This window comes from Dasania marina DSM 21967 (genome assembly GCF_000373485.1).
Taxonomy (GTDB): domain Bacteria; phylum Pseudomonadota; class Gammaproteobacteria; order Pseudomonadales; family Dasaniaceae; genus Dasania; species Dasania marina.
Map to the genome: position 1 here is coordinate 1 of NZ_KB891591.1, position 57,671 is coordinate 57,671.

The 57,671-nt window shown below is 48.7% G+C and carries 53 protein-coding genes (1 of these 53 running past the window's edge); 21 read left to right on the forward strand and 32 right to left on the reverse strand.

The genetic code is table 11. The features are described 5' to 3' along the window. The 6 genes from B067_RS0118130 to trxA all read right to left on the reverse strand — a co-directional run. On the reverse strand, positions 1–182 hold a 182-nt coding region (locus B067_RS0118130), incomplete at its 3' end, for a transposase (RefSeq protein WP_019531516.1). Positions 183–260: 78 nt separating this feature from the next. Beyond that, positions 261–2,096 carry a dihydroxy-acid dehydratase gene (ilvD, locus tag B067_RS0118135; protein ID WP_026244769.1) on the reverse strand — a complete coding sequence of 612 codons (1,836 nt, stop codon included), beginning with the start codon at positions 2,094–2,096 and terminating at the stop codon, positions 261–263. Between the two features lie 79 nt (positions 2,097–2,175). After that, on the reverse strand, positions 2,176–3,312 hold the full coding sequence (gene hemW, locus B067_RS0118140) for a radical SAM family heme chaperone HemW (RefSeq protein ID WP_019531518.1): 1,137 nt from the start codon (positions 3,310–3,312) through the stop codon (positions 2,176–2,178). A gap of 73 nt (positions 3,313–3,385) precedes the next feature. After that, complete coding sequence (gene ubiD / locus B067_RS0118145; RefSeq protein WP_019531519.1) at positions 3,386–4,849, reverse strand: 4-hydroxy-3-polyprenylbenzoate decarboxylase; 1,464 nt, start codon at positions 4,847–4,849, stop codon at positions 3,386–3,388. Between the two features lie 88 nt (positions 4,850–4,937). Then, positions 4,938–6,200, reverse strand: coding sequence for a transcription termination factor Rho (rho, locus tag B067_RS0118150; RefSeq protein WP_019531520.1), 1,263 nt, complete (start codon positions 6,198–6,200; stop codon positions 4,938–4,940). Between the two features lie 223 nt (positions 6,201–6,423). After that, positions 6,424–6,750 (reverse strand): thioredoxin TrxA, encoded by a 327-nt coding sequence (trxA, locus tag B067_RS0118155; protein ID WP_019531521.1) that lies wholly within the window; start codon positions 6,748–6,750, stop codon positions 6,424–6,426. A 172-nt stretch (positions 6,751–6,922) separates the two neighbouring features. Here trxA and B067_RS20945 point away from each other — a divergent pair, with 172 nt between their 5' ends. Next, positions 6,923–8,431 carry a Ppx/GppA phosphatase family protein gene (locus B067_RS20945; RefSeq protein WP_083921469.1) on the forward strand — a complete coding sequence of 503 codons (1,509 nt, stop codon included), beginning with the start codon at positions 6,923–6,925 and terminating at the stop codon, positions 8,429–8,431. Here B067_RS20945 and B067_RS0118165 read toward each other — a convergent pair. After that, a complete protein-coding gene (locus B067_RS0118165) occupies positions 8,428–10,821 on the reverse strand; it encodes a hybrid sensor histidine kinase/response regulator (protein ID WP_019531523.1) in 2,394 nt (797 codons plus the stop codon). The two genes, B067_RS20945 and B067_RS0118165, sit on opposite strands and share 4 nt — an antisense overlap. 256 nt (positions 10,822–11,077) lie before the next feature. Between B067_RS0118165 and B067_RS20950 the strand changes: the two genes are divergently transcribed. The 4 genes from B067_RS20950 (at position 11,078) to B067_RS0118185 (ending at position 15,515) form a co-directional block, all read left to right on the forward strand. Beyond that, a complete protein-coding gene (locus B067_RS20950; protein ID WP_019531524.1) occupies positions 11,078–12,193 on the forward strand; it encodes a methyltransferase domain-containing protein in 1,116 nt (371 codons plus the stop codon). Between the two features lie 64 nt (positions 12,194–12,257). Next, on the forward strand, positions 12,258–12,911 hold the full coding sequence (elbB, locus tag B067_RS0118175; RefSeq protein WP_019531525.1) for an isoprenoid biosynthesis glyoxalase ElbB: 654 nt from the start codon (positions 12,258–12,260) through the stop codon (positions 12,909–12,911). Between the two features lie 95 nt (positions 12,912–13,006). After that, positions 13,007–14,320 (forward strand): ATP-dependent RNA helicase DbpA, encoded by a 1,314-nt coding sequence (gene dbpA / locus B067_RS0118180; protein ID WP_019531526.1) that lies wholly within the window; start codon positions 13,007–13,009, stop codon positions 14,318–14,320. A gap of 49 nt (positions 14,321–14,369) precedes the next feature. After that, positions 14,370–15,515: a MalY/PatB family protein gene (locus B067_RS0118185; protein ID WP_019531527.1), complete on the forward strand. Its 1,146-nt coding sequence runs from the start codon at positions 14,370–14,372 to the stop codon at positions 15,513–15,515. Here the strand turns inward: B067_RS0118185 and htpX are convergent. From htpX to B067_RS0118230, 9 genes are all read right to left on the reverse strand, one after another. Then, the gene (gene htpX / locus B067_RS0118190; protein WP_026244773.1) at positions 15,512–16,402 is read right to left on the reverse strand and encodes a protease HtpX; all 891 of its coding nucleotides are present in this window, start codon (positions 16,400–16,402) and stop codon (positions 15,512–15,514) included. The two genes, B067_RS0118185 and htpX, sit on opposite strands and share 4 nt — an antisense overlap. A 117-nt stretch (positions 16,403–16,519) precedes the next feature. Then, the gene (locus B067_RS0118195; RefSeq protein ID WP_019531529.1) at positions 16,520–17,107 is read right to left on the reverse strand and encodes a DUF2238 domain-containing protein; all 588 of its coding nucleotides are present in this window, start codon (positions 17,105–17,107) and stop codon (positions 16,520–16,522) included. A gap of 87 nt (positions 17,108–17,194) precedes the next feature. Then, positions 17,195–19,627, reverse strand: a complete 2,433-nt coding sequence (locus B067_RS0118200) for an acyl-CoA dehydrogenase (protein ID WP_019531530.1) — start codon at positions 19,625–19,627, stop codon at positions 17,195–17,197. Between the two features lie 78 nt (positions 19,628–19,705). After that, complete coding sequence (locus B067_RS20955) at positions 19,706–20,332, reverse strand: exopolysaccharide biosynthesis protein (RefSeq protein WP_019531531.1); 627 nt, start codon at positions 20,330–20,332, stop codon at positions 19,706–19,708. Next, positions 20,325–20,975, reverse strand: a complete 651-nt coding sequence (locus tag B067_RS0118210; protein WP_019531532.1) for a DUF998 domain-containing protein — start codon at positions 20,973–20,975, stop codon at positions 20,325–20,327. Before B067_RS0118210 ends, B067_RS20955 begins: the two co-directional genes overlap by 8 nt. 116 nt (positions 20,976–21,091) lie before the next feature. Beyond that, positions 21,092–21,403, reverse strand: a complete 312-nt coding sequence (locus B067_RS20960) for a TonB-dependent receptor (protein ID WP_240472888.1) — start codon at positions 21,401–21,403, stop codon at positions 21,092–21,094. 131 nt (positions 21,404–21,534) lie between these two features. Beyond that, entirely contained in the window at positions 21,535–21,978 is a 444-nt protein-coding gene (locus tag B067_RS0118220; RefSeq protein ID WP_156820905.1) for a M48 family metalloprotease, read from the reverse strand. Between the two features lie 208 nt (positions 21,979–22,186). Continuing rightward, positions 22,187–23,395 carry an IS256 family transposase gene (locus tag B067_RS0118225; protein WP_019531535.1) on the reverse strand — a complete coding sequence of 403 codons (1,209 nt, stop codon included), beginning with the start codon at positions 23,393–23,395 and terminating at the stop codon, positions 22,187–22,189. A gap of 67 nt (positions 23,396–23,462) precedes the next feature. Next, positions 23,463–25,367 (reverse strand): ATP-binding cassette domain-containing protein, encoded by a 1,905-nt coding sequence (locus tag B067_RS0118230; protein WP_019531536.1) that lies wholly within the window; start codon positions 25,365–25,367, stop codon positions 23,463–23,465. A gap of 58 nt (positions 25,368–25,425) precedes the next feature. On the opposite strand from B067_RS0118230, the gene B067_RS20965 reads away from it, so the two are divergent. After that, entirely contained in the window at positions 25,426–25,923 is a 498-nt protein-coding gene (locus B067_RS20965; protein WP_019531537.1) for a TIGR02444 family protein, read from the forward strand. 45 nt (positions 25,924–25,968) lie between these two features. On the opposite strand, the gene B067_RS20970 is transcribed toward B067_RS20965, so the two are convergent. Continuing rightward, positions 25,969–26,844: a hypothetical protein gene (locus tag B067_RS20970; RefSeq protein ID WP_019531538.1), complete on the reverse strand. Its 876-nt coding sequence runs from the start codon at positions 26,842–26,844 to the stop codon at positions 25,969–25,971. A 345-nt stretch (positions 26,845–27,189) separates the two neighbouring features. Between B067_RS20970 and B067_RS0118245 the strand changes: the two genes are divergently transcribed. Then, complete coding sequence (locus tag B067_RS0118245) at positions 27,190–27,906, forward strand: BamJ family beta-barrel-assembly machinery protein (RefSeq protein WP_019531539.1); 717 nt, start codon at positions 27,190–27,192, stop codon at positions 27,904–27,906. A gap of 153 nt (positions 27,907–28,059) precedes the next feature. Here B067_RS0118245 and B067_RS0118250 read toward each other — a convergent pair whose 3' ends face one another. The 5 genes from B067_RS0118250 to B067_RS0118270 all read right to left on the reverse strand — a co-directional run bounded on the left by B067_RS0118250 (position 28,060) and on the right by B067_RS0118270 (position 31,402). Continuing rightward, entirely contained in the window at positions 28,060–29,094 is a 1,035-nt protein-coding gene (locus B067_RS0118250; RefSeq protein WP_240472889.1) for a WD40 repeat domain-containing protein, read from the reverse strand. Positions 29,095–29,210: 116 nt separating this feature from the next. Then, the gene (locus tag B067_RS0118255; RefSeq protein WP_019531541.1) at positions 29,211–29,693 is read right to left on the reverse strand and encodes an Rsd/AlgQ family anti-sigma factor; all 483 of its coding nucleotides are present in this window, start codon (positions 29,691–29,693) and stop codon (positions 29,211–29,213) included. Between the two features lie 155 nt (positions 29,694–29,848). Beyond that, positions 29,849–30,577, reverse strand: a complete 729-nt coding sequence (locus tag B067_RS0118260; protein ID WP_019531542.1) for an LrgB family protein — start codon at positions 30,575–30,577, stop codon at positions 29,849–29,851. Next, on the reverse strand, positions 30,570–30,911 hold the full coding sequence (locus tag B067_RS0118265; protein WP_019531543.1) for a CidA/LrgA family protein: 342 nt from the start codon (positions 30,909–30,911) through the stop codon (positions 30,570–30,572). Before B067_RS0118265 ends, B067_RS0118260 begins: the two co-directional genes overlap by 8 nt. After that, positions 30,908–31,402 carry a disulfide bond formation protein B gene (locus B067_RS0118270; protein WP_019531544.1) on the reverse strand — a complete coding sequence of 165 codons (495 nt, stop codon included), beginning with the start codon at positions 31,400–31,402 and terminating at the stop codon, positions 30,908–30,910. Before B067_RS0118270 ends, B067_RS0118265 begins: the two co-directional genes overlap by 4 nt. A 121-nt stretch (positions 31,403–31,523) precedes the next feature. On the opposite strand from B067_RS0118270, the gene B067_RS0118275 reads away from it, so the two are divergent. Then, complete coding sequence (locus tag B067_RS0118275) at positions 31,524–31,970, forward strand: flagellar basal body-associated FliL family protein (RefSeq protein ID WP_019531545.1); 447 nt, start codon at positions 31,524–31,526, stop codon at positions 31,968–31,970. Between the two features lie 29 nt (positions 31,971–31,999). Here B067_RS0118275 and B067_RS0118280 read toward each other — a convergent pair whose 3' ends face one another. The 6 genes from B067_RS0118280 to moaA form a co-directional block, all read right to left on the reverse strand. Then, entirely contained in the window at positions 32,000–32,569 is a 570-nt protein-coding gene (locus B067_RS0118280) for an acyl carrier protein phosphodiesterase (RefSeq protein ID WP_019531546.1), read from the reverse strand. A gap of 26 nt (positions 32,570–32,595) precedes the next feature. Further along, on the reverse strand, positions 32,596–34,182 hold the full coding sequence (gene gshA, locus B067_RS0118285; RefSeq protein ID WP_019531547.1) for a glutamate--cysteine ligase: 1,587 nt from the start codon (positions 34,180–34,182) through the stop codon (positions 32,596–32,598). 145 nt (positions 34,183–34,327) lie between these two features. Further along, positions 34,328–34,690 carry a PilZ domain-containing protein gene (locus B067_RS0118290; RefSeq protein WP_019531548.1) on the reverse strand — a complete coding sequence of 121 codons (363 nt, stop codon included), beginning with the start codon at positions 34,688–34,690 and terminating at the stop codon, positions 34,328–34,330. Between the two features lie 10 nt (positions 34,691–34,700). Next, positions 34,701–36,602, reverse strand: a complete 1,902-nt coding sequence (locus B067_RS0118295) for a DUF1631 family protein (RefSeq protein ID WP_019531549.1) — start codon at positions 36,600–36,602, stop codon at positions 34,701–34,703. 16 nt (positions 36,603–36,618) lie between these two features. Beyond that, positions 36,619–37,086 (reverse strand): hypothetical protein, encoded by a 468-nt coding sequence (locus B067_RS0118300; protein WP_019531550.1) that lies wholly within the window; start codon positions 37,084–37,086, stop codon positions 36,619–36,621. 152 nt (positions 37,087–37,238) lie between these two features. Continuing rightward, on the reverse strand, positions 37,239–38,252 hold the full coding sequence (gene moaA, locus B067_RS0118310) for a GTP 3',8-cyclase MoaA (RefSeq protein ID WP_019531551.1): 1,014 nt from the start codon (positions 38,250–38,252) through the stop codon (positions 37,239–37,241). Positions 38,253–38,311: 59 nt separating this feature from the next. On the opposite strand from moaA, the gene B067_RS0118315 reads away from it, so the two are divergent. Then, on the forward strand, positions 38,312–39,703 hold the full coding sequence (locus tag B067_RS0118315; protein WP_019531552.1) for an SLC13 family permease: 1,392 nt from the start codon (positions 38,312–38,314) through the stop codon (positions 39,701–39,703). Between the two features lie 86 nt (positions 39,704–39,789). After that, positions 39,790–41,001 carry an EAL domain-containing response regulator gene (locus B067_RS0118320; RefSeq protein ID WP_019531553.1) on the forward strand — a complete coding sequence of 404 codons (1,212 nt, stop codon included), beginning with the start codon at positions 39,790–39,792 and terminating at the stop codon, positions 40,999–41,001. Between the two features lie 56 nt (positions 41,002–41,057). Here the strand turns inward: B067_RS0118320 and B067_RS0118325 are convergent, their stop codons facing one another. After that, a complete protein-coding gene (locus tag B067_RS0118325) occupies positions 41,058–41,534 on the reverse strand; it encodes a peroxiredoxin (protein WP_019531554.1) in 477 nt (158 codons plus the stop codon). Between the two features lie 99 nt (positions 41,535–41,633). On the opposite strand from B067_RS0118325, the gene B067_RS0118330 reads away from it, so the two are divergent. Genes B067_RS0118330 through B067_RS20975 form a run of 3 tightly spaced genes read left to right on the forward strand, consistent with a single transcriptional unit; the run spans position 41,634 to position 43,447 of the window. Further along, positions 41,634–42,284 carry a class I SAM-dependent methyltransferase gene (locus tag B067_RS0118330; protein WP_019531555.1) on the forward strand — a complete coding sequence of 217 codons (651 nt, stop codon included), beginning with the start codon at positions 41,634–41,636 and terminating at the stop codon, positions 42,282–42,284. Beyond that, positions 42,271–42,816 (forward strand): cytochrome b, encoded by a 546-nt coding sequence (locus B067_RS0118335; RefSeq protein ID WP_019531556.1) that lies wholly within the window; start codon positions 42,271–42,273, stop codon positions 42,814–42,816. Before B067_RS0118330 ends, B067_RS0118335 begins: the two co-directional genes overlap by 14 nt. Before the next feature lies 1 nt (position 42,817). Then, positions 42,818–43,447, forward strand: a complete 630-nt coding sequence (locus tag B067_RS20975; protein ID WP_051083882.1) for a YceI family protein — start codon at positions 42,818–42,820, stop codon at positions 43,445–43,447. 154 nt (positions 43,448–43,601) lie between these two features. Here the strand turns inward: B067_RS20975 and B067_RS0118345 are convergent, their stop codons facing one another. Next, positions 43,602–44,213, reverse strand: a complete 612-nt coding sequence (locus B067_RS0118345; RefSeq protein WP_019531558.1) for a Yip1 family protein — start codon at positions 44,211–44,213, stop codon at positions 43,602–43,604. 302 nt (positions 44,214–44,515) lie between these two features. On the opposite strand from B067_RS0118345, the gene hemH reads away from it, so the two are divergent. The 7 genes from hemH to B067_RS0118380 all read left to right on the forward strand — a co-directional run bounded on the left by hemH (position 44,516) and on the right by B067_RS0118380 (position 54,514). Further along, complete coding sequence (hemH, locus tag B067_RS20980) at positions 44,516–45,574, forward strand: ferrochelatase (protein WP_205620003.1); 1,059 nt, start codon at positions 44,516–44,518, stop codon at positions 45,572–45,574. 70 nt (positions 45,575–45,644) lie between these two features. After that, entirely contained in the window at positions 45,645–46,415 is a 771-nt protein-coding gene (locus tag B067_RS0118355) for an enoyl-CoA hydratase (RefSeq protein ID WP_019531560.1), read from the forward strand. Between the two features lie 137 nt (positions 46,416–46,552). Continuing rightward, on the forward strand, positions 46,553–48,385 hold the full coding sequence (pdxR, locus tag B067_RS20985; protein ID WP_019531561.1) for a MocR-like pyridoxine biosynthesis transcription factor PdxR: 1,833 nt from the start codon (positions 46,553–46,555) through the stop codon (positions 48,383–48,385). A 134-nt stretch (positions 48,386–48,519) separates the two neighbouring features. Continuing rightward, positions 48,520–49,377: a carbon-nitrogen hydrolase family protein gene (locus B067_RS0118365; protein WP_019531562.1), complete on the forward strand. Its 858-nt coding sequence runs from the start codon at positions 48,520–48,522 to the stop codon at positions 49,375–49,377. A 180-nt stretch (positions 49,378–49,557) separates the two neighbouring features. Then, positions 49,558–52,047 (forward strand): TonB-dependent receptor, encoded by a 2,490-nt coding sequence (locus B067_RS0118370; protein WP_019531563.1) that lies wholly within the window; start codon positions 49,558–49,560, stop codon positions 52,045–52,047. 116 nt (positions 52,048–52,163) lie between these two features. Then, the gene (locus tag B067_RS0118375) at positions 52,164–53,186 is read left to right on the forward strand and encodes a C45 family autoproteolytic acyltransferase/hydrolase (RefSeq protein ID WP_019531564.1); all 1,023 of its coding nucleotides are present in this window, start codon (positions 52,164–52,166) and stop codon (positions 53,184–53,186) included. Between the two features lie 128 nt (positions 53,187–53,314). Beyond that, on the forward strand, positions 53,315–54,514 hold the full coding sequence (locus B067_RS0118380; protein WP_019531565.1) for an MFS transporter: 1,200 nt from the start codon (positions 53,315–53,317) through the stop codon (positions 54,512–54,514). 2 nt (positions 54,515–54,516) lie between these two features. On the opposite strand, the gene B067_RS0118385 is transcribed toward B067_RS0118380, so the two are convergent. After that, positions 54,517–55,527, reverse strand: coding sequence for a FecR family protein (locus tag B067_RS0118385; RefSeq protein WP_019531566.1), 1,011 nt, complete (start codon positions 55,525–55,527; stop codon positions 54,517–54,519). Further along, complete coding sequence (locus B067_RS0118390) at positions 55,524–56,120, reverse strand: RNA polymerase sigma factor (protein WP_019531567.1); 597 nt, start codon at positions 56,118–56,120, stop codon at positions 55,524–55,526. Before B067_RS0118390 ends, B067_RS0118385 begins: the two co-directional genes overlap by 4 nt. 230 nt (positions 56,121–56,350) lie before the next feature. On the opposite strand from B067_RS0118390, the gene B067_RS0118395 reads away from it, so the two are divergent. Further along, positions 56,351–57,671, forward strand: partial view of a TonB-dependent receptor gene (locus B067_RS0118395; protein WP_019531568.1) — the 5' portion only. 1,265 nt of this gene lie beyond the right edge of the window; only the first 1,321 of its 2,586 coding nucleotides appear in the window; it begins with the start codon at positions 56,351–56,353; the stop codon falls past the right edge of the window.

Below are 57,671 nucleotides of genomic sequence, written 5' to 3' on the forward strand. Positions count from 1 at the left end.
TTCAAGGAGGCTACCAGCATGTTATTGTCAGATAGATAAATTCTACGCCAACGATGCAGTAGACCGATGTTAATGTCTAGATCAACCGCAAGCTGAGCCAGCGTACCAGGGGTTTCAATAGAACGCCGGACGGCTTCGAGCCGAAAAGCCTCCGTGTATCGTTTATTGGGTTTGTATTGCATAAACACCTCTCAATTACTTCATTTGAAAGGTGTCCGTTTTTTTGGGGTCACATCATACAGCTGCCTGCCATGGCAGGCTCACTTAAGCATCGATACATCCCTAACCGCCCCTTTATCCGCACTGGTGGCCAGTAATGCATAGGCTTTCAGTGCAGTGCTTACTTTGCGTGGGCGCTCTTTGACGGGCTTCCAGCCTAAGGCATCTTGCTCGACCCTGCGTGCGGCTAATTCTTCGTCGCTGAGCAGTACATTGATGCTGCGGTTGGGTATGTCGATGAGGATCTTATCGCCGTTGCGCACTAATCCTATGGCTCCGCCTGAGGCAGCTTCTGGGGAAACGTGACCTATAGAAAGACCAGAGGTACCGCCAGAAAAACGGCCATCGGTTAATAAGGCACAGGCCTTGCCCAGGCCTTTTGATTTGATATAAGAAGTGGGGTAGAGCATCTCTTGCATGCCCGGGCCGCCCTTGGGGCCTTCATAGCGCACAATAACAATATCGCCGGCTTTAACTTTATCGTCGAGTATGTTTTGCACCGCTTCATCTTGTGATTCGGTGACGTGAGCACTGCCTTCAAATACTAAGATAGAGTCATCAACACCAGCAGTTTTCACTACGCAGCCGTCTAAGGCAATATTGCCTTTTAGCACCGCTAGGCCACCTTCTAGGCTAAAGGCGTGTTCTATGGAGCGTATACATCCCGAGATACGGTCGGTATCTAAGCTGGGCCAGCGGGTGGATTGGCTGAAAGCGGTTTGGGTAGGTATGCCTGCAGGGCCGGCTTTAAAAAACGTGCGCACGGCTTCGCTAGGGTTGCGCATAATATCCCAGGTATCCAAAGCCTCAGCCATGGTGGCGCTGTGCACGGTGGGTAACTCGGTATGCAGTACCCCTGCGCGGTCCAGCTCACCTAAAATAGCCATAATGCCGCCGGCACGATGGACGTCTTCAACGTGGTATTCAGGGGTGTTAGGGGCAACCTTACATAGTTGAGGAACGGTTTTAGAGAGTCGGTCTATATCCTCCAGAGTGAAATCAATTTCAGCTTCTTGGGCGATAGCGAGTAAATGTAAGATGGTGTTGGTTGAGCCACCCATGCAAATATCAAGGGTTATGCAGTTTTCAAACGCTTTAAAATTGCCAATATTACGGGGCAACACACTTTCATCGTCTTGTTCATAATAGCGCTTAGAAATCTCGACAATTAAGTGGCCGGCGCGCTTAAATAATTGCTCGCGGTCGGAGTGGGTTGCTACCACGGTACCGTTACCCGGTAGTGCCAAGCCTAAAGCCTCAGCCAAACAGTTCATGGAGTTGGCGGTAAACATGCCTGAGCAAGAACCGCAGGTAGGGCAGGCGCTGCGCTCGTATTCGTCAACTTTCTCATCGCTGGCGCTGTCATCAACGGCAATGACCATGGCGTCAACTAGGTCCAGTTTCTGGTCGGCTAATTTGGTTTTACCCGCTTCCATAGGCCCGCCGGTAACAAATACCACGGGGATGTTAAGGCGCATGGCAGCCATCATCATTCCCGGGGTGATTTTGTCGCAGTTAGAAATACACACTAGGGCGTCGGCGCAGTGGGCGTTAACCATGTATTCAACGCTATCGGCAATCAGATCGCGCGACGGCAGGCTGTATAGCATGCCATCGTGGCCCATGGCGATACCATCATCCACCGCTATGGTATTAAATTCTTTGGCGACACCACCGGCCTTTTCGACTTCACGGGCGACTAACTGCCCCATATCTTTTAGATGTACATGGCCGGGTACAAATTGGGTAAACGAATTGGCAATAGCAATAATAGGCTTCTGAAAATCGTCATCTTTCATGCCGGTAGCGCGCCATAACGCGCGGGCGCCAGCCATATTACGGCCACTGGTGGAGGTTTTAGAACGATATTTCGGCATAGTTGGCCTCAAGATGGTGAGCAAAAAAAAAAGAGCTATTTTAGCATAGCTCAGAGATTGGGCTATACCCATTGCACCATTAAAAAGCGGCGAGCACATCGTTTAAAAAACGGCGGCCTAGTTCGGTGGTGCTAATACGGTCATTATCGCGCTGTAGAAGTTGTCTGTGCTGTAGTGCGGTTATAGTGTTTTCTAGGCAGGTATAGTCCAAGCCTGTGTGTTGTTGAAACAGTTCTATAGTAAAGCCCTGATGTAGGCGCAAGGCGTTCATAATAAATTCTAATGGCAGCTCTTCGTGACTGAGTAGGCGTGAGCCGGCTGAATAATCCTGCTGCTTGTTTAAATAATCGGCGGGGCTGCGGGTTTGCCACTGGCGTTTAATTTGTTGTTGTTTGAGGTCGGTGATTTTACCGTGCGCGCCTGCGCCTATGCCTAGGTAGTCGCCAAACTGCCAATAATTGCTGTTGTGCTTAGAGCTTTTATTATTTCGGCTAAAGGCAGAGACTTCATAATGTTGAAAGCCGTGTTGTGCTAATAGCGCTTCACCGGCTTGCTGTATATCGGCTAGCTGATCATCATTGGGGATGATAGGTGGCGACTTATAAAAGGCGGTGTTGGGTTCTATGGTGAGCTGATACCAAGAAATATGGACAGCACCTAAGTCTATGGCCTGTTGCAAATCGGCCAGTGCCTGCTCGGGGCTTTGCTGGCTAAGGCCGTGCATTAAATCAATATTAAAATTATCAAAGCCGGCAGCCTGTGCTTTACCGGCAGCCAATAAAGCTTCATCGCCACCGTGTATGCGCCCCAGGTTTTTTAAATGCTGATCATTAAAACTTTGCACACCTATAGATAAGCGGTTAACCCCTGCGGCTCTATAACCTTGAAACTTTTCTTGTTCAAAGGTGCCTGGGTTGGCCTCTAAGGTGATTTCTATATCTTTGGCAAAGGGGATACGTTGTGCGACACCCTCGAGTATGCGATTAATGGCTTGGGCTGAAAATAAACTAGGTGTGCCGCCGCCTATAAAAATAGAATACAGCTCGCGGCCTTGCACGGCAGCTAATTGAAAATCCAAATCTGCCAGCAGGGCGTCGACGTATTCCGCTTCGGGTAAAGCTTGCTCAGAGGTGTGCGAGTTAAAATCACAGTAAGGGCATTTACGCACGCACCAGGGGATGTGTATGTATAGGGATAATGGCGGTAGCAGTAGCATAGTAATGAGTCGCTAGTGGGTAGTCTCTAGTCGCTAGAAAAAATTCAGTGCGCTAGAGACTAATGACTATAAATTAGAGACCTAGAGTCTCCCAAAGTTCGTCTACGCGTTGTTTTACTTCGTCGCTCATGGCTATGGGTGTGCCCCATTCACGAGTGGTTTCCCCCGGCCATTTGTTGGTTGCATCCATACCAATTTTTGAGCCTAGGCCTGAAACCGGTGAGGCAAAATCTAAATAGTCTATGGGCGAGTCTTCTATAAACATGCAGTCGCGTTTGGGATCCATACGTGTGGTCATAGCCCAAATAACATCATTCCAGTCGCGGGCGTTAATGTCGTCGTCGGTGACGATAACAAACTTGGTGTACATAAACTGCCGTAGAAAAGACCACACCCCCATCATCACTCGCTTAGCGTGACCGGCGTATTGCTTTTTCATAGTGACTACCGCCAGGCGATAGGAGCAGCCCTCGGGGGGCAGATAGAAATCGACAATTTCTGGAAATTGTTTTTGTAATATCGGTATAAAGACTTCGTTCAGCGCTAAGCCTAAAATGGCGGGCTCGTCGGGTGGCCGGCCGGTGTAGGTGCTGTGGTAAATGGGATCTTCGCGATGAGTGATATGGGTAACCGTCATTACCGGAAAGCTATCCACTTCATTGTAGTAACCCGTGTGGTCACCAAAGGGGCCTTCCTCGGCCATTTCACCGGGAGCGATATAACCCTCTAAAATAAATTCAGCGCTGGCGGGCACCTGTAGGTCATTGCTAATGGATTTAACCACTTCGGTTTTGCTGCCGCGTAATAAACCGGCAAAGGCATACTCGCTCAAACTGTCGGGCACGGGGGTGACCGCGCCTAAAATCGTGGCGGGGTCGGCTCCTAAGGCGACAGAAACCGGATAGTTTTTACCGGGATTTTTCGCTTTAAATTCTTGGAAGTCTAAAGCGCCGCCACGATGGGATAACCAGCGCATAATGAGTTTATTTTTGGCGATGACCTGCATGCGATAAATGCCTAGGTTCTGCCGTTCTTTCTCGGGGCCACGGGTGATGACTAAGGGCCAGGTAATTAACGGGCCGGCATCGCCGGGCCAGCAGGTTTGTATAGGCAGTTGGCCTAAGTCTACGGCCTCGCCTTCTTTAACGTGAAACTGGCAGGGGGCATTGCTTAATTCTTTAGGTGCCATGTTTAGCACCTGCTTTAACACAGGCATTTTTTGCCAGGCGTCTTTTAAGCCTTTGGGGGGGTCGGGTTGGCGTAAATAGGCTAGCAGTTCACCCACTTCCCGCAGTTTGCTAATATTTTCTTGACCCATCCCTAAGGCGACACGATGCTCGGTGCCAAATAAATTGGCTAATACCGGTGTATTAAAACCTATGGGGTTTTCAAATAAAATGGCCGGGCCACCTTTGCGCAATACGCGGTCGCAAATTTCGGTCATTTCTAAGTGGGGGTCTACAGGTTCGCTGATGCGAACTAACTCGCCTTGTTGCTCTAGCGAGTTTATAAAGTCGCGAAGATCTTTATATTTCATTAACGGGGGGTCTCTAGTTGAGAGTCTCTAGTCGCTAGGCGTGAATGCTAACACTGGCGACTAGGAACTAGAGACTAGGGACTGATTGCTATTTTCTTTTCATCGACAGGAAGAATTCGTCGTTAGTCTTAGAGTTTTTAAGCCTATCTAACAAGAATTCAACCGCTGCGGTATCTTCCATGCCGTGTAAAAGCTTACGCAGTATCCACATGCGTTGTAGCTCTTCTTCACCGGTTAATAACTCTTCGCGGCGGGTGCCGGAGCGGCGAATATTAATAGCAGGGTATACTCGTTTTTCAGCAATCTTGCGATCTAAGTGCAGCTCCATATTACCGGTACCCTTAAACTCTTCGTAGATAACTTCATCCATTTTAGAGCCAGTATCGACTAGCGCGGTGGCGATAATAGTAAGGCTGCCGCCTTCTTCAATATTACGAGCCGCACCAAAGAAACGCTTGGGGCGCTCTAGGGCGTGGGCGTCTACACCACCGGTTAACACTTTGCCCGATGAAGGGATAATAGTGTTGTAGGCGCGCGCTAGACGAGTAATAGAATCTAATAATATGACCACGTCTTTTTTGTGCTCAACCAAACGTTTGGCTTTTTCTATAACCATTTCGGCCACTTGCACGTGGCGTGTAGGCGGCTCATCAAAGGTTGAGGCGACCACTTCGGCTTGCAGTACGGAGCGCTGCATATCGGTAACTTCTTCTGGGCGCTCATCAATAAGTAACACGATGACATAACATTCGGGATTATTGCGCACTATGCTTTGCGCAATATTTTGCATCATGATGGTTTTACCGGCTTTCGGTGGTGCTACGATTAAGCCGCGCGCACCTTTACCTATGGGGGCGGTTAAGTCGATGATGCGACCGGTTAAATCTTCGGTAGAGCCATTACCTGCTTCAAGGTGCATGCGCTCATTGGGGAATAGGGGGGTAAGGTTTTCAAATAAGACTTTATTTTTCGATTTGCCTGGCTCGGTGTAGTTAACGTCGTTAACTTTGAGTAGGGCAAAATAGCGTTCGCCGTCTTTGGGGGGGCGTATCTTGCCAGAGATGGTGTCGCCGGTGCGTAAGTTAAAGCGGCGTATCTGGCTGGGGGAGACATAAATATCGTCGGGCCCCGCTAAGTAAGAGCAGTCGGCTGAGCGCAAGAAACCAAAGCCATCTTGTAGTATCTCTAATACACCATCGCCGTAGATATCTTCACCGCTTTTGGCGTGACGTTTTAAAATAGAGAAGATGATGTCTTGTTTGCGAGAGCGGGCGATGCTGTCTAAGCCAATTTCTTTGGCAATGTCTAATAGTTCTTGGGTAGGTTTGGTTTTTAAGTCGGTTAAATTCATAAGATTGTATTTGCGGTGAATGGAATAGAAACGTCAAATGATGGACGCGGGCGCGTCATACCTGAGTGTTTTGGAGTTATAATTCTGATTCTTAGATAAGATTGGTGAAATAGCTACAGGACATGCAGCTACTTTTTAATCTAACACTGAAATTGCAAAGCGTCCAGCCCCATTTACACTTTTTATGGTTTTAGGCGGGCATGGGGCTGACGGTCTATGCGGCTTAAAGCGCTGCGTCTATAAATTCCGTAAGCTGGGCTTTAGATAGTGCGCCGACTTTAGTAGATTCGGCTGCGCCGTTTTTAAAGATGATTAACGTGGGAATGCCGCGTATGCCAAATTTGGGGGCGGTTTCTTTGTTGGCATCAACATCGATTTTGCAAATTCTCAGTTTGCCTGCATAGTCGCCGGCAATTTCTTCTAAAACAGGAGCGATCATTTTGCAGGGGCCACACCACTCAGCCCAAAAATCTACTAGTACGGGCAGCTCAGAATTTAGGACGTCGGCTTCAAAGCTGGCGTCAGTTACGTGGATAATGTTGTCGCTCATGGATATCTCCATTTATTAAAGATCGGTTAACAATAAAAAGGGCTAATAAAAAGGGAGCCCATCTTAGCATTGTTGCTGTGTATATCGAAACCCAATTAATAGGGTCTATTAAGTAGCACTATGTGTGCTATGAAGCAGTAATAATGGACTAAGTAATCTAGAATCTATGGTTATGAAAAAACAGTATACAGAAGATGGTGCCTTATTCGCGGCCATAGATATAGGCTCCAACAGCTTTCATATGGTCATCGCCAAGTATTATCAAGGTGAGTTGCGCCCTATAGCGCGCATAGGTGACAAGGTGCAGCTGGCGGCAGGTATGTCGGCAGGCATGTTGGCGGAGGATGCCATTGTCCGTGGCTTGGCCTGTTTGCAGCGTTTGCAGCAACGCCTAGAGGCCTGGCCCCAGTTGTCGCTTAGGGTCGTGGCTACCAATGCTGTACGTGCGGCTAAAAATGCCCGTGATTTTATCGCGCCGGCGGAGGCGATTTTAGGTTGCTCTATAGAGACCATTGCTGGCCGGGAAGAGGCGCGACTGATGTATTTAGGGGTGGCTCATAGCTTGGCTGATGATGCTGAGCAACGGCTGGTCATTGATATAGGCGGGGGCAGCACTGAAGTGGTACTGGGGCAGCGTTTTCAGTCGCTGCTTACCGAAAGCTTACATATGGGCTGCGTCTCTTATTTACAGTATTTCCCTGAGGGTAAAATTACCCGTGAGGGTTTTCAAGAGGCCTATAACGCCGCCTACCGTGAACTACTTAAGGTGCGCGGCCAATACTTGGGGCGCTGGCAAAAGTGCATAGGCGCATCAGGCACCCTGCTGGCCATAGAGCAGGTGTTAATTCAGTATGATTTTTCTAAAAGCGGCATAGATCACGAAAATCTAGTGCCACTATTAGAAATGCTGCTCACCTATGAGCATTTAGATGAGGTGTCTTTTCAGGGCTTAAAAGAAGATAGGCGGCAGGTATTTGCCTCGGGCTTGGCCATTACTATGGCTTTATTTGATGCCTTAAATATACAACGTATGAGCCTGTCCGATGGCGCCTTGCGCGAGGGCGTGCTGTACGACCAGCTGGGCCGCAGCGAGCAGGCCGATGTTAGGGAGCACAGCGTGCAGGCGCTGGAGCGGCGCTACGATGTTGATACCAGTCGGGCCAAGGCCGTAGAGGAGTTTGCCCTGAATATGTTTGATAAGGTGGCGGCGGGCTGGGCGCTACAGGCGCATCCCGACCGTCGCTTATTAGTGTGGGCTGCGCGTTTACATGAAATAGGTTTAGCGGTATCCCACAGCCATTTTCATAAGCATGGCGAATACTTAATACGCCATGCGGATTTGGCGGGGTTTTCCCGAGGCGAGCAACAAGGGCTAGCGCTGCTGGTGCGCGCCCACAGGCGTAAATTCCCTGCGGCCATATATGCCAAGCTGGACTGGCCCGCCGATAGCAAGCGTAGGCTGCGCTGCGTGGCGGTGATTTTGCGTTTAACGGTGCTGCTTAAACACTTAGACCCGGTAGAGGTTTTACCGCAGTTTGGGGTGGAGCCGGTGGGTGACGATGGCCTGCGCTTGACCTTCCCCGATGGTTGGCTAGCCAATAAGCCACTTACCGCCGCAGAGCTGGCGCAGGAGAGCGATAGCTTAGCGGCGATAGGGTTTGGTTTACGCGTGCTGGGTTAGAGTTTGAGCAACTTAGCGCGCTGGAAGGCGCTAGCTAAGTCGGCTAGGCTTACCGGTTTGGCTAAATAATCATCCATGCCGGCATTGCTGACGGCAATGCGGTGTTCCTGCAAGGCGTGAGCGGTGAGCGCTACTATGCGGCAGGGCTCTAGTTGATGAAGTTCTTCAAACTGGCGTATGTGGCGGGTGGCGTCAAAGCCGTCCATAACAGGCATGTCGCAATCCATAAATACAATATCAAAGGCTTGTTCTGGCTGGCAGATGAGGTCTACCGCTTGTTTGCCGTTTTCTACAAAAACCGGTTCTATCCCAAATTTACCTAGTAGCCCTTTAATGACTATGCGATTGACACTATTGTCTTCGGCAGCCAGTACCCTAACACCTTCCACTAGCGCTAGTTTTCGGTTAAAGCGGTCGTGGTCGTGCACGGCGGGTATTTTACCCAGACACTGCGCCAAACTGAGTTTAAGTGTGGAGGGGGTAATGGGCTTGCGTATGACTTTATAGATATCGAGCGCTTTCAGTTTTTGTTCAGTAATGGTTTCGTCACTGGCGGTGACAATAAATATCGGCGTGTTCTTTAGTGTATCCACCGCCCGTATTTGAGCGGCAAGCTCCAGGCCGTTCATATCTGGCAGAATAAGATCTAGGGCAATAAAGTCAAAGGGCTTGCCCTTGGCGGCAGCATCGCTAAGTAGGTCTACTACGCCAGCGCCGTAAGGCCTAGTTTGCGTGTTCATGCCCCAGCTTAAACTATGGTGATACATAACCGAGCAGAAATATTCATTGTCTTCCACAATCAACAGGCGCTTGCCGGTAAGCGCGGTGCTGATAGCAATGTCATGGGAGGGTGAGTCGGCAATATCATCGCAGAGGGTGAATTGCGCGGTAAACCAAAAGGTAGAGCCTTGATTAACCGTACTTTCCACACCTATAGTGCCGCCCATTAGCTCGGTTAATTGTTTGCATATGGCTAAGCCCAGCCCGGTACCGCCGTATTTACGGGTGGTAGAGTTGTCGGCTTGATTAAAGGAGTCAAACAAATGATGCAGTATGTCGGGCTTGATGCCTATCCCTGTGTCTTTTACTGAAAAGCGAATCAGCGGATGATCTATAGGGCTGTTCTTTTCACGTTGAATTTCTAGGGCGACATGGCCGGTACGGGTAAACTTAAAAGCATTGCCTAATAAATTAATCAGTATTTGCCGTAGTCGGGTAGGGTCGCCTTTAATGCGCAGAGGGGTAGTGGGGCTGACGCTGCCAATTAAATCTAGGTTATTTTTGCTGGCGGTGGCGCCAAACAATTGTATGCAATCCTCGGCTAACTCCTCAAGGTTAAAGCTAGTTTGTTCCAGGGTCATTTTGCCCGCTTCAATTTTTGAATAGTCGAGGATGTCGTTAATAATCTCTATGAGGGTTTGGCCGGATCTATAGATAATATCCAAATAGTGTTTTTGGCTTGCCGTTAGGTCAGTGTCTTGTAGCAATTCCACCATGCCGATGACGCCGTTCATGGGGGTTCGTATTTCGTGGCTCATAGTGGCCAAAAACTGGCCTTTAGCCTGGCTGGCAGCGGCTGCAACCTGCGTTTCGCGCTGTGATTGTAGCTTGGCGTCTTTTTCTATTAGCAAGTCGTTTTCAATACGTCGACGCTGCGTTATATCGTTGAGTAATGTGTTGCGCATTTGATTGATAGCGTTGACCACATTATCGATTTCGTCGGGCGTGTGGCGTATTTTTTTATCTTTCAATACTAGGGGATTGCCCAATTCATCCAAGTTTAGTGTGCTGGTGTAACGGGTGATTTGATTAAGGTGGCGAATAAGATAGCGCCTGATGGCTAATAAAATAATGGTGGTGAGCACAATAATACCCAGACTTTGCACCATGGCGGTGAAGGAGGCTTGTTGCCATAGGCGCTGGTATACCCCGGTTAAAGAGGTGGTGATCTCTATAGTGCCCAGTTGCTGAGTATCGGTATCGCTATCTTGATACACCAGCGGGTGGGTGGTGATATAGGCGTTTTGCGCTAAGCGCTGAAAGTCCTGGTCGGATAAGTCACTGCGTTTGTGCTCGCGGGTTTTGGCGCTGTTGTTCCAGTCGTTCCAGGTAATGGCCACGTTAATAACATCTTCTACATCTAAGATGCCTTTTACCTGTACCGTGAGTTGCTCCTCATCAAAGCTCCATAGGCTCTTGGCTATACTGGGTAGGGTGCTGATACGGATTTGCTCGATACGCTTTTCAATACCGGAAATGTCGCTGCGGTAATTAAGGTATATCTGAAAGCTAATACCAATGGCGGCCACAATCAGACCACAGCTTAAGGAGATAAGCAGCAGTTTAGTGGCTATGGGGTTTTTCAAATTATCGGCGAGATTTTTTAGCATCGGCAGTTCGGTTAGTGTTAGTTTGCCGTGATAGCGGCTATAGAGAGGATTGTCTCTTTCACCGAGTTTAGCAGGGATGCATTATTCTGGTAGTGTTAGTCATTGATTTAACATGACTATTGATTATTAAGCCGTAAACTTGGTCGGAGCAGGATAAACGATAACGGGTAACAAAGGCCACTGTTATACTGCTGAATGCGGGTGTTGAACGTTCTGATTACATAAACGGCACTATCGGTGCAAAGAGGAAGAAGCTGTGTCAATTGAACAAAGTGTGAGTGAACGTTATGCCGAAGGTGCCGAGCAGCGTCAAGAAGCACTGTGCTGCCCGGTTGATTACGATGCCTCTTTATTAAAGCTACTGCCGCAAGAAATTATCGACAAGGATTATGGCTGCGGCGATCCCTCTCGTTATGTGCAAGCCGGTGATGTGGTCTTAGACCTAGGTTCCGGTGGCGGTAAAATTTGCTATATGGCCGCCCAGTTGGTGGGTGAACAGGGCAAAGTCATAGGCGTGGACATGACCGATGAGATGTTAGCCCTAGCGCGTAAATACCAAGATGACATGGCCAGTAAGATAGGCGGCCAGCGGGTGGATTTTAAAAAAGGCTATATACAAGATTTAGCTCTAGACGTAGCGGCGCTTAACCAATACCTGCACGCCAACCCGGTTAATGATGCCAGTGGCCTGCAGTCGCTGGAGGTTTATAAACAACAGCAATGCCAACAGCAGCCCTTAATTGCCGATAACAGTGTCAGTTTGGTGATATCCAACTGCGTACTCAATTTGGTCGATAAACAGCATCGCCAGCAAATGATCGCAGGCATCTATAGAGTGTTAGCGCCCGGTGGCCGTGTCGCCATTTCTGATATCGTGTCTGATGAGTATGTCCCTACAGTGCTACAAGATGATCCACAGTTATGGAGTGGTTGTATCTCTGGCGCTTTTCAAGAGCAAGAGTTTTTACAGGCCTTTCTCGATGCCGGCTTTGTCGCCGTCGCCTACGATAAGTGGGATGCGCAGCCTTGGCAGGTTGTTGCGGGCATAGAGTTTCGTTCGGTTACCTTGGTGGCGGTTAAACCCAGCAAAGAACAGCGGTATGATGCCGGCCAGGCGGTACTCTATAAAGGCCCCTACCAAGAAGTGTATGATGACCTAGGCAATCGCTACCCCAGAGGTGAGCGTATCGCGGTATCCAAGCGCACTTTCGATTTTATAGCGCTAGGGCCACATGCCGATGACTTTGTAGCTATTACTCCCGCGCAGGAGCAAAATCTAGGCTGTTTTACTCAGCCGGCCGCCACTAAGCGACCCGCCACGCAAACTAAAGGTGGCTGTCAGTCCACCACCACAGCCTCAGGCTGTTGTTAATCACTAATCAATCAATAGCAGCAATCTAAACAGTTCTAACCTCAACAGTTCTAGTAGGAGCAGCATGAAAAAAGTAGCAGTAGTCTTAGCCGGTTGCGGCGTTTATGATGGCGCCGAAATTAATGAAGCGGTATTAACCTTATTAAGCCTAGAGCAAGAAGGCGCCGCGTATCAGTGCTTTGCCCCCGATATGGCGCAAATGCATGTTGTGAATCATCTTAGCGGTGAGGTGAGCGAGGGCGAAACGCGCAATGTATTGGTTGAGGCTGCGCGCATTACTCGCGGTAATGTCCAGCCTTTGACTGAGGCCAAGGTCGATGATTTTGATGCCTTAATCGTGCCTGGCGGCTTTGGTGCCGCTAAAAACTTATCAGATTTTGCGGTAAAAGGTACGTCCTTAACCGTACAAGCCGATTTTCTTAGCTTAGCGCAAGCCATGCACGCGGCTAAAAAACCGGTGGGCTTACTGTGTATAACGCCTACCCTGTCGGCCGCTATTTTTGGGGCCGGTGTTAAATGCACCATAGGTAATGATGCCGAAGTGGCTGGCGCGATTAATGCCATGGGCGGCGAACATGTGGACTGCGGTGTTGAGCACAGCATAGTCGACAGCAAAAACAAATTAGTCACTACCCCGGCCTATATGTTGGCAGGTTCGGTGTTAGAGGCTTACAAAGGCATACATAACTGTGTCAAAAACGTACTGGCCATGGCCTAAATTTCTGGTGTAAACAATTGACTAATCCTACTGAAGGCGCGCAAAGTTTTTCTTCTCTCAATTTGCCGGAGGCCTTACGAGAAAACTTAACGGCTATGGCCTATCACTACATGAGTGATATACAGGCAGCGGCCTTGCCGCTGGCCTTGGCCGGTAAAGACTTAATCGCGCAAGCCAAAACCGGCAGTGGTAAAACCGCTGCCTTTGCGATTCCCTTATTATTAAAAATTAACCCCCGTGATTTTGGTGTGCAGGCTTTAATACTCTGCCCTACCCGTGAACTAAGCACGCAAGTGGCCAATGAAATACGTAAAATTGCCCGCTATCAGCAAAACATAAAAGTGGTCACTTTATGTGGCGGCCAATCGATAGGCCCGCAAATTGGTTCGCTAGAGCATGGCGCGCATATCGTCGTCGGCACCCCCGGGCGTATTAAAGATCACCTGCGTAAAAAAACGGTGGATTTTTCACGGGTTAATACCGTAGTGCTAGACGAAGCCGATCGCATGTTGGATATGGGTTTTATGGATGACTTACAAGGCATAGTCTCGCAAACCCCTAGTGATAGACAAACGCTATTGTTTTCGGCCACCTATCCCGACGATATAGAAAAGCTAAGCAAGCAGTTTCAAAATCAGCCACAACGGGTGAGTGTAGAAAGCCATCACGATGATGAAATTATCGAACAGCAATTTTACCTATGCGGCAAGTCACAGCGTTTTGAGGCCGTGTATAAACTCCTCAACAACTATGCGCCGGCCTCCGCCATATTGTTTTGTAACACCAAACAATATGTGCGCGATGTATGTCGATATCTCAACGATAGAGGTGTGAGTACGGCGGCGTTGCATGGCGATATGGAACAGCGCGATAGAGATCAAGTATTTGTGCAATTCAAACAACAAAGCTGTCGCTTTTTAGTGGCCACTGATGTTGCCGCCCGTGGTTTGGATGTCGATGAACTGCCCATGGTGATAAACGTAGAATTGCCTAGAGACCCCGCTATTTATGTGCACCGTGTCGGCCGCACCGGCCGCGCCGGTAAAGAAGGTTTGGCGATAAGCCTGTGCGTAGACTCAGAACGTTACAAGCTCGATGCCATAGGCGAATTTCAACAACGCAAAATCCCCTTTGATGCTATAGAGCAGGTAGAAGATAAACAGGCCGACCTCAGTGCTGCGATGAGCACCTTGTGTATAGCCGGTGGCCGCAAACAAAAAGTACGCCCCGGTGATATTTTGGGCGCGTTAACCGGTGAGGCAGGTATAGACGGTAAAGCAGTAGGCAAAATCAATGTATTAGATTATGCCGCCTATGTCGCGGTTGATAATAGCGTGGCCGATAAAGCCTTGGGCCGTTTAATCAATGGCAAAATTAAAGGCCGTAAATTTAAAGTGAAAAAGCTGTAAGCATTAAGCCAAAAGCATTAGCACAACAATAGGACATAAATTAAACCCTATGAATGATGCCTTAATAGCCCAGTATTTTGACTGCCAGTTCGATAGAAAAAGCAGCGGCGCGATGAAGTGGAATCACTACCCCGATACGCTAGTGCCCCTGTGGGTGGCCGATTCCGATTTCAAATGCGCGCAGCCTATAGTCGATGTATTACAGCAGGCGGTGGCACAAGCGGCTTATGGTTACCATAAGCCCGGTGCTAACCCTGCAGCCAATGCCGCAGTAAGCAGTTGGCTGCAACGTCAGCACGGCTGGTCTATAGAGGACGACTGGCTGGTGTGGTTGCCTGGTGTGGTGAGCGCATTCAATGTCGCTTGCTTGGCCTACTCAAAACCCGGCGACAAAGTGCTGGTGCAGCTGCCTAATTATAATCCCCTGCGCTTGGCCCCTGCCTTACATCAGCGGGAGCTTGCCCCGGTTACAACGCAGGCGCTAGCTGGCCGGTGGGTGTTAGATTTTGATGAGTTGGAACGACAGGCAGCGCAGCAACATTGTAGCTTGTTGCTATTGTGCAATCCCATGAACCCCTGTGGCTCAGTATTAACCGCGGCTGAATTGCAGCGTATAGCAACTATTTGCCTAAAGCATAATGTCACACTGTGTTCCGATGAAATTCACTGCGACTTAATTCTCAACCCCGACGAAAAACATATACCCGCTGGCAGTCTGCCGACTATAGGTGAGCAAAGCGTTACGATTATGGCGGCTAATAAAACCTTTAATGTGGCGGGGCTGAGCTCGGCCTTCGCCATTATCCCCGATAAAAAACAGCGTAGACGTTTTCAGCAAGCGGCTGCCGGTATAGTGCCGTGGGCAAATAATATGGGGGTACTGGCAACAGCTGCGGCGTTTACCCTATGTGATGATTGGTATGAAACGCAGCTAAGTTACTTACGCGGCAATCGTGATTATTTGGTTGAGGCTTTTTCGCAACTAGACGGCTTTGATTACCAGCCGGCAGCGGCAACTTTTTTGGCCTGGGTAGATGCTAGTGGCTTAGGGGTGGCGGATGTGCAGGCTTATATGATGGCTAAGGGCTTAGCGCCTTCGGCGGGTAGTGATTTTGGCTGGCCGCAATTTACTCGTATTAATTTTGCTTGCCCTAGGCGCAACCTAGAGCAAGCTATTGCGCGTTTACGCGCTTAGTAAGAATGCTGCTGTTGCAGTGCGGCTATGCGCTGGTCTAAGGGCGGGTGGCTGGCAAACAGCGCGCCAAAATTCATTTTACCTTCACCGCGTATGCCAAAGGCTACCAACTCGCCAGACATTTCACTGGGCTGTTCGTATTCTGCTTTTAAGCTAGCCAAAGCGCTAATCATAGCAGCGGGGCTGACCAAATGGGCGCCAGCCTGATCGGCTCTAAACTCACGGCGGCGGCTAAACCAAGCCACTATCACAGAGGCGAGTATAGCCAAGACTATTTCGGCAGCAATGGTGGTTACGTAATAGCCTATGCCATAGCCGCGTTCGTTTTTTAATAGTACGCGGTCGACAAAGTGACCGATGATACGGGCAAAAAACATCACAAAGGCATTCACTACCCCTTGAATTAGCGCCAGCGTTACCATGTCGCCATTAGCGACGTGGCCTATTTCATGGCCGATAACGGCTTCAACTTCATCGCGCCCCATACGTTTTAATAAGCCGCTAGACACGGCGACTAAGGCGTTGTTTTTATTCCAGCCGGTGGCAAAGGCATTGGATTGCGGGGATTGGAATATGCCCACTTCGGGCATGCCTATGCCGGCTTTTTTAGCCAGCCGCGCCACCGTATCAACAATCCATTTTTCCTCTTGCGTGCGGGGCTGGGTAATGAGTTGCACCCGCATAGCGCGCTTGGCCATCCACTTAGAGAGTAGCAGCGATACAAACGAACCCGCCATGCCGAATACCAAGCAGAAAATCAGCAGCGAAGTGAGGTTGAGGCTGCCATTGGCTTCTAAATAGTGGCCTACACCTAATAGGCTTAGGGTGATGGACGCCACTATCACAACAGCAATGTTAGTGAGTAAAAACAGTGCAATTCTTAACATGATCATCTCGTATGAAAGGTTAGTGGTATGCGCAAAACGCTAGTACAGCATATGGGGCTATTATTAACATATTGCAAGCGTGTATGCGCGTTTATATTTACGATTTTTTAGCGTTATCTAGGGTATAGCTTTTAACTGTTGGTCGTGTAGCTTAGAAAATAACAGTAGTAAACACATCGCCCCGACTAAGGCCATGGCCATATCCGATTGGGTATCCCACACATAGCCTTGGGTACCTAAAAACGCTTCGGCACTGCCACCACTGGCTAGCGCCACCCACCATTCTATCAGTTCGTAAAAAGCACTAAACGCTAAGCACAGGCTAATAATGATTAACACTAGCCAAGCCTTGCCATTGACGACCTGTTTACGCAGTAATATTTCTCTGGCGATTAATGCTGGCACAAAGCCTTGAAAGAAGTGGCCCACTTTGTCGTAGTTATTTCTTTCCGCCCCTAACAGACCATCAAACCACGGTACCTCGGCATAGGTATAGTGCCCGCCCACCATTAACACCATGCAATGCAGCAAAATAAATAGGTAGAGTAGCGGGGTTAGGCGAAAGCTTTGATAGTTTGCTGCCATTATGACTAAGCCTATTAACGCGGGCGCCACCTCAAGTAGCCAGGTGTAGCTGTCTTTAGGGTTTATACCCGACCAAATTAATACGCTAAAAAAAATAGATAGCCAAAGGTATTTAATCATTATTACTCGTTTAGCTTGTGCTTAATCAGGGCTAGTCCGTGGCAGTAAAAAATACCGCCACTTACGCCGCATCCTTTTTAGTCTTGATTATTTAAAAAAGTCTTTGTCAAAATCATCTACCTGTATGGCATCGTTCACCGCAGCTTGTGCCTGTGTATAAAGCGCCGCTTCTTCTGCTGAGATGATGTTGGCGGCAGCCGCTTGCTGCGCCAGAGTGGCTTTGTCATTTGACGGGCTTAGCTTACCGGCTTTAATGGCTTTTTTAATTTTTTTGGCTGCGGCTGCCGAGGCCAAAGTTAAACTAAAGGCATTTTCTACTCGGCCTACCGGGTCGTTGGGGTCTTCGTTGCGGTAAACGCCTGCCACCAGCCTATCGCGGCTTTCGCTTTGTTCAAGCAAGATGGCTGCGGCTTGTTTATCCAAAGCGTCGCTGGGTAGTGAGTAACAGCGGCCGTAGGGGAATAGGCTACAGCGCAGTACGCCGCCTAAACCTTTAACCGGATAATTGGCTAACACTGCCAATAAGGCTTGCTGCAATTGATAGATGCAGTACTGCATAGACCAGTGCATCAATGGTTGGTCTTCTACCGGGCGACCGTCATCCTGATAGCGTTTTAAAATGGCGGAGGCCAGGTATAAATAACTTAAACCGTCCCCCAAGCGCGCCGAGGTGCGCTCTTTAAATTTCAATTCACCGCCCAATAAAGCCAAGGTGACGTCGCTAACAAAGGCAAAGTTGGCGGATAAGCGAGTGAGCTGTTGAAAGTAAGGCTTACACTCATCGCTGCCATTTTTCGGTGCTATCACCAGCTTGGCGCAGCTTAGCCCTAGCCATACGCTGCGAACGCTTAAGCGCAGGGCGTGGCCTAAGTGAGCAAACAGGGCCTTATCAAAAGTTATTAACCCCAGTTCTTTGTTATCGTTTTGTATGGCCTGCATTTCCTGTAATAAATACGGGTGACAGCGTATAGAACCTTGGCCAAAAATCATCAGGTTGCGGGTGAGTATATTAGCGCCTTCTACGGTGATGCTTATAGGCACCGACTTATAGGCATTGGCTAAATAATTGCGTGGCCCACAAATAATGCCACGGCCGCCGTGTATGTCCATGGCGTGGTCTATTACGCGGCGCATGGTTTCGGTGTTGTGATATTTTAAAATGGCAGATAAAACGGAGGGCTTTTCTTTGTTGTCGACAAAGCTCACGGTTAATACCCGCGCGCTGTCCATTAAATAGGTGAGGCCAGCGATAGGCGCTAGCGCTTCTTCCACTCCTTCGAAATAGGCTATGGGTGAATTAAATTGCTCACGTATACGGCTGTAGGCGCCAGTGGTTAAACAGGCCAGCTTGCCGGCACCGGTGCTGAGTGCTGGTAGTGATACCGAGCGGCCTACTGATAGGCAGTTCATTAACATAGACCAGCCCCGGCCTATGCCGCTGTGGCCGCCAATAATATAATCCAGCGGGATAAACACATCCTCGCCGGAGGTGGGGCCATTCATAAAGGGCGTCTCTAAAGGCCAGTGACGGTTGCCGGTGTTTACCCCGGGCATGTCGGTGGGGATTAACGCGCAAGTTACCCCTAGCTCGGTTACTTCCCCTAGTAGGTGATCGGGGTCGTAGGCTTTAAAAGCCAGCCCTAATACGGTGGCTATAGGCGCTAGGGTAATATAACGTTTGCTCCAGCTCAGTTTTAAGCCCAGCACATCCTCTTTACCCTGCCAGCTTTGTTTACAGACTATGCCTTGGTCAATAATTGCGCCGGCATCGGAGCCTGCCTCCACCGAGGTGAGGCCAAAACAGGGTATGTCTTCGCCACTAGCTAGGCGAGGTAGGTAGTGTTGGCGTTGCTCGTCGGTGCCGTACACCATTAATAATTCGGCGGGGCCTAAGGAGTTGGGCACCATCACGGTGACCGCGGCGGTAATGCTACGGGTAGAAATCTTCATCACCACGGTAGAGTGCGCCAGGGCTGACATACCCAAGCCGCCGTAGGATTGGGGTATGATCATGCCCAAAAACCCCTGTTCTTTAATAAAGGTCCAAACGTCGGCGGGCAAGCATTTATGCTCGTGGGTGATGCGCCAGTCGTCCAGCATCTTACAGAGCTGCTCGGTGGGGCCATCAATAAAAGCTTGTTCTTCGCTACTGAGGGTGGGCTTGGGGGTGTCTAAAAAGGCCTGCCAGTTAGGGTCGCCACTAAACAGCTCGCCATCCCAGCCTACGGTGCCTGCTTCCAGCGCTTCGCGCTCGGTGCTGGATAGCTCGGGTAGGATTTTACCGGCCCATGAAAAAATAGGCTGGCTAATAAACTGTTTACGCAGCGGTGGCAGGCCCAGCAAGAAAATCGCGGCGGCGGCGATCAGGCACATAAACGCCGAACCCAACCAGCTGGCCTGCGGCCACCATAAGCTGTGCACTACGGCGGCAGTAATAAAAACCGCTAGCCAGATATAGCGATTAACGCCCCAATATATCAGCGTTAATACCAAGGCCATAAACAGTAATACAAATAACATCACGCAACTCCCTGCAAGTTAAAAAGATTTACTCTATACCTTAGCTGAGTTTAGTCAGAAGGCATTTTAATGCTGCCTTTAAGGGCTGGCATAATTAAAAAACAATAGCAGGCTCTCAAAAGCGATAAGCGCAATTATGTAGCCCACCGCTAACGCGATAATGGCAGCCAGTAAGCCTACGACTATGACTACACCGTCGCGCTCCAGCAAACCCATAGATAAAATAATTAAGGCTATAGCAGGCGGCAGGTTGCTAAACGGTAACGGCAGCATAACCACTAGGCTTAGGCTGAAAATGATAAGTCCTATGATATTGAGCACCGGCGGTAGGGTTAAGCGCAGGTAGCGAGGCTTTATATAGTGCTCCATATTGCTTATGTGCCGTAAGCATTTATGACCTATGTTGGCGACTAAGTCACTGTTTACCTTGTAGTGTTTTATCAGCGAGGGGAAAGCGGGGGTATTAAACCCGGCCAGCAGTTGTAGCCCTATGATGGCCATAGCCAGCCCTGAAAAAATGGAAACACCAGGGATTAAGCTGACAGCTGCTAATAATAACAACACCCCGCCAAAAGAGCGGCGCTGAAACTGCGCCATAAGCTGATCTATGCTCACTTTATCGGCAGGCAGCTCCGCTAAAATACGGGTTAGTAGTTTAGATGTTTGTTCGTTGTTGGGCGCAGTAGTTGAGCAGGGTTTATTCATAGTGTGTTGTATGGGCACTAAAGGCTTGTTGTTTTAGGGTGTAAGCCAAACCGGCTAGCCAGCAAGCCGAGGCGGCATAATTAATACGTTGAAATAGGCCGAATAGTTGGTCGGTAGCTATGGCATTGGCCATTAACGGTAGCATGGCTATGGCTGTAATTAGGCAAAGTAATGAAAATATAATAAAGCCTTTGCTGGCTAATAGGGTATGGCCTAAGTATAGCCACAGAGCATTGGCGATAAACAGGCTTAAAAACATGATTAGCCCTGCAGTATTATGTAATTGCTGCGAGAGTGATGCTTGCTTCGGTAGGCAGCCTGCGTCACAGGGGAAATAGCCCGCTGCAATACTGGCTATGCCGTGTACAACGATGAGCACTCCGGATGTTTTAGCAAGGGTTGATAGAGCAAAGCTTTTTATTACAGCGATACCAAAGGCGATAAACAATAAACCCAGTGGGTAATTGTTTATTAGCGGCGACATGAATTGTGTGGCAGAGCCTACGGCACCCAACTCACTCATAGCTTGATGTAGGTGGCTATAATTTGGATAAATATAGCCACTTATAGCCACGCCTACTAGTAGCCATAGTGGTATAAGCATGCCTAGTAAATAACCATACTTGTAGCCACGAGATGGCATCCGAGATAATCCTTTAAAGCTAAGGGTGTAGAGTAGGCGTTATTTTTTGCTGTATAGATAGGATAGTAAGTTGTAATAGCGTTGATATAGTTACAATAATATCCTAAATTTGTTAATTAAGTACGCACGCTCTGTTTAATAAACAGCAACAACATTAATATTAGACTAATAAATACGCTAATAGAAGCTAGGGCTAGCAGTGGGTCTATGGTCTCTGGGTTGATCAATTGGCCATACAATAAAAACAGCCCCGCCGTTAATAGCAGGATGCCGATTTGATGCAGGTAAAACTGTATTAACGCCAGTGTCGAAGTGCCATTGTGCAACCACAGTTTGTGGCATAGGGCATAAATAAAAGAAACCACAAAGCCCAATAGCAAAATGTGTGCGTGGGTGACTAATTGGCCATGGTTTTTAGACGCTGCCATAAAAATACCCAAGGCTAGGCCAACAATGCATAGCATAAGCTGCTTAATACGAACTTACGGTCCATTATTGTCTCCTTGTGCGTTGTTACTAAACAGATTTTTATCTGGGCGCTGTTTAAATGAAGCGCGCTTTATGGCCCTATCCATTTACCTGCGTCAATAGCGTATAACCGCAAGCGCTGGGCGCGTTGTTGCGGGTTACCATAGGTTTGCCAGTCACCGCTGCTGCCGCCATTTAAAAAGAGATAATAAGCGGATAGTATTTCCTGCGGAACACCATTGCTAGCAGCCCAGCGATCGGCTTCGGCTTCTCGTTGTGCGGGGTAGGCGCTGGGGTGTAGGTATTGGTGGTTAAGCGCAATATGGCCGTATTCATGGGCGCGAAAAAAGCCACAAGCTGCGCCTATCTGTTGGCAGATGATGGGGTTATATATAATTACCGCGCCATACTCAGGATGGGGTTTGACTATGGCGATATCATTAAGCTGTTGGTCGGCTATTTCGGGGACTTGTGCGCTTAGCGCCGTGGCTAGCAATAGGCTGCTAAGACTTATTAGCTGTTTGAAACCTTTCATAATCATTCTCCGAATGAAAGTGAGGGTTAATATTTAACAGCTTAATAAATATTATGGGGTTTGTTGTTGTTATTATTATGTTGTTGCATTTGTATAGATGAATGCTAGCCAGATAGCAAGCTTGCGTATTAAAACCTACTGTAGCCGCTATAGCCTAAAGGTTGGCTAATTAGCTGAGCCTGTAAATATTTCTGTGTAACTGTCTGGGTTAAATATAATCCGTTAAACGGCCTTCGAATTCAATGATAAATCGGTTCAATGCCGGCTTCCAATTCCTTATCGGCATTGTCCATTTTTTTGAAGCTTCCTGTATCGCCAAGTAAACAACTTTTTTGGCCGAGTCGTCACTGGGGAATAGCTTTCGCTTTTTCACAGCCTTGCGAATGACGCTATTGAGTGATTCGATGGCGTTGGTCGTATAGATCGCTTTGCGTATGTCCTGAGGGTAGGCAAACAGGGTGTTGAGGTTATGCCAGTGGGCATGCCATGATTTACTTATCTGCGGATACTTATCGTCCCAGCCCTCGGCAAATTGCGCTAACGCCTGTAGGGCTTCTTCTTCGGTTGCTGACTTATAAATTAATTTTAAATCTGCCGCTACAGCCTTGTAATCTTTCCAAGGCACAAACTTCATGGCGTTACGCACCATGTGCACAATACAAAGCTGTATTTGGGTATCAGGATAGACAGCATTAATGGCATCGGGAAAGCCTTTGAGGCCGTCAACGCAGGCAATTAAAATATCTTTCACACCTCGATTTTGCAGTTCAGTCAGCACGTTAAGCCAAAACTTAGCGCCTTCATTCTCTGATATCCACAACCCTAATAGCACTTTATGGCCTTCTATATTCACGCCTAGGGCCAAATAGATGGCTTTGTTGATAACCTGTTTATCCTGCCTGATTTTAAGCACGATGCAGTCGAGATAGACGATGGGGTAGATGGCATCCAGTGGCCGCGCTTGCCACTCGACAACTTGATCGATAACGGCGTTAGTCACTTTGGAGATTAGTGTGGGCGAAATATCCGCGCCGTACATTTCTTTAAAGGTGGTGACGATTTCCCGTGTGCTCATGCCCTGGGCGTAGAGGAAGAGAATTTTATCGTCCATGGAGGTAAAGCGGCGCTGATGCTTTTTAACCAGCTTGGGCTCAAAGCTTCCTGCTCGATCGCGTGGGGTATCGACTTGAAATTGGCCATTTTCGGTCTGCAAGGTCTTACTGGTAAAGCCATTGCGGCTATTAATCGCTTCCGATGTCTCGTGCCTTGCGTAACCTAAATGATCGTCTAATTCAGCATTAAGGGCCGTTTCAACGGTGATTTTGGTGAGCATCTGCCTAAATTCATTAAGATCCGCTTCGGTCTTAATGTTCTTGGCTGCGGCTTGGGCTATTGCTTTTAGTTCGTCGTGGTTCATGGCTGTCTATCCTTACCCTTTTTGGGTTTAATGATAGACAGTTACACAGATTTAGTTACAGTCTCAATTAGCTGCTGATGATGTTTTCTAATTCATCGTTTAGCTCAAGCCACTGCTCTTCTGCTTGTTCATGGGCTTGCTTTAACTCGCCCTGTTCTTTTAATAGTTTTTGTAATTGTGGCTTGTTGTCGTCTTCGTACAATGTGGTGTCGGCTAGCGCCTGCTCTATGCTGCTGAGCTTGCCGTCCAGTTGCTCCATTACTTTTTCAATTTTTTTAATGGCATTGGTAATGGGTGCTAGTTTTTTGCGCTGCTCGGCGGCTTGCTGCCTTTGCTCTTTTTTGGTGTTGGCGCTGCTCTCAACATCTTTTTCGGCATTTTTACTCAGGTTATTGGCGATTTTTCGCTGTTCCATAATCCAGCGACTGTAGGCGTCCAAGTCGTCGTCAAAGACTACGGCTTTGCCGTTGGCCACTAATAAAAATTGGTCTACCGTGTTGCGCAATAAATGCCTGTCATGCGAGATCACCACCACGGCACCTTCAAAGCCTTGTAGGGCTACAGTGAGGGCGTGGCACATTTCTAAGTCTAGGTGGTTGGTGGGCTCGTCCAATAATAACAAATTGGGTTTTTGCCAAACTACGATGGCCAGTGCCAAACGCGCTTTTTCGCCACCGGAAAAATGACGGATGTTTGCCACCGCCATCTCGCCGTGAAAATTAAAGCCGCCTAAAAAATTGCGTATCTCTTGTTCGCGGGCTTTCGGTGCCAAGCGTTGTAGGTGCAGGGCGGGGCTGGCATCTAAGTCCAGTGCTTCCAGCTGATGTTGGCTGAAGTAGCCCAGTGCCATGTGCTCACCCTGAGTGCGCTCACCTTTCAGTAAGGTCAGCTCGGTGGCCAGCGTTTTGATTAAAGTCGATTTACCTGCGCCGTTGGCGCCCAGCAAACCTATGCGGCTGCCGGGATGGATGCTGAGGTTGAGGGCGTCGATAATAATGGTGTCGCCATAGCCCAGTTGGCCGTGGCTGATATTTAATAGCGGGTCAGAAAAACGGTCGGGCTCGGGAAATCTAAAGTTAAAGGGCGAATCTATATGCGCGGGGGCAATTTCTTCCATGCGCGCTAATTCTTTTAAGCGACTTTGCGCCTGTTTGGCTTTGGTAGCCTTGGCTCTAAAGCGGCGTACAAAATCGCTAATTTCACCGATGCGCTGTTGTTGCTTCTCGTAATTAGCTTGTTGTTGAGCTAGGCGCTCGGCACGTTGTCGCTCAAAGGCGGAGTAGTTGCCGCTGTAGGTGGTGAGCTGTTGGTTTTCTATGTGTACGATGCCGTCACAGACGCTGTCGATAAAGTCGCGGTCGTGGGAAATTAATAGCAAGCTGCCGTCATAGTTTTGCAGCCATTGTTCCAGCCATAGTTCGGCGTCTAAGTCGAGGTGATTGGTGGGCTCATCTAATAGCAATAGATCCGAAGGACTCATCAACGCCTGGGCTAGGTTGAGGCGTATGCGCCAGCCACCGGAAAAGCTGTTGGCCGGCTTTTGCGCATCGCTAATGCTAAAACCTAGGCCTAGCAATAATTGCACGGCTCTCACCTTGGCGTTGTAGCCATCTATATCGTCAAGCTGCTCGTGCAGGCTGGCGATTAGCAGGTGTTGCTCGCTGTGTTCGGCTTGTTGCAGTGCTTGCTCTATACGGCGTAGTTCGAGATCACCATCAATAATATAATCTAGGGCGGGGCGTTGGCTGGTAGCCACTTCCTGCGCCATATGGGCGATGCGCCATTGTCTGGGTATAGAGACGCTGCCACTATCGCTGCTAAGCTGACCTAAAATAAGCTGGAATAGGCTGGACTTGCCGCTGCCATTACCGCCAATTAAGGCATTTTTGTGGCCAGTGTGAAATACCGCACTAGCTTGCTCTAGCAAAATCTTGCTACCGCGTTGTAAGCTTACTGAATCAAGTTTAATCATGGCGGCGGAGTATACCTTGCTTGATCAAACGAGAGTAATGAAATCACCAGGATGATGTATGACGCACAACCCCTTTTGGCAGTATTCACTGACGGTGTATCAACGCCCGGCGGTGGCCGAACTATGTTTGCAATTACAGGATGATTACGGCGTTGATATCAATATGCTGCTGTGTGCAGCTTGGTTAGCGTCCATAGGCCAGCCACTCACTGATCCTTTGTTGCAAGGCTTACTGGCCGAGTCCGAGCAGTGGCAGCAGCGCTGTGTGCAGCCTTTGCGGCAGGCGCGGCGCTTTTTAAAAACCACTAGCAGTTCAGACATTTATCAACAGGCCAAAGCTCTAGAGCTGCAAGCGGAAGCCCTGCAGCAGCAGCGCCTGTATGATCAGCTGCGCAACCTACCTTTAGCCGCAGCTCAGCAAGGTTTATTACACCGCAATGTGAGTCACTATTTGGGTGGCTTAATTGTGGATGAGGCGGATGTAACGCCGGCGGTGCAGGGCTTTTGTAGTTTGCTGACTAACACTGTCAATGTGGCCGCAAGCCATCCGCTCTAAGCCTCCTGCGAGTATTAGAGCGGATGGCTTGCGGTTAGATCGCAGCTAAAAATCAAAAAGGCTTTTAATAACGGGGGAATCGTCCTTAGCTTTTTTATCGGCAGGCTTTTCTTTTTCTTCTATGGGCTTGGGTGCCGGTGCTGCTTGCTTAAGCACGGGCGCGGCTACTGGCTTGGGCAGGTCTGCCAAAATCTTAGTTTGTACGGGAGCGGCTATAGGCGCAGCGGATGCCGTTACCGCAGGGGCTGCAGCTGGCTGGGCTTTAGCTTGGTCTACCTTGCTAGGGGCGGGGCGGGGTTTTACCGCTGCCGTTTTTTGAGCACTAGCTTTAACCGGCGCTTTTTTTACCACGCTTTTTTTGCTTGCGACCTTGGCTGGGGCTTGCTTGGCTGCGGCGGGCTTAGCGGCAGGGGATTTACGTGGGTTAGTTTTTGCCTTGCTCTTGACCTTTGCTGGCGCAGCCTTGCTGGCCGCTGTGGCCTTAGGCTGAGCGGTTTTAGTTTTAGCGGGGGCCTTTTTCTTGGCTGCGGGCTTTTTAGCTGGTGGGCTGCTTTGCTTGAGGGCGGCTGCCAAGGTTTTGGCTCTGGCTACGTCACTTTTAATGGCGGCAAGGCTGGCTTTATCAGCGGCAGCAGCGTTTTGACAACTAGCCAACATTTTTTTGGCGGTGGCTACAGCGCTTTTTGCGGCGCTCTTTTGTTTAGCATTTTTGGCTGCCTGTTGTTTTTTGTTGGCCGTAGCGAGCTGAGCTTTAGCTTTGTTGAGCGCGGCAGCTGATTTTTTAGCGGCAGCGGTGTGCTGCTTTAATTGTGCTGCGCGGGCTTTACTGAGTGCGGCTTGGGCCCTGGCGAGTTGCTTTTCAATATCGGCAACGCTGGGTGCAGACGTTTTGGGTGACGTCTTTTTTGCTTTACTTGCCATGGTGTTAAATCCCTTCTGATTATTATTGGCATAGGCTACTTTATACGATAAATATCAACTACTTATCAATGGTATAGTACAAATTTTCAACAAACGATAGTCTCTCGTTTAAATTCGCCCCTACGACGAGAGATAAAAACCACTGGCGGCTGTGGCTTTTTTAGCTATTTGCGGTAAATTGTGTGCCGTGTACTATAGATACCTGCAAGCGTGGTGCCTGTGCTGCATGGGCTATTTGTGAAGCCACGCTATCGAGCAGGGAACTTACGAAGCTGTTCACAGACTTATATCACTAGCAATGACTACAATAACAATCTTTATATTTAAGCCTTAAAAGGAATATCAATGAAACGCAATTTACTGGTTGCTGCAGCAATAACTGCAGCATTGGCAGGCTGTAATCAACAAGCCGCGGAAAAAACGGTTACGTTAGATGACTCGGCCAAGCGCGTCAGCTATGGCATGGGCATAGGCTTAGGTGAGCGTATCGCGCAGGAGAGCATCGAGGTTGACGCTGACGCCTTTGCGCTAGGCATGAAGCATGCCTTAGCGGGTGGCGAGCGTTTAATGACGCAAGAAGAAGTGATGGCTGAAATGCAAACTTTCCAGCAGCAGCAAATGGAAAAGCAAAAGGCCGCACAAACCGCTATAGCCGACCAAAATAAACAAGCCGGTGAGGCCTTTTTAGCAGAAAATGCAGCTAAAGAAGGGGTAATCACCTTAGATAGCGGCCTACAGTACTCGGTGATTACCGAAGGTGCCGGTGCCAAACCTAGCGCGACCGATACCGTAGAGGTGCACTACCGTGGAACGTTAATTGATGGCACCGAGTTTGATAGCTCTTACAAGCGTGACGCCACCGTCAGCTTTCCCGTTAACGGCGTGATTGCCGGTTGGACCGAAGCCCTGCAATTAATGCCGGTAGGTTCTAAGTGGAACTTATATATCCCCTCTGACTTGGCCTACGGCCCAGGCGGCACCGGCGGCCCTATAGGCCCCGACGCGACGCTGATATTTGAGGTTGAGTTGGTTTCGATTAAGGATGATGCAGCTACTAAATAGTAGCTTTACCATAAAAAAAGGGGCGTAACTCGTTGTAGTTACGCCCCTTTTTTTATGGTAGCTGTAAGTGGCAAGCTGCAAGAGGTAAGAAAAACACTAAGGCGCTTGTTAGATTTCGATGGAAGCAGGTACGCTACTTGTAGCTAAAGCGCCTTAGCGCTTTAAAACATGACTAAACCCATTCGATGCCAGCGCTAGGTATTTACCGCTAATGGCGCTAAAGCCTACTGCCACTATGCTGGCGCTGGTGGGCTTGAAGAGGTCGCGTTTGGGTACGGTCCAGCTGGCTAGGGGCTGGAGGGTTTTGACATCCCAGAGCTGCACCTTTCGATCGGAGCTGCCGGTAAGTAATTGCTTACCATCACTAGAGAACTTGGCTGCGGTGAAGGATAGGCCGCGTCTTAGGCTGCTGGCGCGCAGTGGTAGCTCGCCTAACAGTTTGCCTGTTTGGGTATCCCAGAGCGCGGCCTTATCGTATTTGGCGACGGTAAAGGCTTTGTCGCCCGTGCTGGTTAAGGCGACGGTGACCACCTCATCAGCGTGCTGCCAGGTAAATAAAGCCTTGCCGCTGTTAACATCCCAGAGCTTAGCGTCGCTGTCATCAGAACCGGTTAGCGCTAACTTACCGTCGTCGCTAAGGGCTACTGCGGTCACTCTATTGCGGTGATAAAAGCTGCGTTTAACCCCGCCACGCTTGACGTCAAATAACACCGCACTGTCATCATGCAGTCCCAAAAAGGCAAAGTTACCGTTGTTGCTTAGGGCGATGTCGTGTACTTGGCTGGGGGAGGTCCAAAAAGTCAGGGCCTTGCCGCTTTGGGTAGACCACAGCACCATGGTTTGGTGATCGGCGGTAAGGGCAAAGTCACCTTCGGGTGAGAAACCGCTGGCGATAATATTGCTGTATTCACCCTGCTTGTGATTCCAATTGTAGAGACGCTCGTTTTGGCTGCTGCGCCACAGGCTGCCGCCGTGATGTATGGAGCCTATCACGCTGAGCTTGCCGTCATTGCTGATAGCGCCGCTGTACAGGCCTTTAACAGCCACTTCTACGCTGTGCTCGGGCGCCTTACCGGCATCACAGGCGCTAAGCGTAAAGCATGCGGCGAATAATAGGGCAGTGAGTTTGCGTGTGGTTAGATAGCGGGGCAGCATTCGGGGTTTACGATTGCTGTGTAGTGCTGGCATTGGCCGAATCTCGCCTTGGGTAATGAGTGTATTGCCATGCCCGGCAGTAGAGCCGGTGCATGGCGATAAGCCTCTATCTCAGCAGACTTTACCTTGCCACTAGTTATTACAAGTGGCTAGGCTTCGGTGGTGATGGCTTTGTGCGCGTTGTGCATTACATCGATAAGCCTGTCTTCAATTTCAAAACGCAGTTCCAAAACTTCACCCAATTTTGAGAGTTTGTTAGATAAATTGTTTAAGGGCGTGTTTTGGTCGGTTTCAGCGTACTTGTCGTGAAACTCCATAGCGATAGTGGTGTTTTCGTTAAGTTCGGGCAATAGGCCTTGAGCAATATTGGCGCTGCCATCTTTAAACTCTTCAGCTTCGCGCAGCAGTTGGTAGTACACCTCGAAGTGACCAGCGCAAACATAATCAACTAATAATTGGCAAAAATGCTGCAGACGTTTGTGTAATTGCTCGGCATTTTCAGACCTTTCATTGTCACGGTCTTCGCCTACGGCACAAAATTCTACGATGAGTTTTTGGCGCTCTTCTAACCAACGCTCTATCATCTCGTTGACGCCACTCCAGCGTTCTTCAATGGTGCATGTGTCTAGCATAGTAAGTCCCCTAATACCTAACTGCTTGATGGGAGCCGCTTCTCTACGTCAGTAAACGCTGTTAACCGCTCTGCGTAATCTTTTTGTAAGCATGCTTGCTGTTGAATATAAGTGAGCGGGGCTTGACTGGCAAGGCATAGTTGCCCAGAGCCGCTTTATTTCAAGAGGCTAACGATTATAGGAATAACAATGGCGCTAAAACTGCCGGTTAAACACAGTGCCAAGCTAGCAAAAGCGCCGGCCTTGCTGCTGCGCTCAAAAGCTAGCACGGTAGCCGTGCCATGTGCACTAATGCCTAAGCAAAAGCCCCAAATTCTATCATCGTCTATGTGTAGCCAGCGTAGGATTAAAGGGCCAAAGCACAGGCCAGTAACAGCAGTCACCATCACGCCACCGGCGGCCAGCGCGGTGTTGCCACCAATAATCTCAGTGACGGTCATCGCTATGGGGGTGGTGAGTGATTTGGTCGACAGCGACAGCAGTGTTTCAGTGCTGGCACCCATGGCATAAGCCAGCCCCACCGCGGATAGTGCAGCAAAACTGGCGCCGAAAACCAGAGTAATTACTATGGGGGCAAATAATTGGCGTATGTATTTGGCGTTTTGGTAGAGCGGTATGGCCAGTGCTACGGTGGTAGGGCCCAGTAATAGGGTCAATATGTAACTGTCTGAAAAATATTGCTGGTAGCTAATGTCCAGTTGCTTAATGAGCAGAGCGATGACCGCTGCGCAAACTATAGTGGGGTGCAATAAAGGGAAGCGCTGGCTGCGCAGATAAAGCACTTGGCTAAGCTGAAAGCAGATTAAGGTTAAGCTAATGGCAAACAAAGGGCTGACTAAAAAATCGCTATACCAAGCACTGTTGGGGAGTAAAAAATCAGTCATGATTTTTTACCAGCCGCTTCATTAGTAGCACATTGAAGCTTAGTGATAACACGGTGCCGGCGACCAGCGCCACGGCTATAGCCAGCCATTGCGACATAATCTGTGTGCTTAAAAAAAACAGGCCGGTGGTGGCCGGTACAAATAATAAGGTCATTAAGCCGATTAGCGATTGGCTGGCGCTTTGCAATGATGTAGAGGCGCCACCGCGCAGACATAGCGCGGCAAATAATAACAACATGCCTATTACTGGCCCGGGCAGTACAACTTGGCTGTAGCTGCGGATTAATTCACCCAGACATTGAAACAGCAATAAAATACTAAGGCCTTTGATCATGCGGCAGTGGCTGGCTTACGTAAAAGTTGCCACAGGGCCGCACCCAAAAATCCCACAAACCACAGCAGCGACCATTCCGCCATACTCAGGCCTACAAAGGTCCAATCCACTATGGCGCAGTTGCCTTCCCCTAGGATTAGCATTTTTAGCGCTTCGGCAAAAGGAAACGTCTCCAGCATATATTCTAAGCTGGGGCCGCAGGCGGGGACTAACTCGGGGGGTAGATGCTGTAACCACACTTGCCTGCCCGCAGCGGCTATACCGCCTAGGCTGGCTAGAGCGATAAGCAGTGAGTAAATCTTGTAACCTTGTTTATGGATGATAGCGATTAAGGCAAAACCACCTATGAGGCAATAGGCTGCACGCTGGGTCATGCACAAGGGGCAGGGAATTAAGCCCATGACATATTGGCTATAAAGTCCATAGCCCATCAGGCCGATAACAGCGATGAGAATAATGATATTGATATGACGCGGGCTACTGGTAATCATAAAAGGCTCCTAATTAAGGGTTGCTACATTAGGGCAAATAGACTTTTTGCTCAAGGCCAATGTGGCGTTGTTAGCGCCCAGCGCATATCATGTGTCGATTGATCAACTATAGGAAATAATCATGCGGGCCACCACGCAGCTCATAGCCAAACTGTTTTATGTATTGCTAATTTTATCGTGTACTTCATTAACCTTTGGTCAAGATGACGAGTCTGCAGAAGGCGCCGCGGCGGAACCGGCGACCACCTACTTTGCGCTAAAGCCTGCCTTTGTGGTGAACTACGGCGGTGCTGGCCGTTTACGTTATTTAAAAACGGCCATTACCCTGCGGGTAAAAACCGGTGGCGGTACCCCAGGCATGGCGCAGGTGCGGCAACATTTACCCTATATACGCCATACCTTGGTGATGTTGTTGTCGCAGCAAACCGATGAAGGGATGTCTTCTATGGAGGGGCGTGAATTGGTGCGTCAGTCGGCTTTAGAGGCGGTGCGGCAAGTGCTGATAGAGGAAGAGGGCGAAGAGTTTATCGCTGACTTATTATTCGATTCGTTTATTGTTCAGCGTTAATGTTTAACGTTACTGCTCAGCGCTAATATTCATTGCATGCCGTTGACGTGTTGTTGCAGTTGCGGGTAGAACTGCAAAAAAGTGCGCTCTATCTGCTGATAGTGCTGCGCTAGAATTTCATCTGTGTCGGCCAAGGGGTTAGTCACGCGCATGCGCAGCCCTATGCTGGCTATGACCTCAATAATAAAGTCCCACTCCTGATAGCGGTTTAATAAATCGTGTTTAACAATGCGCTTAACGTGGGGCTGTGCCGCTGCAGGCCAGTGGGTGTTGCTTAAAAATTGATACATTTCTGTGCTGAATGTGGCTAATGTTTGCGGGTGAAACTGCTGCCAATGTTTAATAAGGAAATGGTCAAAGGCAACGTCTAGCATAATGGGACTAAAGCGCCGGAACTTTTTCGGAAAGTCTGCCTGGCATGCGCGGATTAGCGCATGGTTGTCAGTGTAAGCATCGATGCGGCGGTGTAGTCGTATGCCCTGCTCCCAGTCAGCTGGATACTCGCCTTTAAGCGGCCCTTTAACCACATCCCCCAGCAAGGCCCCTATCATTAAGCCGGGCGTGTCGTGGCTTAAGTGTAGGTGGGCCAGATAGTTCATATTGGCTTAACCTTGATGCCGTTGTGTTACAGCTGTTGATACTGTTGGTAAAAGGCAGCCAAGTACTCATCAAAGCCTACCGTGCTTTCGCTTTCTAGTGCGGCGCGGCGCTGATTAGATTCATGGCTTGCTGTTTCAAACGCATCGATTTGCTCGCTACTGAGCGTGGTTTTTTTAAAATTGTCCGCGTGTTGCTGCGATTGTGCCAAGGCAAATTCAAAATAGCTTTGCTGGTTCTTCTGCATGTCAGCCAATATTTTAGCCGAAGGCGTGAGGGCGGGGTTGTGCAGCTTTTCAAGTTGTTGCTGGCAAACGCGTTGGTAGTTGCCACCACCGTGTAGGGCGTCCAAATGTTTGGCGATGGCGGTGATGCCTTGCAGTAACTCTTCAGCCCAGTCACTCATGGCAACATTGCCAGCGCGCTGCTGTAGTTGCAGCCCGGGCTGGCGACCGTGATTAACAACAGCCTTAAAATTGCTATTAATACGTGCGCTATCATCATCATCACATTCGGGGCTATCATCGAATAGGCAAAATAATAGTAGGCAGTCGACAAAACGTATTTCGTCTTTATCGATACCCAGTGGTAAATAGGGGTTTACATCTATGGTGCGCACTTCTATGTATTCGACGCCACGGTTTTGCAGAGCGCCTAAGGGAATCTCGCCTGACTCGGTAACGCGTTTGGGGCGTATGGTGCTGTAAAATTCATTTTCGATTTGTAGCAAGGCGGTAGACAGTTGCTGATAGGCACCGTCTTTTTTAATGCCGATTTTTTGATAGTCGGGGTGCTCGGTGACTATCGCTTGCTTAAGCGTCTCTATGTAGTTGTCTAGCTTGTTGTAGCAAATGGCTAAGCCATTTTGGGCATTACTCTGGTAGCCAAAGTCGCCCATGCGTAAAGCAGTGGCGTAGGGCAGGTAGAGGGTACTGTCATCCAGCTCTTGCAAGTCGTGCTGCTGGCCTTGTAAAAAACATTTGCTGACTGCAGGAGATGCGCCGTAGAGGTAGGGTAGCAACCAAGAGATACGACGGAAGTTGCGGATAACATGAAAGTAACTTTCGGTTTTAAAATCTTGTATGGATAACGCTTGTGACTCGGCCGAGCGCTGCTGCTGTAAATGCGGCCATAGGCCTTCAGGTAGCGAGAAGTTATAGTGTATGCCGGAAATGGTTTGCATGGCCCGGCCGTAGCGGTTGCCTAAGCCTACCCGGTAGGCGGTCTTCATTTTAGCAGCATTGGAGCTGCCATAGCGCGCTACCGGTATGGCGGCATCTTCTGGTAGCTGGCAGGGCATGCTGGCGGTCCACATCAGCTCATCACCCAGTTGCGAGTAGACATAGCGATGAACCTCATCCAGTGACGCCAGCGCGCCATCTATAGAAGGAAATACCGGGGTGATTAGCTCTAGCAGCGATTCGGAAAAATCGGTGGTGATTCTGGGGTGAGTAAAGGGCGAACCCAAGCCTTTGGGGTGATCGGTTTGGGCTAATAGGCCGGCACGGGTAGTGCGTAGGCTTTCTTTTTCTATACCGCGCTGTAGCGATTTTAAATACTGGAAGGCGTCGGTTTGGCTCAGTTGCTCTATGCGCTGCGTGGCTAACTCTGGCAAGGTCTTACTCCGGTGTCCTTAGGCGGTAGGCGTATGGTTGGCAACGCTGCGAAAGGATAATTGATGGTTGAGCGCAGTGTAATGATGCCGCTAAGGCTATACAAGCACGTAGGGCCTTTTTTTACCCTCGATAACTGGGCGGGCGTTAATCGTCTTCGCCTTGCTCTAGGCGTTGGGCAATCAACTGTTTCCACTGGATAATGTCAGTGTTTTCAGCGTCGTAGATCGCAAACCCTATATTAAAGTCCTGTCCTTGCGGTTCCACCCATTTAACTTCGCCGACTAGCTGCATGGCAGCCTGTTGATCGTGAAATTCGGCAAATAGGCGCAAGATGCTGCCTAGTTCCGGGCGTTCGTCCATTTGAAATTGCAGGCCGTTGGCAGAGATATCTAAACTATTGCATATCACAACTTTGGTGCCATTAAATGACGTGCTGTCATAGGCTTCAACAAAGATAGTGGTTTGTTCGTTGACTCGGCCTTCACTGCGTTTATCATTATTGTTCATAGTGAGCTTCTTATTTTTGCTGACGAATGCTGTTGACGACTTTTGATAGCGCGTCTTCAAAGCGGTCGCCGTTATCGATAATTTCGGCCTGGCCGGTAGCTAGCTGAATAATGAGGTCTTGTTTTGCTATTTCGCAGTCTTTAATACCCCGCTTATTAACAAAAATATAGTTATTGCCCTGTTGCGTGATGGCGGCAAGCTTACAGTCGCGCGATTGCTCGTTGCTATAAAGGCGTACTATGCCACCGCTGTTAAATTTGTGCAGTAATTCGCTGTATTTTTGTTGCGCGTTAAGCGCTGTTTCTGCCGCCGCAAGACGTTGTTGTTGAGCCTCTTGTTGGGATTGTTGCTGCGTTTTTTTTCGCGCTATAGCCTGCGCTTCAGCCAGCGCCTTTTTCTGGTCGGCCAAACGTTTTTGTAATTGTAGTTGTTGCTGCGTTCTCTTTCCCGTCAGTAGCGCTTGATTTTTTTCTTGTGCTTGTTGTTGGGTGGCTAATAATTTTTCTATTAAAATTGTACCGGTTTGACTAATGTAAGATTGGCTGGCTAGCGGCTTAATACTGTTGTTAGCTAATTTGTAGGCCAGCTCTTCGTAAGAGTATTGGCAGGCTTTTACGCCTACATGATTGCTGAATAGTAGTTGCTGGCTGTCGTTGAGTTTTAGTAATAATTTAATGGCCTGCGGTTGTCCGTCAATGCTGTGGCACAGCCACTGTTGCGGTTTCAGTAAGTTCACTTTTTTAAGCAGGCTACCACTAATTTTGGTGTGGCTATCGTTGAGTGGGTTACTGTTGTTGAGCGCTAGGCAGGGATTGCGCTCTATAGCTTGACCTTTCAGTATGCGTAAGTGTTGCGCTTCTATGTCGGCTAATACCTCTGCCAATTTATCCGGCTGGTGTTTTAGGCTGGCTAGGTTGTTGGTTAGTTCTTCTTGCAGCTGGCTTAAAAGGCGGTAGATACGTTGCTGGGTGTCGTTGTCCTCAGGGTCGTAGGGCTTAAAGGTCCAGATAAAGGTTTCAGTCAGTTTTTTTAAGCGGTGAAACTCTACCTGCATATTTTCACTGCTGATTAACAGCAACACAATAGATTCGTGCCAGCTGTTGTGCAAAAAATGTTGAATGCTGGTGGGTAATAATTGTTGCTGGGTTTTCTCATTAATAATTCGGGTGGCCATTTCCTGGCTGCGTTTGGCTTTTAGTGCGCCACTTTCTGCAGCGATCATGCGTTGCTCTAGTTTGTGAATGCGGGCATCGTATTGTGCGAAAAAATCAGTGAGGGCGTTGCGCTCGTAATCTATATCGCCCTGTTGCCAGCTTTTGATTAGCGCGCCCACGGCTTCTTGTAGCTGCTGCAAAAAACGATGGTTGGCTCTGTTGTCACTGGCATGCCAACCTATGCAGTGTTGCTGGGTAGTGGCTAAGAGCGTGATAAACGAGTGATGCTGCCACAGCCATTTGCTGTTGCTTAATTGTAAGTCGGCGATAATTAATAGCAGCGGTGCGATAGCCTGCTGTATCTCCTCGGCCAGTTGATGGCTAGAGCAATAGTTGATAAATAGCTGCTCACAAAAGCGCAGTTGTGCGTAACTGTCTTGGCTCAGGCTATTGCTGGGTTCTAGTTGTTGTTGCAAAGTGGTTAGCAGCTGTGTGCCGGCTAGGTGGTCTAGCTTGCGCAGTAGCGCCTGGCTTTGTTGTTGGTTGAGTTGGCTGGGCTTTTGTTGTGGCTGAGTTTGTGGCTGGGATTGGGGGTAGCAAAAATTGAGTAGCTCTAAAAATACGCTGTCTTCACTGTTAATAAGCGTGTCTAGGGTTTGGTTGTGAGTGGTTGTAATACTGATGGCTAAGCTCTCGGTTAATACGTAAAGCGACAGCCATGTTAGCTGCCTAGCTGTTAAGTATATCGTAAAAAACACATTTGGCTGCGCTGGTTTAGCCGTTGCTTTTAATAGGGCTGATAAGTGCCTGCTGTTCGGCGGCGGCAAGGTTTTTGAGGTCGTGCAGAGCAAGCTCGACTTTTTCAAAGGCTAGACGCAGGGCGGGGTCTTTTTTGAGGATTAGGTTGTTGCCTAAAATTTGATTGATATAGCCTAGGGCACGCTCGGTTTTTTGCTGGTAGTCGCTATAGTTGTCGTGGCGTTTGGCGGGTAGCTGTTCTTCTATTAGGGTGTGGTGGCCGTTGACCGTTTGTTCGTGCATGGCCGGTAGCCTAAAGGCACTGAGAAAGGCTTGGATATCATTGCGCAGCCCCGCGGTGTTGACGCCCATAGGTTCTACCGGGTTGTCATTCCAACATTCTATAGTGCCGCTGCTGCTGTAATACACCTCATGCACCTGATAGACCTGCTCGTTATTGAGTGGGTCGGTTTTTTTTATGATGCGGTAGTTCCAGCTAGTCATGGGCGAGCCAGTGGGTCTGTTAGCGTTATTGGTTGTTATACATGCTAATAATGCTGCCTATGATAGAAGCGTGGTGTTTGTCTAAGCAAGTTTTTTTAACGATGAGCGTTAAAAGGCTATCTTTTTATGGCGCTTACATAATGTGGCGGCTGTTAGCCGCCGGTTGTATTCATAAAGCGTACAATCTGCGGGCTGTCATCTAATTCAAAGTGATGGCGCTCGGGTTTTAAATCCATAGCGTCGATAATGGCGAGCTTGAGTGCGGCTTTGTCGCCGCCGTTGCGGAGTATGGCGCGTAAATCAATAGAGTGTTCATTACCTAGGCATAGTAGCAAGCGGCCTTCGGCGGTGACGCGCACGCGATTGCATAAATGGCAAAAGTTATGGCTGTGAGGTGAGATGAAGCCTACGCGGCTGTTGCTATTAGCCAGCGCATAATAGCGCGAGGGGCCGCCGGTGTGTTCGTTTAGGGCGGTGAGTATGTGCTGCTGGCTAAGCTGCTGCTGTATGTCATCGCTGGAATAAAAACTGAGCTTACGGCTGTGCTCGTCTATTAACCCTAGCGGCATCTCCTCGATAAAGGCGATATCTATACCCTTGTCGCAGGCGAAATTAACGAGGTCTATGACCTCGTCTTGGTTGCGGCCGTTTAAAATCACCGCATTAATTTTTATGCGTTCAAAGCCTGCGGCTATGGCGCAGTCTATACCGGTTAACACTTGTGCTAAATCACCGGTGCGGGTGAGCTGTTTAAAGCGTTGCGGATTGAGGCTGTCTAGACTGATATTAATGCGCTTAACGCCTTTGGCTTTTAATTCACTGGCGTATTTTTCTAATTGTGAGCCATTAGTGGTGAGGGTGAGCTCATCTAGGCTGGCTATGCTGCCTATATGCTCTATTAACGATAAAACATTTTTGCGTACCAAGGGCTCGCCACCGGTGAGGCGTATGCGTTTAACTCCCAATTCGGCAAAGGCGTCGGCCACTAGCGCCAGCTCTTCTAGGCTGAGCACCTGTTGCCGCGGTACAAAGGTCATATCTTCCGCCATACAATATACGCAGCGGAAGTCGCAGCGATCGGTGACGGAGATACGTACATAATCCACTTTGCGACCAAATTTGTCGATAAGCGCGGGGCTGGGTAGTGCTGAGCTAGATGTATTCATAAGGCCAATGGTACCCTTACCCGCTAATAAAACAAATAAGCACGGCTAGGCATAATCGCATGATAGTTATACGCAACGTCTTACTTTGGCTAGGGCCTTTATTGGCTCTGGCACTTTATGGGGTTTTAGTGTCGCTGGGTTTTAGTGGCCAAATTGCCATTACCGCGGCTGTGGCGGTGCTCTGTGTGCTGTGGTGGATCTTTGAGCCTATACCCATACCGGTCACCTCTTTATTGCCCTTAGCTGTTTTTCAGTTAACGGGAGTGCTGGATAAAAACGAGGTGGCACAAGCCTATGGTAGCCCGCTAATACTGTTGTTATTGGGGGGATTTATGTTGTCCAAGGCCATGGAGAGTAGCGGAGCCCACCGGCGCATGGCGTTAGCGATGGTTAGGCTGTGTGGCGGAGGTTCCAGCCGCCAGTTGTTACTGGGCTTTATGCTGGCCTCGGCGCTACTGAGTATGTGGATATCCAATACCGCCACGACCTTGATGCTACTACCTGTGGCGATAGCAGTATTAGAAAAGTCAGAAGATAAACAGCTGGCGCTACCCTTGATGTTGGGTGTGGCCTACGCAGCTAGCATAGGGGGCTTAGGCACGCCTATAGGTACCCCGCCCAATCTAGTTTTTATGCAGGTGTATGAACAACACACCGGCGAGACAATTACCTTTAGCCAGTGGATGGGTTGGGGCCTGCCTGTAGTGGTGCTAATGATCCCGCTGGCGGCCTGGTGGTTGGGGCGCTCGCTGCAATATAAGGGTGGCTTTCATATAGAGGCGGTAGGCCGGTGGACGGTAGCGGAGCGGCGGGTGTTGACCATTTTTGCCTTAACCGCACTGGCCTGGATTACTAGGCAGGAGCCTTTTGGCGGCTGGAGCCACTGGCTAAATGTACCGCAGGCCGATGATGCTTCAGTGGCTTTAGTCGCGGTGGTGTTGATGTTTATGTTGCCCGGCGGCAAAAACCAGCAGGGCGAAACACCGCGGTTATTGGATTGGCAAACAGCTGCTAGCATTCCCTGGGGTATATTGCTGTTATTTGGTGGTGGTATTTGTTTAGCCAAGGCGTTTTTAGTGTCGGGCTTAAGCGGTATGTTGGGTGAGGGGTTAACGGGCTTGGCTTACTGGCCGCTGTGGTTAATGGTGATAACGATTAGTTTAAGTGTGACCTTTTTAACCGAGTGCACCAGTAATACGGCCAGCACTGTCTTACTCATGCCAGTGTTGGCCGCGGCGGGTATTGCGGCCGGTATTGATATTAAGTTGTTGATGGTGCCTGCGGCGATGAGCGCCAGCTGTGCCTTTATGCTGCCCGTAGCCACCGCGCCCAACAGTATTGTATATGGCAGTGGCTATGTCACTACCCGGCAAATGGTACGCGAAGGGGTGGTGTTAAATGTTATTGGGGCGGGGGTTATAAGCACGGTTTGTTATTTCTTGTTAGTCTAAACAGCACGTTTTTTTTCAAGCTGCTCGATGATTATGCGCTAGGCTTAGTGTTATATGGAATAGTTAGTGCATGAGGTGATCGAGGTATGCCACCGTTAAAAGTGTTAATTGCCGAGGACGATCTTTTATCGCAGCGCATGCTGGTTGATATGATAAAAGATGCCGGCATTACCGACGTGCACACCGCCAATTCAGGCGCCCAGGTTTTATCCAAAATTGATAGCCAACTTAAGCCCGATATATTGCTGTGTGATTTGCTGATGCCGGGGGTGGACGGTATTGATTTGTTGCGGCTGTTAGGTGAACGTAATTTTAAAGGCGAGATTATTATTATCAGTGGCTGCGATAGGCGCATTATTAATGCGGCGTGCAATGTGGCACTGCATTATCAGCTGCGTTTAGCGGGCAGTATAGAAAAGCCCGTAGATGTTAATAAACTCATGCGCATGCTGCGCTACTGGGGGGAGATGAAACGAGGCGCGCCTGTGGTTGATGAGAGGTTGACGTTTTCCCGCGATGAAATTAAAACAGCAATTAGCAGTGGCCATATACTGCCGTATTTTCAAGCGCAAGTTGATATTAATACGGCAGCCATCAACGGGGTAGAATGTTTAGCGCGCTGGCAGCACCCAGCTAGAGGCTTAATGCTGCCGGGTGATTTTTTACTGCAGCTAACAGAATTTAATTTATTAGATGCGTTTAACGAGGCTATGTTTACGCTGGCATTAGCTGAATTTAAGAGTCTGCATCAACAGTACCATATCCCTTATATGGCTTTTAATGTGGCGCCTGAGAGCTTGCACCGTGGTGCAGTGGTCGCTAAATATAAACAATGGGTCGTTAATGCGGGCTTAGATCCGGCCAATATTGTGATTGAAGTATTAGAGAGCGACTACGAAGGTCGACAAGAGTTACCTGTTGTTGCCTTAAATCACTTTCGGCTGAAAGGTTTTGGTTTGGCGGTAGATGATTTTGGTACTGGTTATTCTAGCCTAGAGAGGGTGTCTAAAATTCCGGTTAGCTGTATAAAAATTGATAAACGGTTTGTTGTTGAAGCCTATGATGATGAAGTAGCGCGTTCCATTATTCGCAATACCGTACACTTGGCCAAGGAGTTACATATTACCACCATTGCCGAAGGGGTAGAGAGCCAAGCCGAGTGGGCCTTAATGCGCGAGCTGGGCTGTGATGCTATACAGGGTTTTGTGATTGCTAGGCCTAAAGTGGCTAGGCAATTTAAGCTGTGGTTAAACAGTATGCCCAGCGCTATGACCTGTGTGGGTGGCTTGGCTAGTTAATCGATTAAAGGCTAGCTCGGGGTACGCGCTAGCCTTTCGATGCGGCCTTTAGCAACTTATAACTGTGCTAATACCGTTTCTGCCGAGCTGGCATCGATACCTTTTTCATCCACGCCTATATAGCCCACCGTGCCGTTATCAATAATCATGGCATAGCGTTGACTGCGCTCACCCATGCCATGAGCGCGGGCATTTAGGGTTAGGCCTAAGGCTTTGGCCAATTCGCCATTGCCATCGGCGGCCATAGTAATCGCCTTAGCCCCTTGTGCTTCACCCCAAGCGCCCATAACAAAGGCATCATTAACTGACGTGCAAATAATCTCGTCTACACCTTTGGCCTTGATGTTACCCGCCAAACTCACAAAGCCAGGCAGATGCGTTTTAGAGCAGCCGGGGGTAAAGGCGCCGGGTACAGCAAACAGCACTACTTTTTTACCTTGGCAACGCTGTGATAAATTAAATGTTTCAGGGCCTTCGCTGCTCATTACTTTAAAATCGATGGCGGGTATTTGCTCACCAGTTTGTATAGTCATGGGTAGTACTCCTTTAATATAGTGGTGGTGGTAGCCTAGCAGAACGCTGGGCTATTATGTGCCGTTTCTATAGCCCCGACAACAACGAGGAGAGTTTCATTGCCCTGTACCTTATGTGGCCAGGCCGATAACCCCGAATATCACCGCGATAAGCGCAGAGTTTATCAGCGCTGTACACGCTGTCACTTGGTTTACGTGCCGCCGCACTATTGGTTAAGTGCCGAGCAAGAAAAAGCAGAATACGACTTGCACCAAAATCATACAGATGACGAAGGCTATCGCCATTTTTTATCGCGGGTAACCGCGCCTTTACAGCAGCGCATAACCGCTAATGCGCAGGGTTTGGATTTTGGCTGCGGCCCCGGCCCGGCGTTGGCGCAGATGATGGCCGAGGCGGGCTGGCCTATGGCTGTGTACGATGTTTTTTATTTCCCCAAGGTAGACGTGTTACAGCGGCGCTATGATTTTATTAGCGCCACTGAAGTACTGGAACACCTGCATAGCCCCGCAACGGTATTGCCACAGTTATGGGCTTTGCTCAATGCGCGGGGCTGTTTGGCGGTGATGACCAAACTGGTAAAAGATCAGGCAGCTTTTGCCCGTTGGCATTATAAAAATGATCCTAGCCATATTTGTTTTTTCTCGCAGGAAACCTTCCACTATTTGGCGGGTCTATGGCGGGCAGAGCTGGAGTTTATAGGTAATGATGTGACGTTTTTAACAAAGGGAGGTGGTCATGAGAGCCGCTAATAGTAGCGCGGCCTATGGCTGGGTGGCGGTGTTGTTACATTGGTTATTAGCTTTGTGGTTACTAGGCTTATTTGCGCTGGGCTGGTGGATGGTGGATTTAGACTACTACAGCCCTTGGTATCAGCGTGCGCCGTGGTGGCATAAAGGCCTAGGGGTGTTGGCAGCCATGCTGATGCTTGCACGCTATGGTTGGCGTTTATTCAACCCCTTGCCAGCTGCCGAGCCGGGTATGTCGCGTTGGGAGATTCGTCTAGCGCTATGGGGTCAGCGTCTGTTTTACCTAATGGTATTGCTGATAGCCGTTAGCGGTTATTTTATTGTTACCGCCAGAGGTGAAAGTTTGCCAGTGTTAGGCTGGTTTAGCTTGCCAGCGTCTTTAACGATAGCGCAACAAGAAGATATAGCAGGCTGGGTGCATAAGTATCTGGCTTGGGGCTTTATGCTCATGGTGTTATTACACAGCGTTGCTGCGTTGAGGCACCACTTTGCATTAGGTGATAAAACTTTATTGAAAATACTAGGAAGGGAATAAAATGATGTTGAATCGACTATTTAGAAAATCGTGTTTGGGTTTAGTTTTATGCTGTTTAATGGCGGTGCCGGCTTGGGCAGAGCCAGAACAATACGCTATCGATATCAAGGGCCAACACGCATTTGTGCAATTTAAAATAAAACACCTAGGTTATAGTTGGCTGCTAGGTAACTTTAACAAGTTTGATGGTGAATTTAACTACGATGCTAGGCAAATAGAAAATTCTAGTGTCAAGGTAGTTATTGATACGACTAGTTTAGATAGCAATCACGCCGAGCGCGATAAGCACTTAAAAGGCAGTGATTTTTTGGCAGTTAATAAATTCCCAAAGGCCACCTTTACTAGCAGCAAGGTAGTCGCCACCGGTAAAGATGCCTTTGATATACACGGTGAACTAGAGTTGCACGGTGTTAAAAAAGTCATAGTGATAAACGCTAAAACCCTAGGCCAGGGCCCCGACCCTTGGATGGGTTATCGTGCAGGTTTTGAAGGTGTTACTACACTAAGGTTAGCTGATTTTAATATGACCCACGACCTAGGCCCTGCCTCTACTCATGTAGAATTACAGCTTTATATAGAAGGTGTGCGTAAGCCTAAGGAACAGGCTGGCGGTAGTGAGTTCTTTGAATAAAAAGCTTTGAATAAGAAGGTTTGAGTAAAAAGCTTTGAATAAGAGGGTTTGAAGAAGAAGTTGAATAAGCCGTATTGAATAAACGTTATAAAAAAAGGGATGCAATTGCATCCCTTTTTTTATGGTCAGTTTTCTAATTGATCATGTAAACTGATTAACCACCAACAAATTCCGGCGCAAAGCCCACGCTCCAAATTAACACACTGCCGACACGGGTGCTGACCAGTAATACCAGTGCTACGGCTAAAATAGCACCACCAAAAAACACCGCTCTGTCTTTGTCTATACGCATGACGATAGGTATGCCATCTAACATTAAAAAGCAGGAGTAGAGCGCGGCGGCTACAAACACCAGCAAGTTAAACCAAGGTACAGGGTATAGCAGTGCAAACCCGGCTAAAAAAATAGGCGTAGAGGAATAAGCGGCTAAAGCGATGCCAGAAGCGGCGTTGTTTTCATGTTTACCACCGTAGGTTCCCGCCATCCAGTCGATCATCCAGCCCAAGGCAAACACGCCTACCAGCATGGCAGCATAGGTTAGCAAACACAGCGATAAAGCACTTTCCGACGTAAGCTTAATGATATCGCCGTCACCCACGCGCCAGCCTATTTGGGTGGTGGCGTAATAGGCGCATAAGGGCGCAATGGCCGCCAGGATGCAGGTGTAAGCCATAATAACGGCGGTAGGGGTAGCGTGTTCTTTCTCTATACTTTGCCACTCTTTGTCGGGGTGTGTCATTAGCCCTAGGGCGTGCTGCAATATCATCTTAAACCTCACTAACTATTGTTGATTTTATCATTGTTGTGTTGGGTTAAACGTGGTTTTTCTGCTTTCACTCTCTAAGATATAGCGCATTAACCGGATATTACCTAATGGGTTTAATGGGCTAGTTCTTGAACCTTGATGGTAAACTATCGCTACCGCCGCGAACATCACAAATAACATGAAACCGGTACTATATGTTGATACGATCTTAAAAAGCTTAATTGAATAACTGCTTGTTGTTTTCCGTGATGGTTTACAATAGCCCTTTGCTTGCCTTTAGGCTTAACCTACAGAGAGATATTGTGAGTAATAAAGAGATCAGTGATAAAGCGGTGCTACTCGCCAACCTAGGCTCACCTGAAGCACCAGAAACAGGCGCTGTTAGACGCTATCTCAATCAGTTTTTAATGGATCCCTATGTGATTCAGCTGCCGTGGCCGTTGCGTCGCTTAATTGTTAGCCTGTTTGTGTTGCCGCGCAGGCCGGCGCAATCCGCCCATGCCTATGCCAGTGTTTGGCGCGAAGATGGCTCGCCGCTAGTGGCCTTATCCAAACAGCTATTGGCCGCGCTGCAGCCCCAGGTAAACGTGCCGGTGGCGCTGGCTATGCGCTACGGCCAGCCCAGCATAGAAAGCGAATTGCTAAAACTGGCGCAAAACCCTAAGTTACGAGAAGTGTTATTTATCCCCCTATACCCGCACTATGCCGATAGCACGGTGACTACCTCGGTGGAGGAGGTGAAGCGGGTGGTGCTGAAGCATAAGCTCGATATACGCATTAAAGTGCTGGAGCCTTTTTACCAGCACCCTAATTATATTCGGGCCTTAGTCGCCTCGGCTCAGCCGTATTTGGCGGATAAAAAACACGATCATATTTTGTTCAGTTATCACGGCCTGCCCGAATCACATCTAAAAGTCGCCGATCCGACCCTAGCGCATTGCCTACAGCAAGATAATTGCTGTGAACGCCCCTCAGAGGCCCATGCTACTTGCTATAGGCATCAGGTATTTAAAACGACGGAAGCTTTTGTGCAGCTGGCGGGTTTGCAAGAGGGTGAGTATAGCCAGGCTTTTCAGTCGCGCTTAGGGCGCAATAAATGGCTGGAACCCAGCACCGAAAACAGCCTGCGTGAGCTGGCGGGCAAGGGGGTAAAAAACCTGTTAGTGATATGCCCAGCTTTTGTGACTGATTGCCTAGAAACACTGGAAGAGATAGAAATGCAGGGCCAGCAACTATTTAAAGAGGCAGGGGGCGAGTCGCTCACCCTTATCCCCTGTTTAAATAGCCACCCAGAATGGGTCAAGCTGCTAGTGTCATGGAGCAATGATTTCACTAATATTTTAGCCGCTAAAAATTTATAAGCGGCTAGGCTAAGGGTTTAGTCGTTGTCAGCTTCCTGATTACAACGTAACGATAACCTATGAGACCGCTATGGCCGATACCATTATCGCTGAGCTTAACAACTCAGTATTACAACTCTCTATCAATCGCCCCGAACGCAAAAACGCCTTTACTCAGGCCATGTATGCCAGCCTAGCCGAGCATTTGCAGCAGGCGGCCCATAACGATGCGGTGCGGGTAGTGCTGTTGACCGGTAGTGCCGGCCTGTTTACTAGCGGTAATGACCTAGAAGATTTTAAAAAAGCCCCCGCCGATCTCACCGCCACTAATAACCCCACGGTCGCTTTTATGATGGCCTTGGCGCACTGCCCCAAGCCGGTAGTCGCTGCTGTTGAAGGTGTCGCCGTGGGTATAGGCACCACCTTATTACTGCACTGCGATTTAGTGTATGCCCACCCCGAAACGCGTTTTTGTATGCCCTTTGTCAATCTGGGGCTAAGTCCCGAGTACGGCTCGTCCTTATTGTTACCGCGTTTAGCGGGCAATGTTAAAGCCGCCGAGCTATTAATGCTGGGGGAAATGTTTAGCGCCGCAGATGCCAAAGAGGCGATGCTGATTAATGCGGTAGTGGATACGCCTTTAGCTGTTGCTAAGGCCCAGTGCGTCAAGCTCAGCCAAAAACCGCCAGCGGCCTTACGCCACAGCAAGGCCTTATTAAAAGCTGCTTTACAGCCCGCCTTAGATAAAGTGATAGCCGAGGAGTTACTGGTGTTTAGCAAGGGCTTACAGGGTGAAGAGTTTAAAGAGGCCGTAAACGCGTTTTTTGAAAAACGGCCGGCGGATTTTTCTCGCTTTAACTAAGGGTGATGCCTGGGTAGCGAGTGTATGCCCAGTCTGTTCTTGCAAATAGTGCATTGCTGGCTCAAGCTAACCGCTGAGGGAGCCAGCTTAAAGAGCAGGATAATAATAAAATCATCTGATGTAGGCGGTTAGTCAGTATGACTACTAGCAATGCCATAATTTATTTAGACCCGGACAGCGAGCTTAATTTACAAAGCCAAATTCGACAAAAATTAGTCGAGGCTATTTCTATGGGCACCTTCCCCATAGACCGGCGTTTGCCTTCGTCGCGTAAACTGGCGGAGCAATTAGGCGTGGCACGCAATACCGTGGTATTGGTCTATCAGCAATTAATTGATGAAGAATATCTGGTCAGCCGTGAGCGCAGCGGTATTTATGTTAATGGCAAAGTCTTGCAGGGCCGAGTGGGTTTTGAAGGCCGCGCCCGCAAAACCATCAATATTAGCGCTGAATGGCAGCAGCGTTTAAAAACCAGTGTCAGTTCAGCGCCTGGCTTTTCTTGCCCGCCCAACTGGCAACAATATCCCTATCCTTTTATTGACGGTCAGTTTGATACCTCTTTATACCCGATTAAAGAATGGCGCGAGGCTTCGCGTTTGGCTTTAGGGGTGCGTGAAATTTATGAGTGGGCCGGTGAAAGCGGCGATGCTGACGACCCCATGTTGATAGAGCAAATCCGCACCAAAATATTGCCGCGCCGTGGCATACAGGCCGGCCCCGATGAAATATTAATTACCGTAGGCACGCAGCAGGCACTGTACTTGGCGGCCCAGCTGTTAGTCGACAGCAGCAGCACGGTGGCGATAGAGGAGCCGGGTTACCCCGATATGCGGCAATTGCTAACCCAGCGCGGTGCCAGCTTAGTGCATCAGCCGGTAGATACCGATGGCATGTTGGTTGATCAGCGCTTGGATGCTTGCCAATTAATCTATGTAACGCCCAGTCATCAAACCCCTACCGCCGTAACCATGTCTATGCAGCGCCGCACCCAGCTATTACAAAAAGCGCGCAGCCTAGACCAACTCATTATTGAAGATGATTATGAGTTTGAAAGTAATTACCTAGGTAATCCTCACCCAGCTCTGCGGGGCATAGATAAAGATAATCGTGTGGTCTATGCCTCCTGCTTATCAAAAGTGTTAGCGCCAGGAGTACGTCTAGGTTTTATGGTGGCGGCACCAGAACTAATCGCTGAGGCGCGTAAATTACGCCGCTTAATGGTATTACATCCGCCCTTGAACAATCAGCGCACCGTGGCGTATTTTTTATCACTGGGTTACTACGATACTTTTTTAATGCATCTGTATGCGATTTTTCAAAAACGCTGGATGGCCTTGCGTTATGCGGTTAATTATTACCTATTACACGATCTCACTATTACCCCTTCGCAGGGTGGCACCTCTTTTTGGATGACCTTACCCAGCGATTTAACCGTGCAGTACTTAGTGCAAGAGGCAGCCAAGCGCGGCATATTAATAGAGCCTATGGATCACTACTATGCCACCGAGGATGTGCCCGAAAACAGCTTTCGCATGGGGGTGACCAGTATCCCCCACGATAAAATTCGCGACGGTGTGGTGAAGTTGCGTGAATTAATTCATGAGTTGCGCGCCAACACCATAGAAACCTTTACCACCGCCAAGGGTACGCAATATGTGGGTGAAGAATTACGCAAGCGGGTATCGGATACCACTATGCGCTGCCTAATTGCCTACGGTGACCCCTGTACTATAGAGCTGCATGCCGATGGCAGCATGACCGGCCGCGCAGGCTATGCTAATGAAGATTGCGATACTGGCCGCTGGTGGGTGGAGGGCGATTATTGGTATAGGCAGTGGCAGCGCTGGGCTTGGGCCGAGATAGGGGTGTATCACGTTAAGCTAGAGCGCAATCATATAAAACTATTTGATGAGCAGGGCTACTTAATAGAAAACGCATTGCTTAAAAAAAGTAAAACCAGCAAAAAATAACTGGCCTCATCAGGGGCTGACAACTGGCCCTATTCCCTACACCGTAAAATCATTACATTACACTCAATCAATGGCTAAGCCGAGCAATCAATTAACGGCTACAACAATAGTGCCATGTGAACTAGGGGTTGGTAATGAGTCACTTCTCCATAGCGGGATTACAACTAGAATTATCGAATCAAGATAATTTTAGTTTTATAGAACAAGAAATAACGCGGGTTAAAAACGTTTTCCCTTGGGTGGACATGATAGTGCTCAGTGAGTTGAGCACCTTTGGCACTAGCACCACACTGGCTCAGCCTATGCCGGGGCCCGCTGAACAGCGTTACTGTGAAATCGCCGCAAAAAATAATTTATGGTTAATACCGGGCAGTTTATTTGAGCGTGCTGATGACCAGGTTTACAACACCACCCCGGTCATTAATCCACAGGGCGAAGTGGTAACGCGTTATCGCAAAATGTTCCCTTTTTATCCTTATGAAAAAGGTGTGAGTGCTGGCGATGATTTTGTGGTGTTTGATGTGCCGGCGGTAGGCCGCTTCGGTGTTTCCATTTGCTACGATCAGTGGTTTCCAGAAATTTCTCGCAGCTTGGCGTGCATGGGGGCAGAGGTAATTATTTGCCCTACCTTAACCGGCACCATAGATAGAGAGTTGGAATTATCCATAGCCAGAACCAATGCGGTGGTCAGCCAAAGTTATTTTTTTAATATTAATGTGGCAGGCCGTTTAGGTAATGGCCGCTCTATAGTGGTGGGGCCGGATGGCCAAGTGCTACACCAAGCTGGCACGAGTAGCGAAATCATGCCTATAGAAATAGATCTTAACCATGTGCGTAGAGTGCGTGAGCGCGGCGGTTTGGGGCTAGGGCAAACTTTAAAAAGCTTTAGGGATAGTCAGCTGCAATTCCCCGCTTATCAGCAGGATGCGCGGCAGTCGGCCGCTTTGCAGTCACTAGGGCCGTTAAAGAAATTTGGCGAGGATGCGAGCTAAACGGTAAAACTGGCCTAATACACAACAAACAACTGGTACTACGTGTACGTAATAAGCTCGGCTACCTTGATAGTTAAGGTTGAGGGTAGCTAGGGTTGAAGATAGATAAGGTTGAAGATAGATAGGCTCAGTAGTCATCACAATCAATAAAAACTAAAAACAGGGTGTTGGAGAAACGTTATGAGTAGTAAAAAACAATTCCAAAAAAACGCGCTAGCAAGCGCCATCGTAGCCGCTGCTGTTCTATCTGGCCACACCGCGCCTGTTTTGGCTGCCGGTGTTATGGAAGAGGTCATGGTCACAGCAACCGCCAGAAAACAATCGGTACAAGATATCCCTTATAATATTTCTGCGATGCAAGGGGCAGAATTAGCCGCGCAAAATATTAATAGTGAGGCGGATTTACTGCGATCCATGTCGGGCGTGTCGGTGGTTGATCGCGGTTATCGCAACTCGGGTACGGTTAATAGCATTATTATTCGTGGCTTAAATGTGGACAGCGGCGCCAATGGCGATATCTCGCTGAATGCCGTGCCTACGGTTTCCACCTATGTGGATAACACGCCGCTGTATGCCAATTTTGTATTAAAAGATATAGAGCGAGTGGAAGTGTTGCGCGGCCCGCAGGGCACCTTGTATGGCTCCGGCGCCTTAGGTGGCACCGTACGTTATATTAGTAATAAACCTAATCCGGAAGCATTTGAAGCGCAGGTAAATGGTGATTTTAGCCAAACCGATGGCTCTGATGGCAATAATATTAATGTCGACTTTATGTTGAATGTGCCCTTAAGTGAAAAGGCGGCGATTAGGGCGTCGGTAGGAAAAATAGATAATGATGGCGTAGTGGATTATATCAACGCCTATCAATTAAACGAATTTGGTGAGCCCTTGGTAGCGGTAGGCGATAACTGTGTGTCGCCGCGAACAGCTACCGATGCGCAGGTACTGAACAATGGCGCCTGCTATAAAAACGAAAAAGATGCCGATGATGTAGACATAGATTATGCCAAAGTGGCCTTGTCGTTTGAGCCTAGCGATAATCTACGCTTTTTACTCAGCTACCAAACCCAGGAAGATGAAATTGGTGCTAGGCGAGCAGTGACCTCCGGTAATAATGGCCAACCAGTAGGCTCGGCGTTGCGCTTTGATTACGGCGAGTATGATAGTGGCCAAGTATTGCTAGAACCTTCTTCCCGCGAAGTGGACTTACTCAGCTTAGATATAGAAGTCGATTTTGGTTTTGCGACACTCACCTCTAATACCTCCAGTTATGATCATGAAGGTAAAGCCGACAGTGATAATGGCGGCCTATGGGTTAGCGGTGGCCGCGACTGGATTACTAACTTTGGTTATGGCGGCTGGCCACGGCCCGCACAAAGAGCGGAGCGTGGTTATGAAGATGAAACCACCATACAAGAGTTTCGTTTAGTATCTAATGATAGCGACAGTGCCTTTGATTGGTTGGCAGGTGTGTTTTATTTAGACCAGGATTTAACCGTTTTCCAAAACAGCTGGAATCCAGGTATGAATGAGTTTGCCCAATCCTGTGTTACCAGCGGTTCCGATGTTTGCCCTAGCTTTTGGCCATCAACTTTTTATCCCGGCGCAACCTTAACCGAACGCGATTTAGAATATCGTCGTGATGTCAGCTTTGAAGAGTTAGCCGTATACGGTGAGCTTACCTACCATATTACCGACAGGCTGCATATTACCGGTGGCTTACGCTGGTTTGATAATGAATCGGTGAATGACACTATCATGGGCTTCCCGCTGGTAGAGGGGTGGGTTTCTTCTGAGGTTCCCCAGGCTAAGCAAAAAGAAGATGACGTACTAAAAAAATTCAATATCGCCTATGACCTCAACGATAACACCATGATTTATGGTACCTACTCCGAAGGCTTTAGGCATGGTGGCGCCAATGCCATACCCAGCCTAGACAATGGCGATAACTTTGGTGAGCCTAATTCAGATGCCATTAATTTTTATGAAAAAGACAGCGTAGAAAATTACGAGTTGGGTATTAAAGGTCAGACCGATAGCCTTAACTACACCGTCTCGGTTTTTTATGTGGACTGGCAAGACCCTCAGCTTAATGCCACCTCGTCCTGGTACGGTTTTTACATGGCGGTCAACGGTGAGTCAGCCGCAACCCAAGGTATAGAAATAGAATTGGAAGGTTACCTAACCGAGACTTTGCATTACCGCCTAGGTTACACCTATGTTAATGCTGAACTCACCGACGACTTTATCAATCCACAAACCGATGCGGTAATCGCTGAAGATGGCGCGACGTTACCCGGCACACCCGAGAGTGTATTAAGTGTGAGTTTGGATAATACCTGGGGTTTAACCGAGGGTTTAGATTTAGTGGCTAGGGTAAATGCCTATTATCAATCGGAGTCAGAAAACTTTATCGATGATAAGTCGGCATTGGGAGCAACCCATGATGGCTTTATGTTGTGGAATGCTTCAGCCACCGTAGTTGCCGATAATTGGACGCTCAGCCTATACGGTAAAAACCTAGGTAATGAAGAAGGGGTGACCGGCTCATTCCCCGAGGCTTATTTTGGTGCCGATACCGGCGTGTTTGAAAATTGGTACGGCAATAGCAATAGGCAAATGATTTCTCAGCCGCGTACTATAGGCGTATCAGCGTCGTATAAATTTTAAACGGCTAAAATATTAAGTTAGTTATCTAACCAGGCTATTAAGTAAGTAGCCCGGTTTTTTTGCTTTAGCCTAAGCGCTGATGCATGATTAATGCGATGTATCAACGGCGATAGGGTATGACAGCTTTGCGATTTAAAGAACTACAGTTACAGGGTGATGCGGCAGCGAGAGGCTACCAGCACGGTAGCGCGTTAAAGGCCGAGATAGCGCAGGCGCTGGCTTATTATAAGGCGCTATTTAATTTGCCCAGCTCAGCCTTACTGGCGCAGGTTAGGCATTATCGCCAGGCGATTATGGATTTTAAGCCTGCCTATATGGATGAGATAGCCGCCATTGCCCTAGGTGCAGAGCAGAGTGTCGATGACATAGTGATGCTCAATGCGCGCTCGGAAATACTGAATAACCTCTCCGTTGCGGAATGCACGACGGTATATAACCAAGCTACTGGTCTGCTAGCGCAAAACTGGGATTGGTCTAAAACCTTAGAGCCACTGGTTGTGGTTTTGCACATAGAACAAGAGCAAGGCCCGCGCATCACCACCCTGACGGAGCCAGGCATATTGGCCAAGGTAGGTATGAATAGTGCGGGGCTGGCGGTTTCCCTCAATATCTTAAAAAGCTCGGCACGCTTACAGGGCTTACCGGTACATATTTTTCTCAGGGCGGTGTTGGAGTGCACATCGTTAGACCAAGTGAGGGCCTTGTTAGCCACCGTGGCGGTAGGTAAGGCCAGCCATGTCTTAGTGGCCGATGGCCACGGTGATTTTTTGAGTATAGAGTTTGCCGGCGATAAACATTATTTGCTCAATAGTGATCATCACGGCCTGTTAATACACACTAATCATTATCTGGCCGAGGCAGCGCTTAATGAACAGGCCGCTTTCCCCAGTACCTACGAGCGCTATCAACGCGCCCATGAAATATTATCCTACGACCGTTCCGATAAGGGCGTGCAATCCGTCTTGTTAGATCAAAGCCAAGGCTTGAACTCTATTTGCCGGGCTTATAGCCCTTCGGCTTTGGCCAATTTTGGCGAGGTGGGCACGGTGTTTTCGGTGCTAATGAAACCTGCTAAAAAAACCATTAGCATAAGGCCGGGCTGCAAAACCGATACGCCTTTTTATCAATTACAGCTTTAGCGCATGTGGCCTTATAGTCAGCCGCCAACTGGTACTATGTTTTAGCTAGTCGCTTGTTATGGTGTAGGCCTATGCTACTAGTAGCTGAGTAGTCCTTTTAGATAATAACAAACAATAAAAGAGTCACTATGAGTCATTCTGCCGTGCAAACGAGTAAAGTCCCGTTGTTAAAGCGCCTACCTATAGCCTCGGCCAATGGCGAAATAGCGCGGGTATTATTATCGTTTTTGGCAACGGCGGGGCTGTTTTATGTCAACATCATGCCGGCCTTAATCGATGGTTTAATTGATGGCTTGGGCTTTAGCAATAGAGATGCGGGATTTGTCGGCTCTGCCAATGTCTATGGCGCGGCTGTGGGTGCGTTAACGGCAGTGTTTATTGTTAAACGTATCAATTGGAAAAAAACGGCGCTATTACTGCTGCTGGGTTTGTTAGTAACGGATTTGTTTTCTATCTATTTGACTACGGTTAATAGCTTGGTGCTTACCCGTTTTTTTCATGGCTGCATCGGTGGCATGTTAGTGGGCATTGCCTTTGCGGTGATTGCGCGCACTAGTCAGGCCGATCGTACCTTTGGTTATTTGCTAACCGTGCAGTTTGGTTTGGGCGGGGCAGGCTTAATGTTTCTACCTCCCTTGGTGCCTGAGTACGGCACGGCCGCTTTGTTTATTGCCTTAATGGCCTTTAGTGCTGTAACGCTGTGTATGCTGCCTTTTTTAGCGGACTATAAAATTATAGAACCGTTGCCAGCAGATAAGGCGATAGCCGTAAAAAAAATTAATTACCCCTTACTCGCTTTAGCGTTGTTGGCGACCTTCTTATTTCAGGCGGCCAATATGGGCGTGTATGCCTACGTCATCGGTTTGGGTAAGGCCGCTGGCCAAGATATGTCATTTATTAGTTCTACTTTAGGCTTCGCCGCTTGGATAGCGATAGCCGGCTCGGTATTAGTGATAGTGATGTCTACCCGCTTTGGTCGCCTGTGGCCTATATTAATTGCCACGTTGCTAACCATAGTGGGTACTTGGTTGTTTCATTACAGTGATAGTAAAAGCTATTACTGGGTAGCCAATGTTGGCGTAGGTATTACCTGGGCGTTTGTGATTTCATACTTACTAGGCATGTGTGCAGAGTTTGACAGTAGCGGACAAATGGCGGCGCTGGGTGGCTTTGCCTCTAAAATGGGTTTGGCCTCAGGGCCGTTAACTGCGGCATTAATTGTTGGTGACAATAATTATGGTCTGTTGGTTAACGTGGCGCTGGTTGCTTTGTTGCTGTGCATGGCTGCGGTAATCTTGCCGACCTTGGCCTTGGATAAAGCCAAGTGATGTTAGTTTTTAGGAATTAATAGTATGTGTTGCTCTCTATTAATGTGAGCAATATCAAAAGATTGCTCCAGTATAAAAAGCAGTGATCCCGCATCATTGATACGAAACACACCGCTGACCAGTATGTCGTTTAACTGGGCGCTGCCTATCACTATGGGCTTGGCGGAATATTTATTATATTCCTCAATGACATGGCTTAGGGCGTCCTCTTCAAACAGAATTTTTCCCTCGGTAATGGCCAGAATCTTGTCTAAGTTAGCTGCATGTATTTCAGAGTTGGCGCCGTTAGCCCAGTAAATAAGTTCGTCACCTTTATTTAATAGGGGGAGATCGTCCACTTGAGTAAGCTTTTTAGTGGGCTCAATTTGTATAGTACCCTCTAATACCGAAACCGTAGCTTGTTCGTTGCGAAAGGCAATATTAAAACTAGTGCCCACAGCGCGAGTAAGGCGGTTGCCGGTGGTCACTTCAAAAGGCCGGGTTTTATTATGGGCGACTTTAAACAGGGCCTCGCCTTGTTTTAACGCTATGCTGCGACGGCTGTTGCTATAGTCAACGCTGATTAGGGTGTTGCTGTTGAGCAATACCGTTGAGCCATCCTCTAGGGTGATGCTGCGCTGCTCACCCATACGAGTCTGGTAATGCTCAGCCGAAAAAACAGTGAACAACAGGCTGATAGCAACGGCCATCATCGCTACACTTGCGGCTTTAGCCCAGTGGCTAAGATACCAAGCTTGGCCAGTTTTTGCTTGCTCGTTGTCTAAGGGATACTGCGCCAGTAACTGATCAAGTTCCGGGGCGCCTTTGAGTTCGCCCAATAACTCCCAAACCTGTTCACAGCCTTCTAGCTTTTGCTCATGGTCGGGATCGGCCGCTAACCACGCGCAAAACTGCTCGCTATCCTGAGGGTTGAGCGAGTCGGCTTGCAGTTTAGCAAACCATTTTGCATCCTCTGAGATGTTGGCGTTATCGGGCTTGTTGTGCGGCGTTTTATTCATGGATTTATCTTTCATAGTAGCCCCTGTAGTTTTTCACGGCAGAGGGTCATGGCTATACTCATTTGTCGTTCAACGGTGCGGGTGGTGATATTCAGTTTGTCGGCAATTTCAGGATAACTCATATCGTGAAAGCGATGCAGTATAAAAATGTGCCTGCCCCGTGGGCTGAGCTGGTTTAAAATAATTTTCAATTGCGTCATCACTTGCTGCGACTGTACCTGGCGATCGGGGCTGGGGTTGTTGGATACTAGCTCCTCATCGTCTATGGATACATGTTGCTGTAGTTGCTGGCGGGCATCTTTTCGGGTTTTATCAATAACTAAGTTGGTCGCTATTTTAAACAGATAGGCCTTGGCGCTGCTCTCTTGCTGCTCTAGGTTTTCTCTTTGCAGCACCCGTATATAGGTTTCTTGCATTAATTCTTGGGCATCATCTTTGTTACGTAACAGGCGATAAATATGCCTGTGTAGCGAATCCTTATAGGACTGAAACAGCCGCTCAACATACTGCCGCTGCCCTGCACGCATGGCGTCAGAGCGAGTGTTGGCTATTGTCGCTGGCTGCGTATCGCTACGGTCGCTAACCAGCCTGATATGCGTTTTAGGCATAAAACCTCTAAGCCTAAGCGTGATAGCTAAGGCGTTTGTGGCGTGTCGGCGCCAATGGCGAGTGTATCTATAGGGGCAAAAAATATTGTAGACTCTTACTAACTATACGCTTTAGGATCGCTTACCCCGACATTATTTATCAAAATAATTTACTGCGGGGAATATGGATATTTAGCCATTATGTTAGTCGGCAGCTGATAAGCTAGCCCTATAAAAATAAGAATGTAGCAATGCCATTATTCACCCGTATTTTTCGTACCAAGGCCCAAGCCATGTTGCCCACGGCACTGCTATGGGCACTGCTGGCTGCCACTGCGGCACAGGCTGGTAATGAAGGCAGGGTTACTTTTCATATCAGCCAGCAGCCGTTGGCGGCGGCGTTACAGCAATATGCCAAGCAAGCCGATATGCAACTGCTGTTCCCTTCAAGGCTGGTGGCCGGCATAACAAGCAGGGCGTTATTTGGCGAGCACAGCCGGCAGCAGGGCTTAGTACTGCTGTTAGAGTGCCAAGGTCTGGAAGCTGTGTTTGGGCCTTTGGCGGCAGTGGCCATTAAATCTTCAGAGACTAACCTAGGTTGTGCTGCTGATACTAATGCCTTAACGGCAGCCGATAGCCGTGGCCAGCCAGCGCTAGACAGCCTAGAAGAAATTTATGTAACCGCGCAAAAGCGTTTTCAAAGTGCGCAAAACGTGAGCATGGCCATTACCGTGTTTCAGGCCGCTGATGTTAAAAACCTAGGCCTGCAAAAAGCGGGTGATATCGCACCGCAGTCATCGGGTGTAACCATTAAAAACGTATTGAATAAAACCTTTCCCGTTTACACCGTGCGAGGGGTGGGCAGCACCGCGTTCACCTCCAATGGCTCTGCGCCTATAGGGGTGTATATGGATGAGCTATTTATGCCCTCCATCTCCATGTTAAATTTTTCGCTGTTTGATATAGAGCGGGTGGAAGTATTAAAAGGGCCGCAGGGCACTTTATTCGGCCGCAATACCACCGGTGGCGCGGTGCGTTATATCAGCCAACGGCCGCAGCAAGAATTTAACGGCTCGGCGTCGCTGCTGTTGGCTGACCACGATGTGAGGGTATTAGACGCCGCAGTGGGCGGTGGCCTGAGTGATAATTTGTCGGCGCGGCTGGCAGTTAAATCGGAGTATCAGGGTGAAGGCTATGTGACTAATAAAATTCAAGGCAGTAGCCAAGATGTAGGCCGCACCAACAGCACCGCTATGCGCTTGGGCTTGCGCTGGCAAGCGGACGATCTGGATATTTATTGGAACTTACACGGCGGTAAAGAAGACTCGCAAAACGAACCCTGGGTAGGCATAGGTAAACGCAGTCCTGCTGTTTCGCAAACCGCGGCAGAGCTGCCCGGTGGCAAAAGTTTTAAACAACCTTGCGCAGACTTATCCAGTACTAAGCTCAGTTATTTTATCGATAACTGCGTCAATGTGTTGGGCTATCAAGACCCCTATAGCGATCCACGCGTAGGCGAATACAGTCAAGAGCCCATACTACAAGGCGAAAGTTTGGGCAGTGTGTTAGATA

Excerpts from the sequence above, each read along its gene's own strand:
- ilvD (WP_026244769.1), bottom strand. The coding sequence starts at position 2,096 with ATGCCGAAATATCGTTCTAAAACCTCCACCAGTGGCCGTAATATGGCT.
- hemW (WP_019531518.1), bottom strand. The coding sequence starts at position 3,312 with ATGCTACTGCTACCGCCATTATCCCTATACATACACATCCCCTGGTGC.
- ubiD (WP_019531519.1), bottom strand. The coding sequence starts at position 4,849 with ATGAAATATAAAGATCTTCGCGACTTTATAAACTCGCTAGAGCAACAA.
- rho (WP_019531520.1), bottom strand. The coding sequence starts at position 6,200 with ATGAATTTAACCGACTTAAAAACCAAACCTACCCAAGAACTATTAGAC.
- trxA (WP_019531521.1), bottom strand. The coding sequence starts at position 6,750 with ATGAGCGACAACATTATCCACGTAACTGACGCCAGCTTTGAAGCCGAC.
- B067_RS20945 (WP_083921469.1), top strand. The coding sequence starts at position 6,923 with ATGAAAAAACAGTATACAGAAGATGGTGCCTTATTCGCGGCCATAGAT.
- B067_RS0118165 (WP_019531523.1), bottom strand. The coding sequence starts at position 10,821 with ATGCTAAAAAATCTCGCCGATAATTTGAAAAACCCCATAGCCACTAAA.
- elbB (WP_019531525.1), top strand. The coding sequence starts at position 12,258 with ATGAAAAAAGTAGCAGTAGTCTTAGCCGGTTGCGGCGTTTATGATGGC.
- dbpA (WP_019531526.1), top strand. The coding sequence starts at position 13,007 with ATGGCCTATCACTACATGAGTGATATACAGGCAGCGGCCTTGCCGCTG.
- B067_RS0118185 (WP_019531527.1), top strand. The coding sequence starts at position 14,370 with ATGAATGATGCCTTAATAGCCCAGTATTTTGACTGCCAGTTCGATAGA.
- htpX (WP_026244773.1), bottom strand. The coding sequence starts at position 16,402 with ATGTTAAGAATTGCACTGTTTTTACTCACTAACATTGCTGTTGTGATA.
- B067_RS0118195 (WP_019531529.1), bottom strand. The coding sequence starts at position 17,107 with ATGATTAAATACCTTTGGCTATCTATTTTTTTTAGCGTATTAATTTGG.
- B067_RS0118200 (WP_019531530.1), bottom strand. The coding sequence starts at position 19,627 with ATGTTATTTGTATTACTGTTTATGGCCTTGGTATTAACGCTGATATAT.
- B067_RS20955 (WP_019531531.1), bottom strand. The coding sequence starts at position 20,332 with ATGAATAAACCCTGCTCAACTACTGCGCCCAACAACGAACAAACATCT.
- B067_RS0118210 (WP_019531532.1), bottom strand. The coding sequence starts at position 20,975 with ATGCCATCTCGTGGCTACAAGTATGGTTATTTACTAGGCATGCTTATA.
- B067_RS20960 (WP_240472888.1), bottom strand. The coding sequence starts at position 21,403 with ATGGCAGCGTCTAAAAACCATGGCCAATTAGTCACCCACGCACACATT.
- B067_RS0118220 (WP_156820905.1), bottom strand. The coding sequence starts at position 21,978 with ATGAAAGGTTTCAAACAGCTAATAAGTCTTAGCAGCCTATTGCTAGCC.
- B067_RS0118225 (WP_019531535.1), bottom strand. The coding sequence starts at position 23,395 with ATGAACCACGACGAACTAAAAGCAATAGCCCAAGCCGCAGCCAAGAAC.
- B067_RS0118230 (WP_019531536.1), bottom strand. The coding sequence starts at position 25,367 with ATGATTAAACTTGATTCAGTAAGCTTACAACGCGGTAGCAAGATTTTG.
- B067_RS20965 (WP_019531537.1), top strand. The coding sequence starts at position 25,426 with ATGACGCACAACCCCTTTTGGCAGTATTCACTGACGGTGTATCAACGC.
- B067_RS20970 (WP_019531538.1), bottom strand. The coding sequence starts at position 26,844 with ATGGCAAGTAAAGCAAAAAAGACGTCACCCAAAACGTCTGCACCCAGC.
- B067_RS0118245 (WP_019531539.1), top strand. The coding sequence starts at position 27,190 with ATGAAACGCAATTTACTGGTTGCTGCAGCAATAACTGCAGCATTGGCA.
- B067_RS0118250 (WP_240472889.1), bottom strand. The coding sequence starts at position 29,094 with ATGCCAGCACTACACAGCAATCGTAAACCCCGAATGCTGCCCCGCTAT.
- B067_RS0118255 (WP_019531541.1), bottom strand. The coding sequence starts at position 29,693 with ATGCTAGACACATGCACCATTGAAGAACGCTGGAGTGGCGTCAACGAG.
- B067_RS0118260 (WP_019531542.1), bottom strand. The coding sequence starts at position 30,577 with ATGACTGATTTTTTACTCCCCAACAGTGCTTGGTATAGCGATTTTTTA.
- B067_RS0118265 (WP_019531543.1), bottom strand. The coding sequence starts at position 30,911 with ATGATCAAAGGCCTTAGTATTTTATTGCTGTTTCAATGTCTGGGTGAA.
- B067_RS0118270 (WP_019531544.1), bottom strand. The coding sequence starts at position 31,402 with ATGATTACCAGTAGCCCGCGTCATATCAATATCATTATTCTCATCGCT.
- B067_RS0118275 (WP_019531545.1), top strand. The coding sequence starts at position 31,524 with ATGCGGGCCACCACGCAGCTCATAGCCAAACTGTTTTATGTATTGCTA.
- B067_RS0118280 (WP_019531546.1), bottom strand. The coding sequence starts at position 32,569 with ATGAACTATCTGGCCCACCTACACTTAAGCCACGACACGCCCGGCTTA.
- B067_RS0118290 (WP_019531548.1), bottom strand. The coding sequence starts at position 34,690 with ATGAACAATAATGATAAACGCAGTGAAGGCCGAGTCAACGAACAAACC.
- B067_RS0118300 (WP_019531550.1), bottom strand. The coding sequence starts at position 37,086 with ATGACTAGCTGGAACTACCGCATCATAAAAAAAACCGACCCACTCAAT.
- moaA (WP_019531551.1), bottom strand. The coding sequence starts at position 38,252 with ATGAATACATCTAGCTCAGCACTACCCAGCCCCGCGCTTATCGACAAA.
- B067_RS0118315 (WP_019531552.1), top strand. The coding sequence starts at position 38,312 with ATGATAGTTATACGCAACGTCTTACTTTGGCTAGGGCCTTTATTGGCT.
- B067_RS0118320 (WP_019531553.1), top strand. The coding sequence starts at position 39,790 with ATGCCACCGTTAAAAGTGTTAATTGCCGAGGACGATCTTTTATCGCAG.
- B067_RS0118325 (WP_019531554.1), bottom strand. The coding sequence starts at position 41,534 with ATGACTATACAAACTGGTGAGCAAATACCCGCCATCGATTTTAAAGTA.
- B067_RS0118335 (WP_019531556.1), top strand. The coding sequence starts at position 42,271 with ATGAGAGCCGCTAATAGTAGCGCGGCCTATGGCTGGGTGGCGGTGTTG.
- B067_RS20975 (WP_051083882.1), top strand. The coding sequence starts at position 42,818 with ATGATGTTGAATCGACTATTTAGAAAATCGTGTTTGGGTTTAGTTTTA.
- B067_RS0118345 (WP_019531558.1), bottom strand. The coding sequence starts at position 44,213 with ATGATATTGCAGCACGCCCTAGGGCTAATGACACACCCCGACAAAGAG.
- B067_RS0118355 (WP_019531560.1), top strand. The coding sequence starts at position 45,645 with ATGGCCGATACCATTATCGCTGAGCTTAACAACTCAGTATTACAACTC.
- pdxR (WP_019531561.1), top strand. The coding sequence starts at position 46,553 with ATGACTACTAGCAATGCCATAATTTATTTAGACCCGGACAGCGAGCTT.
- B067_RS0118365 (WP_019531562.1), top strand. The coding sequence starts at position 48,520 with ATGAGTCACTTCTCCATAGCGGGATTACAACTAGAATTATCGAATCAA.
- B067_RS0118370 (WP_019531563.1), top strand. The coding sequence starts at position 49,558 with ATGAGTAGTAAAAAACAATTCCAAAAAAACGCGCTAGCAAGCGCCATC.
- B067_RS0118375 (WP_019531564.1), top strand. The coding sequence starts at position 52,164 with ATGACAGCTTTGCGATTTAAAGAACTACAGTTACAGGGTGATGCGGCA.
- B067_RS0118380 (WP_019531565.1), top strand. The coding sequence starts at position 53,315 with ATGAGTCATTCTGCCGTGCAAACGAGTAAAGTCCCGTTGTTAAAGCGC.
- B067_RS0118385 (WP_019531566.1), bottom strand. The coding sequence starts at position 55,527 with ATGAAAGATAAATCCATGAATAAAACGCCGCACAACAAGCCCGATAAC.
- B067_RS0118390 (WP_019531567.1), bottom strand. The coding sequence starts at position 56,120 with ATGCCTAAAACGCATATCAGGCTGGTTAGCGACCGTAGCGATACGCAG.